Origin of the sequence: Comamonas sp. wu1-DMT (assembly GCF_040187805.1) — a bacterium.
Taxonomy (GTDB): domain Bacteria; phylum Pseudomonadota; class Gammaproteobacteria; order Burkholderiales; family Burkholderiaceae_C; genus Comamonas; species Comamonas thiooxydans.
On record NZ_JBANEM010000003.1, the window covers coordinates 168,307 to 225,977 of the forward strand.

The 57,671-nt window shown below is 62.8% G+C and carries 45 protein-coding genes and 2 pseudogenes (2 of these 47 only partly in view); 18 read left to right on the forward strand and 29 right to left on the reverse strand.

The features are described from left to right. The 6 genes and pseudogenes from dsdA to V8Z78_RS06760 all read right to left on the reverse strand — a co-directional run. Window positions 1-303 (reverse strand): annotated as a pseudogene (gene dsdA, locus V8Z78_RS06735) (D-serine ammonia-lyase); it reaches 1,030 nt to the left of the window's first position. Between the two features lie 75 nt (window positions 304-378). Beyond that, on the reverse strand, window positions 379-2,613 hold the full coding sequence (locus V8Z78_RS06740; protein WP_314352432.1) for a phosphocholine-specific phospholipase C: 2,235 nt from the start codon (window positions 2,611-2,613) through the stop codon (window positions 379-381). 25 nt (window positions 2,614-2,638) lie between these two features. Continuing rightward, window positions 2,639-2,803, reverse strand: a complete 165-nt coding sequence (locus tag V8Z78_RS06745; RefSeq protein WP_171832550.1) for a hypothetical protein — start codon at window positions 2,801-2,803, stop codon at window positions 2,639-2,641. 228 nt (window positions 2,804-3,031) lie between these two features. Next, entirely contained in the window at window positions 3,032-6,154 is a 3,123-nt protein-coding gene (locus tag V8Z78_RS06750) for an efflux RND transporter permease subunit (protein ID WP_349731118.1), read from the reverse strand. A gap of 142 nt (window positions 6,155-6,296) precedes the next feature. Further along, entirely contained in the window at window positions 6,297-7,625 is a 1,329-nt protein-coding gene (locus V8Z78_RS06755; RefSeq protein WP_349731119.1) for an efflux RND transporter periplasmic adaptor subunit, read from the reverse strand. 15 nt (window positions 7,626-7,640) lie between these two features. Beyond that, window positions 7,641-8,954, reverse strand: coding sequence for a TolC family protein (locus V8Z78_RS06760; protein ID WP_349731120.1), 1,314 nt, complete (start codon window positions 8,952-8,954; stop codon window positions 7,641-7,643). A 147-nt stretch (window positions 8,955-9,101) separates the two neighbouring features. Here V8Z78_RS06760 and V8Z78_RS06765 point away from each other — a divergent pair, with 147 nt between their 5' ends. Beyond that, on the forward strand, window positions 9,102-9,791 hold the full coding sequence (locus V8Z78_RS06765; protein ID WP_179627157.1) for a heavy metal response regulator transcription factor: 690 nt from the start codon (window positions 9,102-9,104) through the stop codon (window positions 9,789-9,791). Between the two features lie 10 nt (window positions 9,792-9,801). On the opposite strand, the gene V8Z78_RS06770 is transcribed toward V8Z78_RS06765, so the two are convergent. After that, entirely contained in the window at window positions 9,802-10,143 is a 342-nt protein-coding gene (locus tag V8Z78_RS06770; RefSeq protein WP_057093788.1) for a DUF5713 family protein, read from the reverse strand. A 58-nt stretch (window positions 10,144-10,201) separates the two neighbouring features. Here V8Z78_RS06770 and V8Z78_RS06775 point away from each other — a divergent pair, with 58 nt between their 5' ends. From V8Z78_RS06775 to V8Z78_RS06785, 3 genes are all read left to right on the forward strand, one after another. Further along, complete coding sequence (locus V8Z78_RS06775) at window positions 10,202-11,623, forward strand: heavy metal sensor histidine kinase (protein WP_349731121.1); 1,422 nt, start codon at window positions 10,202-10,204, stop codon at window positions 11,621-11,623. Between the two features lie 99 nt (window positions 11,624-11,722). After that, window positions 11,723-12,127, forward strand: coding sequence for a hypothetical protein (locus tag V8Z78_RS06780; protein ID WP_349731122.1), 405 nt, complete (start codon window positions 11,723-11,725; stop codon window positions 12,125-12,127). A 100-nt stretch (window positions 12,128-12,227) separates the two neighbouring features. Next, window positions 12,228-12,659, forward strand: coding sequence for a hypothetical protein (locus V8Z78_RS06785; RefSeq protein ID WP_003068510.1), 432 nt, complete (start codon window positions 12,228-12,230; stop codon window positions 12,657-12,659). Between the two features lie 113 nt (window positions 12,660-12,772). Here V8Z78_RS06785 and V8Z78_RS06790 read toward each other — a convergent pair whose 3' ends face one another. Next, complete coding sequence (locus V8Z78_RS06790) at window positions 12,773-13,741, reverse strand: siderophore ABC transporter substrate-binding protein (RefSeq protein ID WP_349731123.1); 969 nt, start codon at window positions 13,739-13,741, stop codon at window positions 12,773-12,775. Between the two features lie 79 nt (window positions 13,742-13,820). Further along, window positions 13,821-15,732 (reverse strand): annotated as a pseudogene (locus V8Z78_RS06795) (ligand-gated channel protein). Here V8Z78_RS06795 and V8Z78_RS06800 point away from each other — a divergent pair. After that, window positions 15,632-15,835, forward strand: a complete 204-nt coding sequence (locus tag V8Z78_RS06800) for a hypothetical protein (RefSeq protein ID WP_349731199.1) — start codon at window positions 15,632-15,634, stop codon at window positions 15,833-15,835. The pseudogene V8Z78_RS06795 and the gene V8Z78_RS06800 overlap by 101 nt on opposite strands. A gap of 358 nt (window positions 15,836-16,193) precedes the next feature. Here V8Z78_RS06800 and V8Z78_RS06805 read toward each other — a convergent pair whose 3' ends face one another. From V8Z78_RS06805 to V8Z78_RS06825, 5 genes are all read right to left on the reverse strand, one after another. Further along, window positions 16,194-17,519 carry a DUF445 domain-containing protein gene (locus V8Z78_RS06805; protein WP_012840058.1) on the reverse strand — a complete coding sequence of 442 codons (1,326 nt, stop codon included), beginning with the start codon at window positions 17,517-17,519 and terminating at the stop codon, window positions 16,194-16,196. A gap of 67 nt (window positions 17,520-17,586) precedes the next feature. Next, the gene (locus V8Z78_RS06810) at window positions 17,587-18,717 is read right to left on the reverse strand and encodes an HlyD family secretion protein (RefSeq protein WP_046461648.1); all 1,131 of its coding nucleotides are present in this window, start codon (window positions 18,715-18,717) and stop codon (window positions 17,587-17,589) included. Further along, window positions 18,714-20,990, reverse strand: a complete 2,277-nt coding sequence (locus V8Z78_RS06815) for a TolC family protein (protein ID WP_349731124.1) — start codon at window positions 20,988-20,990, stop codon at window positions 18,714-18,716. Before V8Z78_RS06815 ends, V8Z78_RS06810 begins: the two co-directional genes overlap by 4 nt. 10 nt (window positions 20,991-21,000) lie before the next feature. Next, window positions 21,001-22,326: a glycosyltransferase family 2 protein gene (locus V8Z78_RS06820; protein ID WP_349731125.1), complete on the reverse strand. Its 1,326-nt coding sequence runs from the start codon at window positions 22,324-22,326 to the stop codon at window positions 21,001-21,003. A 2-nt stretch (window positions 22,327-22,328) separates the two neighbouring features. Beyond that, entirely contained in the window at window positions 22,329-23,741 is a 1,413-nt protein-coding gene (locus tag V8Z78_RS06825) for a TackOD1 domain-containing metal-binding protein (protein ID WP_003068497.1), read from the reverse strand. 519 nt (window positions 23,742-24,260) lie between these two features. Between V8Z78_RS06825 and V8Z78_RS06830 the strand changes: the two genes are divergently transcribed. Both V8Z78_RS06830 and V8Z78_RS06835 read left to right on the forward strand, forming a co-directional pair. Next, window positions 24,261-24,506 (forward strand): DUF3297 family protein, encoded by a 246-nt coding sequence (locus tag V8Z78_RS06830; protein WP_003068494.1) that lies wholly within the window; start codon window positions 24,261-24,263, stop codon window positions 24,504-24,506. 11 nt (window positions 24,507-24,517) lie between these two features. Continuing rightward, window positions 24,518-25,222: a hypothetical protein gene (locus V8Z78_RS06835; protein WP_349731126.1), complete on the forward strand. Its 705-nt coding sequence runs from the start codon at window positions 24,518-24,520 to the stop codon at window positions 25,220-25,222. Window positions 25,223-25,304: 82 nt separating this feature from the next. On the opposite strand, the gene hmpA is transcribed toward V8Z78_RS06835, so the two are convergent. Then, complete coding sequence (hmpA, locus tag V8Z78_RS06840; RefSeq protein WP_003068487.1) at window positions 25,305-26,483, reverse strand: NO-inducible flavohemoprotein; 1,179 nt, start codon at window positions 26,481-26,483, stop codon at window positions 25,305-25,307. A gap of 159 nt (window positions 26,484-26,642) precedes the next feature. Here hmpA and norR point away from each other — a divergent pair, with 159 nt between their 5' ends. Then, the gene (gene norR, locus V8Z78_RS06845; RefSeq protein WP_179626984.1) at window positions 26,643-28,229 is read left to right on the forward strand and encodes a nitric oxide reductase transcriptional regulator NorR; all 1,587 of its coding nucleotides are present in this window, start codon (window positions 26,643-26,645) and stop codon (window positions 28,227-28,229) included. On the opposite strand, the gene V8Z78_RS06850 is transcribed toward norR, so the two are convergent. Then, a complete protein-coding gene (locus V8Z78_RS06850) occupies window positions 28,230-28,640 on the reverse strand; it encodes an FKBP-type peptidyl-prolyl cis-trans isomerase (RefSeq protein ID WP_039050153.1) in 411 nt (136 codons plus the stop codon). 93 nt (window positions 28,641-28,733) lie between these two features. After that, window positions 28,734-29,876 carry an aminotransferase class V-fold PLP-dependent enzyme gene (locus V8Z78_RS06855; protein WP_349731127.1) on the reverse strand — a complete coding sequence of 381 codons (1,143 nt, stop codon included), beginning with the start codon at window positions 29,874-29,876 and terminating at the stop codon, window positions 28,734-28,736. Between the two features lie 264 nt (window positions 29,877-30,140). Between V8Z78_RS06855 and V8Z78_RS06860 the strand changes: the two genes are divergently transcribed. The 3 genes from V8Z78_RS06860 (at window position 30,141) to V8Z78_RS06870 (ending at window position 35,097) form a co-directional block, all read left to right on the forward strand. Then, a complete protein-coding gene (locus tag V8Z78_RS06860; protein ID WP_349731128.1) occupies window positions 30,141-32,690 on the forward strand; it encodes a winged helix-turn-helix domain-containing protein in 2,550 nt (849 codons plus the stop codon). A 219-nt stretch (window positions 32,691-32,909) separates the two neighbouring features. Next, entirely contained in the window at window positions 32,910-34,268 is a 1,359-nt protein-coding gene (locus V8Z78_RS06865; protein WP_349731129.1) for an MFS transporter, read from the forward strand. 61 nt (window positions 34,269-34,329) lie between these two features. Next, the gene (locus V8Z78_RS06870; protein WP_349731130.1) at window positions 34,330-35,097 is read left to right on the forward strand and encodes a class II aldolase/adducin family protein; all 768 of its coding nucleotides are present in this window, start codon (window positions 34,330-34,332) and stop codon (window positions 35,095-35,097) included. Between the two features lie 9 nt (window positions 35,098-35,106). On the opposite strand, the gene V8Z78_RS06875 is transcribed toward V8Z78_RS06870, so the two are convergent. Both V8Z78_RS06875 and V8Z78_RS06880 read right to left on the reverse strand, forming a co-directional pair. Further along, window positions 35,107-38,403 (reverse strand): acetyl-CoA carboxylase family protein, encoded by a 3,297-nt coding sequence (locus V8Z78_RS06875; RefSeq protein WP_349731131.1) that lies wholly within the window; start codon window positions 38,401-38,403, stop codon window positions 35,107-35,109. A 147-nt stretch (window positions 38,404-38,550) separates the two neighbouring features. Continuing rightward, entirely contained in the window at window positions 38,551-40,149 is a 1,599-nt protein-coding gene (locus V8Z78_RS06880) for an AMP-binding protein (protein ID WP_003068472.1), read from the reverse strand. Window positions 40,150-40,314: 165 nt separating this feature from the next. On the opposite strand from V8Z78_RS06880, the gene V8Z78_RS06885 reads away from it, so the two are divergent. Then, a complete protein-coding gene (locus tag V8Z78_RS06885) occupies window positions 40,315-41,085 on the forward strand; it encodes a TetR/AcrR family transcriptional regulator (RefSeq protein ID WP_046461641.1) in 771 nt (256 codons plus the stop codon). Between the two features lie 46 nt (window positions 41,086-41,131). Then, a complete protein-coding gene (locus V8Z78_RS06890; protein ID WP_280006714.1) occupies window positions 41,132-42,379 on the forward strand; it encodes a branched-chain amino acid ABC transporter substrate-binding protein in 1,248 nt (415 codons plus the stop codon). 113 nt (window positions 42,380-42,492) lie between these two features. On the opposite strand, the gene V8Z78_RS06895 is transcribed toward V8Z78_RS06890, so the two are convergent. Beyond that, window positions 42,493-43,215 (reverse strand): YggS family pyridoxal phosphate-dependent enzyme, encoded by a 723-nt coding sequence (locus tag V8Z78_RS06895; RefSeq protein ID WP_349731132.1) that lies wholly within the window; start codon window positions 43,213-43,215, stop codon window positions 42,493-42,495. 37 nt (window positions 43,216-43,252) lie between these two features. Between V8Z78_RS06895 and V8Z78_RS06900 the strand changes: the two genes are divergently transcribed. From V8Z78_RS06900 to V8Z78_RS06910, 3 genes are all read left to right on the forward strand, one after another. Then, on the forward strand, window positions 43,253-44,296 hold the full coding sequence (locus V8Z78_RS06900; RefSeq protein WP_003068464.1) for a type IV pilus twitching motility protein PilT: 1,044 nt from the start codon (window positions 43,253-43,255) through the stop codon (window positions 44,294-44,296). A 125-nt stretch (window positions 44,297-44,421) separates the two neighbouring features. Next, window positions 44,422-45,558 carry a PilT/PilU family type 4a pilus ATPase gene (locus V8Z78_RS06905; protein WP_003068462.1) on the forward strand — a complete coding sequence of 379 codons (1,137 nt, stop codon included), beginning with the start codon at window positions 44,422-44,424 and terminating at the stop codon, window positions 45,556-45,558. Window positions 45,559-45,706: 148 nt separating this feature from the next. Then, on the forward strand, window positions 45,707-46,618 hold the full coding sequence (locus V8Z78_RS06910) for an NAD(P)-dependent oxidoreductase (RefSeq protein ID WP_003068460.1): 912 nt from the start codon (window positions 45,707-45,709) through the stop codon (window positions 46,616-46,618). A gap of 61 nt (window positions 46,619-46,679) precedes the next feature. Here V8Z78_RS06910 and V8Z78_RS06915 read toward each other — a convergent pair whose 3' ends face one another. The 3 genes from V8Z78_RS06915 to V8Z78_RS06925 all read right to left on the reverse strand — a co-directional run bounded on the left by V8Z78_RS06915 (window position 46,680) and on the right by V8Z78_RS06925 (window position 48,429). Continuing rightward, entirely contained in the window at window positions 46,680-47,333 is a 654-nt protein-coding gene (locus V8Z78_RS06915) for a BON domain-containing protein (protein ID WP_003068458.1), read from the reverse strand. Further along, the gene (locus V8Z78_RS06920) at window positions 47,330-47,938 is read right to left on the reverse strand and encodes an SIS domain-containing protein (protein WP_003068456.1); all 609 of its coding nucleotides are present in this window, start codon (window positions 47,936-47,938) and stop codon (window positions 47,330-47,332) included. The genes V8Z78_RS06915 and V8Z78_RS06920 overlap by 4 nt, the downstream gene beginning before the upstream one ends. Window positions 47,939-48,027: 89 nt before the next feature. Next, a complete protein-coding gene (locus tag V8Z78_RS06925) occupies window positions 48,028-48,429 on the reverse strand; it encodes a YraN family protein (protein WP_349731198.1) in 402 nt (133 codons plus the stop codon). A gap of 447 nt (window positions 48,430-48,876) precedes the next feature. Here V8Z78_RS06925 and V8Z78_RS06930 point away from each other — a divergent pair, with 447 nt between their 5' ends. Next, window positions 48,877-49,392 carry a Panacea domain-containing protein gene (locus tag V8Z78_RS06930; RefSeq protein ID WP_349731133.1) on the forward strand — a complete coding sequence of 172 codons (516 nt, stop codon included), beginning with the start codon at window positions 48,877-48,879 and terminating at the stop codon, window positions 49,390-49,392. Next, window positions 49,382-49,777 (forward strand): hypothetical protein, encoded by a 396-nt coding sequence (locus V8Z78_RS06935; protein WP_349731134.1) that lies wholly within the window; start codon window positions 49,382-49,384, stop codon window positions 49,775-49,777. Before V8Z78_RS06930 ends, V8Z78_RS06935 begins: the two co-directional genes overlap by 11 nt. Window positions 49,778-51,409: 1,632 nt before the next feature. Here the strand turns inward: V8Z78_RS06935 and V8Z78_RS06940 are convergent. The 6 genes from V8Z78_RS06940 to V8Z78_RS06965 all read right to left on the reverse strand — a co-directional run. Then, window positions 51,410-53,122 (reverse strand): hypothetical protein, encoded by a 1,713-nt coding sequence (locus V8Z78_RS06940; RefSeq protein WP_349731135.1) that lies wholly within the window; start codon window positions 53,120-53,122, stop codon window positions 51,410-51,412. Window positions 53,123-53,130: 8 nt separating this feature from the next. Next, complete coding sequence (locus V8Z78_RS06945; RefSeq protein ID WP_349731136.1) at window positions 53,131-54,579, reverse strand: hypothetical protein; 1,449 nt, start codon at window positions 54,577-54,579, stop codon at window positions 53,131-53,133. Window positions 54,580-54,989: 410 nt separating this feature from the next. Beyond that, a complete protein-coding gene (locus tag V8Z78_RS06950) occupies window positions 54,990-55,193 on the reverse strand; it encodes a hypothetical protein (RefSeq protein WP_349731137.1) in 204 nt (67 codons plus the stop codon). Window positions 55,194-55,342: 149 nt separating this feature from the next. Then, on the reverse strand, window positions 55,343-55,678 hold the full coding sequence (locus V8Z78_RS06955; RefSeq protein ID WP_349731138.1) for a single stranded DNA-binding domain-containing protein: 336 nt from the start codon (window positions 55,676-55,678) through the stop codon (window positions 55,343-55,345). Beyond that, the gene (locus V8Z78_RS06960) at window positions 55,675-57,522 is read right to left on the reverse strand and encodes a DUF927 domain-containing protein (RefSeq protein WP_349731139.1); all 1,848 of its coding nucleotides are present in this window, start codon (window positions 57,520-57,522) and stop codon (window positions 55,675-55,677) included. The genes V8Z78_RS06955 and V8Z78_RS06960 overlap by 4 nt, the downstream gene beginning before the upstream one ends. Beyond that, window positions 57,512-57,671, reverse strand: the 3' portion of a protein-coding gene (locus V8Z78_RS06965; RefSeq protein WP_349731140.1) for a hypothetical protein. Its footprint extends 119 nt past the window's final position; only the last 160 of its 279 coding nucleotides appear in the window; the start codon falls outside the window, past its right edge; it ends in the stop codon at window positions 57,512-57,514. Before V8Z78_RS06965 ends, V8Z78_RS06960 begins: the two co-directional genes overlap by 11 nt.

A 57,671-nucleotide genomic window follows, 5' to 3' on the forward strand; every position in this document is an offset into this window, starting at 1 on the left:
CAGGCTGTGATCGGCCTTGAGCCAGAGCCGACCCAGTTGCTCTGGCAGCTGCAAAGCCTGCTGCATCTGCGGCACGTGCAGCAGCGCCGACTCAATACGTCCGCCAGACGCCTGCAACTCTGGAAACAGCTGCGCCAGCAAGGGTGCAAAACGTTCAAAACGCTGTACAGCCTGCTGAACCTGAGCTGCGTCTATAGAGTGCGTGGGCCGAGCCCCCTCGCTGCGCCCGGCCCATAGCGCGGGCCGGGCATGACGCAGGTCTTCAACAAGGTCGCGCAGTGCGGGGAAAGTCATGGCAGGCATCCATCGTCATACAAGACCGCCATATTAGGGCCAATGGTGCATGCCAGACAGGTCAGCAAAGGCGCAGCATGGTCGCTATACCTCGCCCATGGCAGGGTCGCTGATCGTGTGCTGACCGGTTTCCACGCGGCCGGCAAAGCGCCGGTAGTACGCCGGATCGCTGTTGCAGGTTACGGCAAAGTCATACCACTGGCCGCTGGCCTTCAGCTCCCAATGCCTCTCGGCGCTGGCGGCAGCGGCAACGCTAACCGTCCATGGACCGTCGCTCAGGTAGGCCATGGGTGTGATGGTGAACACCGCAGCCTGAGTGCCCTTGTTCATCAGATCCACATAGACATTGCCATTGGCGATGTCGTAGCAGACACGCACCTCGGGGGCAGCCTGTGTACTGCCCAGGCGATTCAGGTCGCCCTTGAAGTGACGGTGAAAACCGTTGGGACCCAGCACCCAGAGATCGTACTTGCCGAAATTGTCGCGCACGGCATCCCAGGTATCGGACAGCGTCTTGCCCGCTTCCACCATATAGCGACGCGGCGTGCGATCCAGCTTGTAGCGGTCATAGACATGGAAGACGGCCGCCTGTGTACCGGTGTTGGCAAACACAAGCTCCACCTGGCTGTTGGCCTGACAGCGCGCACTGGTGTGCAGCTCGTAGGGCAAGGCCCGCGAGGGACGCGTACCGACCGCCTGCAAAGGCAGCTGCATATCGCGCGGCACCGGCACGGCGGGCAGCTTTTGCTGATCGGCACGCAGCTGGTCGGCGACATCACGTGTGGATCGTCCGGCCAGCAGGGGCAGGGTCTCGTTGTTCGGCGTCTTGAAGTTGAAGGTGCTCAGAAGATCTCCACATACCGCACGACGGAACGGGCTGATATTGGGTTCCTTCACGCCAAAGCGGGCCTCCAGAAAACGCAGCACCGACGTATGGTCGAATACCTGCGAGTTGACCCAGCCGCCACGACTCCAGGGCGAGATCACATACAGCGGAACGCGCGGCCCGGGACCGTAGACACGGCCATCGGGGGCGGGCTGGCTGCGGCTGCCGACCGGCGCACCATGCGTGAAGTACTCGGCCTGCAGATCGGCCTCCGGCAGCGTGGTCTTGCCTGCATAGGTCTTGTCGGCGTTCTGCGATGGCGCCGAGGGCGAAGGCATATGGTCGAAGTAGCCGTCGTTTTCGTCGAAGTTGACCAGCAGCACGGTCTTGCTCCAGACCTCGGGATTGGCCGTCAGCGCGTCCAGCACCTCCTGCAGAAACCAGGCGCCCTGCACCGGGCTGGATGGGCCGGGGTGTTCGCAATAGATGGACGGTGCATTGACCCAGGACACCTGGGGCAGCTTGCCTTCGCGAATATCGCGCTTGAAGGCGTCCAGGTATTCCTCGGGCTTGTTGCCGGGCAAGGTGTTGGCCACGCCTTTGTACAGCGGGTTGGCAGCGTTGTCGCTGGCCGCATCATAGGCGTGGTAGGGCAAGGCCTGGCCGGTGTTGGTATACGGCGCATTGGGCGCTCCGCCGCTGGAGACAGGAAAGCCGGAGGCCAGATTCGCTCTGCGGAAGTTCTGGAACGCCCCCAGCATGTTGTCGCCCCATTCGTCGGGCATGTTCTGGTAGCTGATCCAGCTCACCCCGGCTTCCTGCAGCCGCTCGGCATAAGTCTTCCATGTGTAGCCGGTGTTGGCGTCGCTGGGCACGCCGTTGATGGCATCCCACTCGTTATTCACGAAGGCCACGTTCTGCGGTATGGCACCGTTGGTGCCTGTCATGTGGAATGACCGGTTGGCGTCGGTTCCGGTGTGCATGGCGCAGTGGTAGGCATCGCAGATCGTGAAGGCATTGGCCAGCGCGAACTGGTAGGGCAGCTCCTGCTCCTTGAAATAGCCCATGGAGGTGTCCGTCTTGGCCACGGGCCAGCGCGACATGCGGCCGTTGTCCCAGGCCTGCTGACTGTCCAGCCAGGAATGAGGGGTGCCGGAAACGCGCTGCGCGTTGTTGGCCGTTCCGTCCAGATGGTAGGGCGTGATGACCGTACCGTTGGCACGCTCCTGCTGCCAGACCTTGCGGCCGTTGGGCACGGGAATCGTCATCCGGTCGCCAAAGCCGCGCACCCCCTTGAGTGTGCCGAAGTACTGGTCGAAAGAGCGGTTTTCCTGCATCAGGATCACCACATGCTGCACGTCCATGACCGTGCCCGTGACGTTGTTGGCAGGAATGGCCAGCGCACGGCGGATGCTGGGCGGAAAGGCCGCCAGTGCGGCAGCGGAAAAGGCGGCGTTCTTGCCGGCCTGCAGAAGGTTGCGTCGCGAAATCATGGTGAAGCCTTGTCTGTCACCGCGCTCAGGGAGCACAGCGCATCTCCGGCTTGGCCGGCTCGGTGGGGGTCGTGGGATTGGTGGGGGTCGTCGGGACAGGCGGGCTGTCATCGCTGCCACCACAGGCGGCCAGCGTGGCTGCCGTCAGGCAGACGAGCGCCAGCGCCTTGATCAAACGCTTGTTTTGCATGGAGTCTTTCACTTGGATGTCGACAGGTTTCGACCGGCAAGAATCTAGGAAAAGCTCGTGTCATGCCGATGACGTCCGTGTTTCAATCCGTTTCCTCGCATCGCGCCAGCGCCCGGAATTCGCGGGCCTTGCTCGGCACGAAGCGCCATGCAAAAAGGGCCGATGCATTCGCATCGGCCCTGTGCAGAAGACATTGCAACGCCGTTCAGAGCACTGACGCTTGCACGGTTATTGGTGCTTCTGGTAACCGAGTCTGTACAGCAGCGGAAGCACCAACAGCGTCAGCACCGTGGACGAGAGAATGCCGCCAATCACCACCGTGGCCAGCGGCCTTTGCACCTCGGCCCCCGTTCCCGTGGCAATCGCCATGGGCACAAAGCCCAGCGATGCCACCAGGGCCGTCATCAACACGGGACGCAGACGCGTGAGCGCCCCTTCGGTCACGGCCTGTTCCAGATCCATGCCCTGTTCGCGCAAGCTGCGGATATAGGAGATCATGACCAGGCCGTTGAGCACGGCCACGCCGCATAGGGCGATAAAACCGATGGCCGCCGAAATGGACAGCGGAATGCCGCGCAGCCACAGCGCCGCAATCCCGCCGGTCAAGGCAAACGGAATGCCGGTGAAGACAATGAGACCGTCGCGTACATTGCCGAACATAGCAAACAACAGCGTGAACACCAGCGCCAGCGCCACGGGCACCACGACCATCAGGCGCTGGCGGGCCGACTCCAGGTTCTCGAAAGTTCCGCCCCAGCGTGTCCAGTAACCTGCAGGCAACGCAACACCTTCGAGTTCCTGCTGAGCCTGTGCCACAAAGGAGCCGATATCTCGCCCGCGCACATTGGCGCTGACAACGATACGGCGCTTGCCGTCCTCGCGGCTCACTTGATTGGGCCCCGGTGCCAGCTCCACCGTCGCCACCGATGACAGCGGCACAAAGCCCAGACGCCCGTCGCCGCCGCGCGGCAGCGCAATCGGCAGGCGGCCTATGCTGTCCACATCGCTGCGCATGGCCTCGGGCAGGCGAACCTGGATGGCAAAACGTCGATCTCCCTCGAACACCGTGCCGGCTTCACGCCCGCCAAAAGCCGTGCTGATGGCATCTTGCACATCACCCATGTTCAGACCGTAACGCGAGGCTTTTTCGCGGTCAATCTGCACCGTGAGCATGGGCAGGCCCGTGGTCTGCTCGACCTTGACCTCGGAGGCACCAGGAATCTTTTGCAGCATGGCGGCTACGGCCTGCGCGGACTTTTCCAGCTGGACCATGTCATCGCCGAAGATCTTGACGGCCACATCGCTGCGCACGCCCGAAATCAGCTCGTTGAAGCGCAGCTGAATCGGCTGCGAGAACTCGTAGTTGCTGCCCGGAATCTTTTCCACGGTCTCTTGTACGGCAGCCAGCAGATCGTCACGCGAGCGCGCCGGATCGGGCCATTGCTCACGCGGCTTGAGCATGATGTAGCCATCCGAAATATTAGGCGGCATGGGGTCGGAGGCGATCTCTGCCGTGCCGGTGCGCGCAAACACACGCTCGATCTCAGGGAACTGCTTTTTGAGCTCGCTCTCGATCTGCATCTGCATCTGCACCGACTGCGTAAGGCTGGTGCCCGGTATGCGCAACGCCTGAATCGCAAAGTCGCCCTCATTGAGATTGGGGGCAAACTCGCTGCCCATGCGCGTGGCCAGCAGCAGGCTCAGGGCAACGATGACGCTGGCCGCCGTCAACACCACTGCTGGTGCATGCATGACCTTGTCCAGCACCGGCGCATAGGCACGACGCGCCCACTCCATCAAACGGTTTTCCTTCTCGGCCACCTTGTCGCCCATAAACAGCGCAATCGCGGCAGGGATGAAGGTGATGGACAGCAGCATGGCACCCAGCAGCGCGATCACCACCGTCAGCGCCATGGGGTGGAACATCTTTCCTTCCACACCGGTAAGCGCAAAAATGGGCAGATAGACCACCATGATGATGAGCTGACCGAACAGCAACGGACGCCTTGCCTCCCTGGCTGCCGCAAACACTTCCTCGAAACGTTCGCTGCGGGTCAATGATCGGCCTGCTGCTGCCTGGGCATGGGCCAGACGGCGCACGCAGTTCTCCACGATAACCACCGCGCCATCAATGATGATGCCGAAGTCCAGCGCCCCAAGGCTCATCAGATTGGCGCTGACGCGCATCTGCACCATGCCCGTGAAGGTGAACAGCATGGACAGCGGAATGATCAGCGCCGTGATCAGCGCCGCCCGCAGATTGCCCAGAAACAGGAACAGGATCGCCACCACCAGAGCTGCTCCCTCGATCAGATTCTTCTTGACCGTGGCAATGGCCTTGTCCACCAGATTGGTCCGGTCGTACACCGTCACGGCCTTCACGCCGGGCGGCAGGCTTTTGTTGATCACCTGCATGCGCTCATGCACCGCCTGCGCCACGGCACGGCTGTTCTCGCCAATCAGCATGAACACCGTCCCCAGCACCACTTCGCGTCCGTTGTCCGTGGCAGCTCCCGTGCGCAGCTCGCGGCCCAGGCCCACATCGGCCAGATCGCGCACGCGAATCGGCTGGCCTTGCGCCGAGCCCACGATGACTTCGCGAATATCGGCAATGCCCACCACCTGTCCCGGTGCGCGGATCAGATACTGCTCGCCCTGGCGCTCGATATAGCCGGCGCCCACATTGGTGTTGTTGCGCTCCAGCGCCGCGACGATATCGGCCAGCGTGAAACCATAGGCCGCCAGCTTTTGCGGCTGCGGTGCCACCAGATATTCCTTGGCGAAGCCGCCGATGGAGTTGATCTCGGTCACTCCCGCCACATTGCGCAGCTGGGGCTTGATGACCCAGTCCTGGATCTCGCGCAGATCCATGGGGGTATAGGGCGAGCCGTCGGGTCTGGTGGCACCCTCATCGGCCTCCACGGTCCACAGATAGATCTCGCCCAGCCCCGTGGAGATAGGTCCCAGCGCAGGCGCGACACCCGCCGGCAGGGCATCGCGCGCCTGCTGCATGCGCTCGTTAACCAACTGGCGTGCAAAGTAGATGTCCGTGCCGTCCTTGAATACCACCGTCACCTGGGACAGGCCGTAGCGCGACAGCGAGCGGGTCTGCTCCAGCCCCGGCAGGCCGGCCATCACGGTCTCTATGGGGAAGGTGACGCGCTGCTCGGTCTCCAGCGGCGAATAGCCTGGAGCCGAGGTATTGATCTGCACCTGCACATTGGTGATGTCGGGCACGGCATCGATGGGCAGACGCTGGTAGTTGTAGATACCCAGGCCCACCAGGGCAAGCGTGGCCAGCATGACCAGCCAGCGCTGGGCAATCGCAAAGCGGATGATGCGCTCAAACATTCAAACTCCAAATATCTTCATCTGCCCTGTCACACTGGCGCAATCCAAACCAGAGACACCGAGCAAGAGCCGCCTCGCGGCGGGGCCACCCAGGCGAAGGTGTCGTCCCCCTTGGGGGCGCCGCGCCTCAGGGGGTGGCTAATCAGTGCACATGCTCGGCTGTTGCCTTGCCAAGCTCGGACTTCAGGACGAAGCTGCCGTCCTTCACATAGCGCTGGCCTGTACTCAGGCCCTGCAGCACTTCGGTGTTCTGGCCATCGGTCTTGCCCAGCTTCAGGGCCTGCGCCTTGAAGCCGCCGTCCACCGGCACAAACACCACGGGCTTGTCGCCGTCGATCTTCTGGATGGCCGCACTGGCCACCGTCACCGCCGCCTTCTGGCTGGATGCCGTCAGATCCACATTCACGAAGAGGCCCGGACGCCAGATGCCATCCGGGTTGTCCAGGGTGATGCGTGCCGGTGCCGTGCGGGTTTCCTGCCCTATCAAGGCGCCCACATAGGCTACCGTCCCCGTGGCTTTCGATTCAAAGGCCGTCGCATGCACAGTGGCCTTTTCGCCCACGCGCACAAAGGGCAGGTCGCTGGCGGTCACCTTCATTTCAGCCCAGACCGAACGCAGATCGGAGATGGTGAACACGGCCGTGCTGTCCTGCACGGCTTCGCCCACGGCAAGATGCTTTTCCACCACCACCCCATCGAAGGGCGCGCGCAGCTCGAAGCGGTTCAGCGCCCCGGCAGTGCCTGAGCCGGCACCGATTGCAGCCAGCTTCTGTTGCGCATTGGCGGATGCGATCTCGGCCTCGCGCAGTGCCTGCTGGGCCTGCAGATAGTCCTGCTCGGCCGAGATCTTTTCCTGCCACAGCTGCTTTTCGCGCTGGTAGGTGGTGCGCGCCAGTGCGAGACGCTTTTGCGCGGCCATCAGCTCGCTGCGCTGCTCGGATACCGCAGGGCTGGTCAGGGTGGCCAGCAACTGGCCCTTCTTGACCACCTGCCCCAGATTGGCCGCCACGCTCTCCGCCACGCCCGCCACCCGCGGCACCACATGAGCCGTCCTGTCCTCGTTGAAGCGAATCTCGCCCGGCAACTGCAGCATGCTGGCTATCAACGCCGGGCCGGCCTCGGCCAGCGCCACGCCCGCAGCCCTGGCGCGCTCGGCATCGAGTTTGAGCAGGCCTTCATCCTCATCATCGGCATGAGCGGATTCGGGCTTGGCTGCAGGTTTTCCGGCGCTTGCTGCCTGTTCATGCCCAGGCTCGCTGCCATGGTCATGCCCCTCTTTTTCGTCATGCTCATGCCCGTTGTTTTCTTCATGGGCATGACTCTTCTCTGCAGCACCGTGACCGTGGCCTTCAGCGCTGACAGCCGCCGGCTGCGTACCGTAGACAATGGCTGCAGCAGCGGCCGCGCCGAGCGCCAGAATGATGGCGATGGCAATCGCCGTGCGGCGGGGCTTAGGGGATGTGGAATTCATGATATGTGCTTGTTCTTACTCAAGACCGGGCACATCGCCCAGTTGGCGGGTGATGTCCGCAGCCGCCTGATGGGTTGCCACCAGCTGCTCCAGATAGAGGCTTCGTGCCTCGGCCAGCGTGCGCTGGGCATCCAGCACTTCCAGATAGCTGAACTTGCCCAGGGCAAAGCCCTTGGCTGCGACTTCGTAAGCGGACTCGGCTGCCGGCAGGACCTGCTGTGCAAGTTGCTCGGCCTGGGCCCGGCTGGACTGCAGTTGCTCGCGTTGCTGCTGCAACTGTGCGTACATTTGCTGGCGTGTGGCCAGCAGCTCGTCCTCGGCCTTGTCGGCCAGACGCAGCGCCTGCAGCTGATTGCCGCGGTTGCTGTCCAGAATCGGCAGCGGCACCGAGATACCCACCACCAGCTGATTGCGTCCCACTTCCTGTGCACGCTTCATGCCCAGACTCACGCTGGGGTCAGGCAGGCGCTTGGCACGCTCGAGCTCGGCGACGGACCTGGCTTGAAAAACGGCCTGCTGCGCGCGCAGCATCTGCGGTGAATGCTCCAGCTTTTCCAGCATCAGGCCTTCATCGGGCAGCACAGGCAGTTGCGCCAGCTCCCCCACCGCACTGCCAAATGCCGCAGGCTGCGCTCCCCACAGCGCCGCCAGTTGCTGACGTGCCACACGCAGACCGGAGCGCGCTTGCGCCAGCGCCAGCTCGGCACTGCTCTCGGCCACGCGGGCCTTGGTTTCCTCCAGGGGAGCCACCTTGCCTGCCAGCACGCGCTTGGCCGCGGCATCGCGGGCGCTGCTGGCAATCTCCAGCGTCTTCTGATGCAGCTGCACGCGTTGCTGGCCGGCCAGCACATTGGCAAATGCCGTGCGCACATCGGCACGCAGACCGGCCTGCGCGGCCTCCAGCTCGGCTCGGGCCAGTTCGCGACCATGTTCGGCCGCCTTCATGCGGGCCTCGCGCTTGCCGCCGATCTCTATGGACTGGTTCCATTGCAGAGTCATGGACCTGGTTTCGCGGCGCGTGTCTTCCTGCGAATAGGCCAGCTCGGGATTGGGTCTGGCGCGACTCTGGATCAATGCCCCCTCGCTGGCCGCCAGGGCCTGCGCTGCCGCTCGCAGACCAGGGTTGTGCTCCATGGCCAGCGCCAGTGCGGCCTGCAGGCTGATGGGGGCGGCTGCCGCTGCTGTTGCTGCTGTTGCTGCTGTTGCTGCTGTTGCTGCTGTTGCTGCTGTTGCTGCTGTTGGCGCAGCTTGTTGCGCCCAGGCACAAGGCACGAAAAGGCCCAAACCGCTGCCCAGCAACACAGCGGCCGCCTTGGTGATGAATGTCATGGTGATGCTCCGCCGGCATGCCTGCCCTTCCATTGGCAGTCTTGTGCAAGCGGAGCAAATCTAGCCTCGCGGCCCCCACAGGGTTCTGACCTCAAGATGACAAATTTGTCATCTTCGCAAACGACCGACTTGCTCGACAATCTGCGCATGAAGCTTCTAGTCATCGAGGACGAAACCAAACTCGCCGAATACTTGCAAAAAGGCCTGGGCGAGGAAGGCTTTGTGGTCGATGCCGCACACAACGGCATTGACGGCCTGCATCTGGCCACCGAGCAGCCCTACGACCTCATCATTCTGGACGGCATGCTGCCCGGCATAGACGGCCTGGCCGTGCTGGCGGCTCTGCGCCAGTCCCGCCAGACACCAGTGCTCATGCTCACGGCCCGCGCCCAGGTGGAAGACCGCGTCAAAGGACTGCAGGCCGGCGCCGATGACTACCTGGTCAAGCCTTTTGCATTTTCAGAACTGGTGGCCCGCATTCATGCACTGCTGCGCCGCGGCCTGCAGGCCCAGGCCACGCCTGAAGCCACTGTGCTGCGCATGGCCGATCTGGAGCTGGATCTGCTGCGTCACCGCGCCACGCGTGCGGGACAGCGACTGGACCTGACGGCCAAGGAGTTCAATCTGCTGAGTCTGCTGCTGCGGCGCCAGGGCGAAGTGCTGTCGCGCACCGAGCTGGCCTCCCAGGTCTGGGACATGAACTTCGACAGCGAAACCAATGTCGTCGAGGTCGCCGTGCGCCGCCTGCGCCTCAAGCTCGACGCACCGTTCGAGCTGCCCCTGCTGCACACGGTGCGCGGCATGGGCTATGTGCTGGAGCTGCGCCCCGAGGCCTGAGCCCCGGCGCCTACCATTCGCGTGGGGCGATCAGTTCCTCCACATCCGCATCTTCAAAACCATAAGCCTTGGCTACGGCCTCGAAGTCAGCCGCAATGCATTCACGTGCCGCCGTCTCTATCTCGCTGCCCTGCTCTTCGAACTCCTGCTGCAGATCGTTGAAACGCTCGGTCGCAGCGTGGGCCAATCGATACAGCTGCTCCAGATCCTGCGGCTTTTGCTGCTCTATCTGCAGGCAGAGTTCTCTCAGAATATCCTCGCCCTTGCGAACCAGTTCTTCAGGGAAATAGCTGTCCTCGTACATCTCCAGCAAGAAGGCGTAGTTGTTCATGATGGCGTTACCAAGACTCATGGTCCGTTCCTTTTCCAGCAAACCGCAAACAATGAATCTTCCAGCATAGCAGCCACTCATGACCGCTGATCACGTCTCTCCAAGCACTCCTCAGATCCCGAACCTGAGCCGCCGGCTGTCGCGCTCGCTGGCCCTGCAGACCATGCTGGGCCTGGGCCTGGTCTGCGTTGCCGTTTACTGGGGCAGCTGGCTGGCACTGGCCCAGCGCCAGCAGGAAAGCCTGGAGCAAAAGCAGGTCACGGTAACGCATCTTCTGCAACAGGCGCGTGCCAACCGCTCCGCGTCCAGCATGCAGCACATGTTGTCCGACTTTCTCACGGGCCACGAGGATATGTCGATCCGCGTCAGCTATGCCAGCGGCGCACTGCTGTTCGAGAAACTGCACCAGCCCCTGGACGATGTTCACAGCGCACGGCGCAGCTTCAGCGTCGTGCTGCCAGCCCATGTGGACCAGCAGGAACAGCAGCTCGTGCAGGTGCTGCTGATGCTGGACCGCCGCCCCGACGATGCCCTGCTGCGCCAGCTGGCCTGGATTCTGGGCCTGGCCGCCGTCAGCGGTGCGCTGCTGGTGTCGCTATTCAGCGCCTGGCTGGTGCGCCGCGGGCTGGCGCCTCTGCATTCGCTGGTGGAGCAGACCCGGCAACTGGGCGCAAAGGATCTCACGCACGACTGGCAGACCAGGCTTGACGACAGCAACCAGCCCCAGGAGCTGCGTCCGCTGATTGCACAGTTCAACGCGCTGCTGGAGCGGCTGGCCGTGGCCTACCGACAGATGGAGGCCTTCAATGCCGATGTGGCCCATGAGCTCAACACCCCTCTGACCACGCTCATCAGCAGTTGCGAGCTGGCTCTGCGCAAGCCCCGCGATGCCGACGAGCTGCGCGATATCCTGGCTTCCAATCTTGAAGATCTGCAGCGCATGGCCGGCATCGTGGCGGACATGCTTTTTCTCTCTCACGCCGATCGCGGCGAGAGCGCGCACCGCATTCAGGTGGCCAGCCTGGCCAGCCTCGCGCACGAAGTGGTGGAGTATCACGAGGCCGCGCTGCAGGAAGCCGATCTGCAGGTGCGGGTGCAGGGCGATGCACAGGCCCAGGTCGATGCGCGACTGCTGCGCCGGGCGCTGTCCAATCTGCTGGGCAATGCCACGCGCTATGCCACGCCGGGCAGCTGCATAGAGATTCAGATCAGCATGCCGCAGGCCGGCCAGGTCAGGCTGGCGGTGCAGAACCAGGGCCAGGCCATTGCCGCAGAACATCTGCCCAGACTGTTTGACCGTTTCTATCGCTCGGACGCAGCCCGCAGCCAGGCCGATCGCAACCACGGCCTGGGCCTGTCCATCGTGGCCGCGATCGCGCGCATGCATGGCGGACAGGCGTTTGCGCACTCCGACCGCTCTGTCACCTCCATCGGGCTGAGCCTGCCTGCGGGACAGGATGCGCAGGCCCGGGCGCCTGCTTCATCCGGCAACCTGGCGTAAAAGCCGATGAGGCCCACACGCAGCACCGAGCAGGGATGACATGGAGCTGCGCGCTCAGGCCGCAAGATGGCCGGCCGTGTATCGCTGAAAGGAAACACCATGCATTGCTTGAGAAACGCTGCCTGCCTGGTTCTGGCCGCCAGTGCCGGTATCGGCCTGCCCGCTCTGGCTCAGGGCCGGATTCCCGATATGCAGCAGGCCGGCGTGCTGCGCTACAGCTGCGGCGGCATAGGCGAAGATGAATCCACACTCATGCGCGCCGCGATGAAGGACTACCCGCTGTCGCTGCTGTTTGCGCAAAAGGACGGCGCCTATCTGGCCAATGTGGCGGTCGAGGTCAGCTCCGGCAAGGACAGCAGCCGCTTCACGGCTAACGGCCCGGTCTGTCTGATCCAGCTGCCCGCCGGCAGCTACAAGATCACCGCCACCACCAGGGAGGGCACCAGCCAGACCCAGGCGGCAGAGATCGGCAAGGGCCCGCATCAGCTGGACTTCCGCTACTAGCGGCGAGCCGCCGGCAGGCACCGGCAATGCCCCGGGCCTGTCCAGGGGCGATGCGCGTGGGCGGGTTCGGCCGGGCCCTGCAATGAGGACAATAAGCGCCATGTCCCAAGATCAAGACGCATCCACCTATCAGGCCCATCTGCAGGCCGGCAACGCGCTGGTACAGCAGGCCCAGAAGATTGCCACGCAGGACTTCGAGCAGGCCCGCGCATTCTGGCAGGCCGCCGGCAAGGAGTTCTATCTGGCGCACAAGGCCGATATGAGCGAGCCCGAAGCCGCCTTTCGCCTGGCACAGGCCTGGATGGCCGAGGCCCACGCCTTGCAGAAGGAAGAGAACCGCAACGCGCTGGTCATGTGGGCCAACGCCGCTGCGCAATGCGAGCTGGCCTTCGACCTGGAGCCAGAGAACGGTCGCATCGCCATGACGGCCGCCAGCTGCCACCTGTTTGCCGGCCAGACCGATGCCGCCAAGGCCTGGCAGCTGATTGGCAAACAGCTGCTGCCGCCCGAGCCTTCCGCGCCCGATGCCTGATATTTTTTGATAGCTTGCTGCGTATTAAAACAAAGGGGTTCAGTGCATGAATGCATTGAACCCCTTTGTTTATTGGCGAGAGCAGCTATTAAATTTTCCACCTCCCGCGAAGCCTAGCGCTCGAATGCAGCGCGAATCTGCCGCGCATTGGCCCGCATGGCCTGGGGACCGCTGCTGCCCAGCAAATACCAGAGCTGGGGATCGACGAACACCAGCTGCTGCTTGCGGCCTGCACGGGTGTTCTTGATGGTGTCGTTGTCGAACAGCTCACGCGACGGCACCACCGGCTTGCCGTCCTTGTCCCTGGTGCTGCCCGTGCCCGCATTGCGGTCGATCACGAACAGCCACTCTGGGTCTATCCTGGCAATATCGTCCATCTTCAGCGCAATGCCGCGCGCCTGCGCCGGATCTGTGGGCAAGGCAGGCTTGATGCCCAGCACGTCATGCAGCAGACCGAAGCGCGAACCCGGGGTCTGGGCGCTCATGTTTTTGTTGACGGCCAGCACCAGCAGGCCCGGTGCGGCCTTGGCTGCGGCAGCGCGGGTGGCCTGCACATCGCTGCGCACCTGCTGCATGAGCTGCTCGCCCTGCGCCTGCTTGCCCCACAGGCTGGCCAGTGCGGTCACATTTCGCTGCATATCGCCCAGCAAATCCTTGCCCGAGGTACTCAGATCCAGCGTGGACGCGATGCGACTCAGCGCTTCGTACTTGCTGGCCGAGCGGCCGGCCACCACGATCAGATCGGGGCGGATGCGGCTCAGCGCCTCGTAGTCGGGCTCGAACAGCGAGCCAGCCACCTGATAGCGGGCATCGGCGTAGCCCGCCAGATAGGCGGGAAAATGGACCTTGGGCACTCCCGTCACCGGCAGCTTGAGCGCCTGCATGGTGTCCAGCGAAGCCAGGTCGTACACCACCACACGCCGGGGAGCGAAAGGCAGCTCGGCCACGCCCCTGGCATGCTCGACCTGGATACGGACGGGTTGGGCCGCAGACGGCTGGTCCGCCTGCGTTTGCGCCCAGGCGGTTCCGGCCGTCGTCAGCAGTGCCAGGGTGGCGGCGCGACGGCTGATCAGTTGCTGCATGAAGAACCTTGAAAAGCAAAACAGAAGAAAAGTCAGTAGCCCTTGCCGCGAATCTTGGCAACGGCTGCGATGGCGATAATCAGAACTTGACGTTCATGCCCAGCCAGTAGCGGCGGCCGTCGAGCACAGTGTCGTAATTGACGCCGTCATAGATGACCTGCTTGTCCAGCAGGTTGTAGATGCCCGCGTACAGCGTGACGGTCTTGCTGAGCTTGTAGGAGCCGCCCAGGTCCAGCATGGTGTAGCTCTTCTGGGTGAAGCTGCCCGAGGACGCTCCGCCCGTGGGGGCGCTTTCCTCACCGCGGTAGGAAGCCTTGAGCCAGCCGTTGAGCTGGGCCGTGGGGCTCCAGTCCAGCGAGACATTGAACAGATGGCGCGGCAGCTGGTTCAGCGGCAGGCCGGCAAACTGGCCGCTCTTTTGCTCGGACTTGGTGAAGGTGTAGTTGGTCTTCAGGCGCAGCGTCTTGCTCAGCTGGGTGCCCAGCGAAGCCTCCACGCCGCGCGTGATGGCGTTGTCCACATTGATGTTCGTGGTGGGCACGCGGCCCGAGCTGTTGAGCGGGCCGCAGCTGGGGCAGGCCACGCGGGTTATCTTGTCCTCGAACTCGTTGTCGAACACCGTCAGCCCCGCCGTGGTGCCGGCGCCGCTGTCGTAGAGCACGCCGATTTCCTTGGTCAGCGAGGTTTCGGGCTTCAGATCGGGGTTGCCGTAGATATTGCCGCCACGGCTGCTCTGGCCCCAGTCACCCACGGTCTGACGCAGCGACGGCGCACGAAAGCCCGTGGAGACACCGCCCTTGACCGTCCACTGCGGGGCCAGATTCCACACGCCATACAGGCGCGGGCTGACCTGGCCGCCAGCCTGGCTGTCATGGTCGTAGCGCAGGCCGCCGGTCAGCGCAAAGTCCTGGTGCAGACGCCATTCGTCCTCGGCAAACACGGCCCACTGGCTGCGGTTGATGCTGGTGCGGCTGGCATTGGGCAAGGTGTTGGTGGTGGTGTCCGTCAGGTCCTGCTCGTTGTAGCTCACACCCGTGGTCAGCAGATGACTGGCCCCCAGCGGCGCCACCCAGCTGCTGTTGAACACCGTGTTCTTGATGGTCATGTCGCGCGACAGATTGCGCGTCTTCTCCTGCTGCAGATAGGTGTCCGAGGACGCCCAGCCCCAGCGTCCCTTGTGCTGCAGCGAGAAGTTGTCGCGCTCGAACTTGCGGTCGCTGAGTGCGGCCGTGGCCGCCAGTGTCTTGCCCGGCGTCGATGTGTAGTGCTGCTTGCCCGTGCCCAGCTCGGCAATGATGTCGTGGTCCTTGTTGGGCGTCAGTGCCAGCTTGACGTTGAGCGCGCGGTTGTCGTAGTCGTTGTAGCCGTTGAGGATGTTGTCCTCGCCTCGCTTGTTGTAGTTGCCGTAGATGCTCAGGCCCAGCAGATCGGTCTGTATGGGGCCGGACAGATAGAAATTGCTCTGGTAGATATTGCCCGAGGAAGAGCGCTCCTGCAGCGTGGCCTCGGTGCGGATGGAGCCCATCCACTCTTTGGCCACCTTGCGCGTGATGATGTTGATCACGCCCCCCCATGGCGTCCGAGCCGTAGAGCGAGGACATGGGGCCGCGCACCACCTCGATGCGCTCTATCGCCTCCAGCGGCGGCACCCAGCTCTGGTCGGTGCCGGTGGAGCCGTTGGCCTGGGTTTCGCGGGTATTGGTGCGCTTGCCGTCCACCAGGATCAGGGTGTAGTTCACGCCCATGCCGCGCAGGCTGATGTCGTTGGAATTGTTGTCCGAAGGCACCAGATTCACGCCGGGCACATCGCGCAGCGCATCATGCAGATTGTTGTAGCTGCCTTTTTCCAGCTCTTCGCGGGTGATGACGGAAATCGAGGCCGGCGCATCCTTGATCTCCTGCTCGAAGCCCGAGGCCGTCACCACCACGGTCTCCAGCGATTTCTCCTGTGCCGCCGTCAGCCCGTGGGTCAGCAGGCCTGCTGCAGCCAGCGCCATGCCCAGCACAGGACGCAGCGACCGGCGGGTGGTGAACAGAGGACGGAAAGACGAAGACGCGCAGGCCATGGCCAGGCCTGCAGCAGCGGCTGCATGAATTTGCATGATGAGTTTGGAAGAAGATGCACATCGACCAGACACGGCTGCGCCTCATGGCCAAAGCCACGAACAGCAGGTGCAGGTCAGCGAAGCATTCGCGCTGTTGGAGTGATGAAGAAGGCAATCACGATCTGCACATGAGATCGTCCTGGCTAAACCATGCAGCTGGGCATGGCGGCATGCAGTCATTCAATGTGCATGCCTGGCTGAGTCAAAGATTACCGCAAGGTCTTCTTGTTGCGAATAATTCTCATTGTAACCGCAACCAACAGGCCTTCCAAAGAATTTTTACTGTTAAGTACTTTGACAAGGACGCTAACCAGCGCCAACTGGCACCGGCTGCGGCTCATAGAGCTTTATCCCAGCCAGGCCAGCAGGCTGCGCCACAGGGCCGCGGCATGCGAGATCAGAAACAGCAGCAAACCGATGGCGCCGCCCACCAGCGTGCCGTTGATGCGTATGTACTGAAGATCCTTGCCGATATGCGCCTCGATCAGCGTGGCCAGTTGCTCAGCATCCCAGCGCTGCACCGTGTCGGCAATATGTCTGGCGATGAACTGCGAGACATCGGGAGCCAGCGTCGTCGCCCAGCGCTTGAGGCGCTCGTTCATGGAGTTGCGCAGCGCCTCGTCATGCGCCAGTGCCTGACCCAACCAGCGCCCCATCACGGCGGCACGCCGTGCCATGGCCGAGTTTTCGTCGGCCAGATCGCGCTCCAGCTTGGTGCGCCAGCCTGCCCATAGCTCGCGCAGATAGACGGCCAGCTTCTCGTCATGCAGCAGATAGTTGCGCAGTTTTTCTACCCTCTCGGCGTAGACCGGGTCGTTCTGCAGACCGTCGATCAGGCGCTGTATGGAGCTGTCGAAGGCCTCGCGCAGACGGTGGCCGGGGTTCTGGGCCACGTCCTGCAGCAGGCTGTCCAGAGCGCTGGCGATCAGACTGGCGCCCTTGTCGCTGAGCCAGTCCGTGGGCAGCATTTTTTCCTTGATCGGGTGCTCGCGCTTGAGCCAGACCACGATGGTCTGCGCAATCAGCACATGGGTCTGCTCCTGGCGCAGCACGCGGCTGATGCGTGCCAGCACATCGTCGAGCACCTCCTGATGGCGCCCGCCCGCCGTCAGCCCCGACAGCAGCGATGCCGCCGCGCGCGACAGATCCACATGCTGCATCACGGCCTTGAGCGACTGGGTCAGAAACTTCTCTACCTGCTTGTCCTGCACCATCTCCAGCGCGGCCAGCGCCAGCCGCGCCACCTGCCTGCCCAGCAGCTGGCTGTTGGCGGGAGCCGTCAGCCAGTCCGCCAGCGCCTGGGCGGGGTTGTTGCGCTCGATCAGCGCCACCAGCGAAGGCGCGTCGAGAAACTTGTCGCGCACGAAAGTGGCCAGGTTGCGGCCTATGCGATCCTTGTTGCGCGAGATGATGGCCGTGTGCCGCCCCACCAGCGGCAGCGGAATATGGCGGAACAGCGCCGAGACCGCAAACCAGTCGGCCAGCGCCCCCACCATGGCAGCCTCGCAAATGCCGCGCAGACAGACCAGCCATAAAGGCACGGCCTGCCCCTCTATGGCCCAGCGCGAGCCGGCCAGCGCAGTGGCGATGAAACCTGCGGCCACCAGCAGCAGCAGAACCAGCGGCATGCGCTTGGCCTGCTGCAGTGAGCGACGTTGTTCAGACGTGAGCATGCGCTAGAGCATACGGCCTCTCGGCCCGCTCGTCTGCAGCCCAGGGCTGCCGCCAGCATCGGACGGGTCAGCCGACCTTGACGTTTGCCGTGAAATCAGCAAGCCGGTGGTCCTGGCTCCAGGGCCACCAGCTTCTCTCAAAGCGCACATCAATGGGCAGGCGGTTGACGCGGTGCTCGGCAGGCAGGGCCTGTAGCGGACGCAGCTTGACCACCACCGCGGCGCTTTGCGACTCCATCGGGCCCACGCGCTCGGCCGGGATGCGCTGGGTTTCCGAGAAGACCTCATCGACCTCGGCCGGCACCTTCTGCCCATCCAGGAAGACCAACGTGGCCTTCTGGCCCTTGCGCGCGTACCTCAGGTGCTGGGGCGTCAGATAGGCCTGGACCCAGGGCGCCTTGCGCGTCTGCAGCACCATCAGCTCGTCTCCGGCCACCACCCATTCGCCTGCCTTGACGAAGCTGCGCACCACCTGCGAGGGCACGGGCGCCATCAGATCCGCAACCGGCGTGATGTTGCCGGCCTGTGCCAGACCGACAGCCTGGCGCGTGGCCGCAGCATCCTTGGCCGCCTGCAGATACAGGGCGCTCTGCTGCTGGCTGGCAACCAGGATTTCGCGCTGGGCACGGCCAATCTCGGCCTGTGCCTGCAGCATCTGCAGGCGTGCCGCGTCCACTTCCTGGCGCGTGGCCGCGCCCTGGCGGAACAGCTCATCAATCTGCCGCACGCGATCCTGCATCAGGGACATGCGGCCCTGCATGGCCTGCAGACTGGACTGCAAGGCCTTTTGCTGGCCCTGCAGATCCTGGCGCTGCATCGCATAGGTATGGTCCGCGGAACTGGCCACCACGTCGGCTGCCTGCACCGTACCGGCCGCCGGCGTGGGCACCTGCTTTTGCACCACACGCAGCACGCGCGCGCCCTGCTCTGTAGCCTGCCCCTCCGGGGCGACCTGCTCCACCTGGCCCGTGATCGGTGCACGCACCACGACCTGGTCGATGACCACCATGCCGGGCGAAGCGCGCAGCACCGTACTGCTCACGGTTTTGTAGACAAAGTACAAGGGTATCAGCAGCACAATGCCCAGCACCAGATACCAGCGCCAGCGCGGCACCTTGCGCTTGACGTTGTCGTACTTGACGGGAATGCCATTGCTGACTTCCGCCGAAGCCGGCGGAGCATTGAATTGGATCTTCACGGTTGAGCCTCCATATAGTCTTCCCAGGACTGCACGACGACGCCTTTGAAACCGGGCACCGTCCGCAGCGCTTGTGCCACGCCCTGCCAATGAACCAGTGCCTGGCGCCTGCCTATGCGAAACAAGCTCTCTTCCGAGGGCAATTCCTTTTCAATGCTTTGCGCCACGGCCAGGTCCAGCCCCTGAGGCATGGGCGGCAGCTGCTTGATCACGTTCACCGTGCTCTGCGCATTGGCGCTGTAGATCATGGGCACGACTTCCTTGACGCCGGCCTTCTGCAGGGCCTGCAGAAAGCCGGGTTCGCGCAGTTCGCGGTGGTGGGTCGTCAGCGAGATCGGCAGGCGGCTTTGAGTCACCGCCTCCTGCAGGCTGTCGAGCACATTGCGGCCCCAGTCCTTTTGCTGTACCTCGGGCAATTGGCTGCGCTCCAGGTCCAGGTGGACCATGCCGAACGGCATGGATTGCACCTTCTGCAGCAGCGCCAGCATGTTGCCGCGCCCCTTGGGCAGCACCCAGGTCGGCTCGCCCAGCAGCAGCTCCAGCCGGATGCCGCGCTGGCGTGCACGCTGCGCCAGCTGCTCCAGTCCCTGGCGAGCCTGCTCGTCGGCCGCCAGGCGCTGCAACTGCTCTTCGGTGAACGACACCAGAAGGCGCTGCGTGCCTTGCGGCAGCTGGTCGATGCGGGCCGGCTGCTGCACCCATTGCCAGCCTTTCCATGCATACCAGCCGGTTCCCGCAGGTGCGGCTGCCGCAGCGGCTGCAGCGGGTTTGGCAACGCCCGCTTCCCCGCTGAGCCTGGTCTGCTGCGCCACTGCTACCAGTCCGTCAGCACCCACTGCGGAAGCTGCGGCACCAGTACGCTGCAGCACCGCAGCCTGCAGGGGGTCGTCGCTACGCACCTGCAAGCTGCAACCACGCGTGTAATACAGCATGTCCATGGCCGCCAGATCCTCTCCTTCGGCGGAGCTGATATAGCGCACCGCCGCTTCGTAGCGGCCGTTGTCGGCCTTGATGGTCTGCACCATGCCGTCACCGCCGAGGCTAGGCGCGCGCAGTTGCGCCACACGCAGCCCTTCGGTGGCCGCTGCATAGCGCTGGGCACTGCTCTTGAGTTCGCCCTGGCTCAACCTGTACTGCTCCAGCACGGTCTGCTGCTCCAGCTGCAGCTTGCCCTGGGTCTGCGCGTATTGCTCGGCCGCCTCGTCATACTGGCCCTGCAGTTTGGCCGCCATCGCATCCTTCTGACTGCGCCATTGCAGGGGGATGGACACATCCACCGCCACGGCCGTCGCATGGCCGGGGCTGCCGCCGAAATCCTTGCTCAGGCTCTGGCTCAGTTGCACGCCGCCCGTCACTCCGCCATAGCGCGTGTGCCGGGCCTGCTCCCGCAATCCTTCCATCGCATAGCGTGCAGATTCCAGCGCGGGATGCGTGTTGAGCGCATCCTGCAGCATGGCCGGATTCATGCAGGTCTGCGGCAGGGCCAGAGCCGGCACCGACTGGGCGCGCAGACGGCGGCCGGTCAAAAAACCCATTTGCTGCAAGGCTGCGCGCTGCATTTCCTTCTCCTTGGCCACGCGGTTCTGCGCGGCTTCGTAGTAGCCCTGCAGGTCCAGCCCTTCAGAGCGCAGCATGTGGCCGCCAGCCACGCGCTCCTGCAGCCTGCCCACGATCTGGGAGCGCGTGGACAGATAGGCCCGCGCCACCTGCTCGCGCTGCTGGCTGCGCAGATAGCGCACATACAGCCGTCCCAGCTCCGTCACGGCCTGGGCCTGCAGCAGCTGGGTCTGCGCGGTACTGCTCAGTTGCTCGGTCCTGGCCTCCTGCACATTGCGCCGGCGTGCTTCCTCGGCGCCCAGAAAACTCCAGCGCAGACCAGCCTGCCCCGACAGACGGCTGTAGTCGCGGTTCAGGGTATCCGTCACCGGCTCCTTGGCGCGTGCCAGGCCGGCAGCCGCGATAAGCCGTGCACCGTTGTCCGACTCGACCAGCTTGAGGTTGCTGCCGGCCACATGCTCCTTGAGGCGCGCCAGCCGCACGGCTGGCGCCTGCTCCGCGCTCCAGGCCTGCAGGTCGGCCCAGCTCCAGGGCTGGCCCGTGTCGGCGGAAGCAACAGGAGCACGCGTCTCAGACGCTGCGGATACGGCAGTGGTAGTCTGCGCGCTCGCGCTTGTTCCCAGCATGGAAGCCAGCAGGCTGACGCCTATCAGGCCGCTCAGGGCACGGACGCGGTGCGGCCCACCCGGCAGGTAGTGAAGGGAAAATGGTTTCATGCGTTGGTTTTTAGAATTTGTTCTTGCGCAGCACCCAATTGGGCGCCATGGACGAGTCCAAGTGCGAATGGGTCAGCGCTTCCACCAGGATGGCGTAGCCGCTGTGCACCCGGGTCACGAAGGCAAAGAGAGGAAACAGCGGCAGGTACGGCAGATAGGACAGGTCCAGCCGGATGCGCTCCGACACCGTGGCCAGGTAGACCAGGTAGTAGGCCAATAACAACAGCAGATAGCCCAGGTAGACGAAAGCCAGCGTGCCCAGCACGATGCCCAGCGGCTGGATGAACAGCAGCATTGCCAGCGATCCCACGATCAGATAGGGCAGCACCAGCTGCATAAGCAGGCCGTTGATAAGGGTGAAAAGAAAGTTCGGCCACCCCAGCAACGAAGGCCGCAGGTTGAAACGGTACTTGCGCACGAACAGGTAGTACATGTCCCCGTCCCAGCGCAAGCGCTGCTTGAAGAACACGCGCCAGGATTCCGGTGCGTCGGTATGCCCCATGGCATGCGGCTCGAACTTGATGCGCATGCCGCTGTAGCGACCGAAGTACTGCTTGATGCGCAGCGTCATGTCCAGGTCCTCCGCCGTCCCCGCGTCCCAACCGCCAAGGTGCCGGACCAGCGAAGTCCGGAACACTCCAAAGGCACCCGAGATGTTGTTGACGATGTTGAACTCGGACAGGCCCGTTTTGCCACCGCTGATGGAGAGCATGTATTCCAGCCCCTGCATCTTGGTCACCAGGTTTCTGCCCTGGTTGCGCACACGCAGATTGCCCGCAACCCCCGCCACCAGTGGGTCGTCGAAGTGGCGTGTGGCGTTCTCCACCATGTCGTTGTCGAACGAGGTATCGCCGTCCAGTGCCATCACCACGTCGCCCGTGGCCAGCGTCAGCCCCGCATTCAGCGAAGACACCCGGCCGCCGCGCTGCCACTTGGGCAGCACGGTGACTTCGCGCCCCTCGGTACCTTCCCAGCGTTTGGCCTCGGACAGTGCCGCATACAGCGTGTCGCTGTTCTTGATAGCTCCGTCGATGATCGGAATGAGCTGGATGCGCCCCGCATAGCGCTGATTCACCAAGGAGCTGATGGTCTTGCGCACATCATCGCCTTCGGAATAACAGGTGATCAGGCAAGACACGGACGGGTACTGCAGGCGCCGGACCGGAACACGCCAATGGCGCAACCCGTAGCGCAGCATCCCGCCGACGACCAGCACATAGAACGGCAGTTCCAGCAGGACGATGAACGGGAACAGGTTGAATGCCTGATCCCATGCGCCCCGGGTGCTGAAGCTGTGCGCCAGCAGCAAGAAAGATTCCACAAACTGCTGCCACATGGTCAGGCCTCTTGCAGCGTGTCGGCCTGCATCTTCCGCATCAGATTGCTCGCGGATGGTGCTTCGCTGCCGTCGTTCATGGCCTTGACTTCCATGCTGCGCAGGTGCACCGACAGGGCCAGGCGCTTGGCTTCACCCTCTTCCTCGGCCAGCTTTTCCATGGTTTTCTCGATGCGGCTTTGCAGGCCCTGCGGCATCGTGTATGGCAGGATCACCCACAGGCTGTGCTCGTCCACGCGGGTAATCAGATCGGACTCGCGCAGCTGGGCATTCAGGCGCACGGCGAGTTCGTCCAGCAGCTCGGTGATCTGCCAGGGGCTGAGTTGCTGCGCCGGTAGCCCCTTGTGCTCGAGCTCCATGCGCATCAGGTGGAAGCTGAACTGCGGGTTGCGCGCCTGGATGTCGCTGGCCCAGCCCAACATGCGCTTGAAGCCCTGCGGGTCCACATAGTTGCGCGCCTTCAGCGGCGGGTAGGCCTCGCCCACTCCGCCATTGCGCACAGCCTGACGCCCACTGGCGCTCAGCATCAGCGTGGCGACTTCACGCACCTCCAGCTCGTCGGGCGTGCTCGTGCGCGCACAGTCCAGGCAGCGCGCCTGGACCATGGAATCGACCGATGAGCGCTGGCAGCTGCGGCAGTGGTACTGGGCCAGCGGCTTGTCGTAGTCCACGCCGATGTGACGCAAATGCACATGGCATTTGGGGCAGTCCAGCGCACCGCCTTCAACGAACTGCGATTCGGCGCCGACATGGCCGCAGGCAAAGCAGTGCAGCATTGACTCGCGTCGGGTGTCCAGGCTCTGGCAATGCGGGCATACGTCCACGAAATGGATGTGCGCCGAGCCGCAACCCGAGCACAGCCGGGTGCGGTCCACCAGCCCCTCGGAGCGCAGCAGCCCGCGGCGGCGCAGCTCCTCCAGCGCCTGGGACACGCTCTCCTGTGCGCAGGCCAGTTGCTCCGCGACCGGATAGCGGTAGAGCTGGTCGCTGTCGCGGTCGAGCAGCGGCCGAAAGCCCGTCTGCGGCCCGCGTTCGTAGAGGAAGTACAGCAGACGCTCCTCCAGCCCCAGCACATCGCCAGGATCGGGCAGCATCTGGCGGCGCAAGGCCATGCCCTCGGTGACTTCATGTGCCCTCTCCACGCTGCACAGCGCATCCACGTACGGCTGCGCGTCGCGCAGCGCCGGTTCCGCAAAGACCGGCAGGCTCCACCAGTCGCTCTGGCGGGTGCGATTGAGCCATTTGCGCCAGACCTGGTGCGGCACGGCACGCAAATAAATGCCCTGCGGCTGTACACCGGAGTGCATCAGCGCATCCAGATCCTGATAGGAGACAGATCGCTCTGACTCAGGGACGGCTGTAGTGAGTGGCCCCAGAAAAACCAAGCCTGCCTTGGTGCGGATGGCTGTATCCATCAGACTCTCCTGTGTTGCGCGCGCCGGGCTGCACAAGCTCGGGGCGCTGTTTCGGAGAGCTCATTTTTCGGTTTGGAAGTGAAGCTTCGACTACCGTTTTCATAGCTTTTAAACTTTGAAAACCAAGTTGCATTTAGCAAACAAACAAGCTGTACAGCCGTTACGCTACATCCACATACAGAGTTGGACATTCACGCTGTTCCTGCCTTATCAATTCGGGTTTTCATCAACCCGAACTTCCCTTGGGCCTCTCGGGGTGACAACACAAACCAACACAAAAAGTCACCGTCGACACACATGAGCAGCGACTCAGCGGAAACTGTATGCAGACATGTAAAACCGAACCGGCCATCTGGCGCACGCACAGGTAACATTTGCGGCAGTCAATAACCCCAGGAATTGACAAAAGTAGTCCAACAGCTTGTTTTCACGCAGGAAGAAAAGCAGAGACTCATGGCATGAGCTCACCGGACTAGCCAGCAAAGCAGAGGACAATAGGCATTTTTGGATCCGCACGATATGACCGACATACAACGCCCCGAACTGCCCGACCATCTGTCCGTTGACCCTCGCAGCCCCCACCATGTGGCCGCCGTGTTCGAGCACGACATCGGCATCCGCTTCAACGGCAAGGACCGCTTTGACGTCGAGGAATACTGCGTGAGCGAGGGCTGGGTCAAGGTGCCCGCCGGCAAGACCCTGGACCGCAAGGGCAAGCCCCTGCTGATCAAGCTCAAGGGTACGGTCGAAGCGTATTACCGCTAAACCCAGTCCCCGTGGCCGCACAACGCCTGAACAAGCGCCAGCTCAAGCGTGAGCTGAATGCCGTGCGGCCATACTCTCGCAGCCAGATCGCCGATGGACAAAGGCAAGAGGCCGGGCTGCGACACAGAATCACGGAGGGCGAGCTGGGATGGTTGATGCCCGGGCTTGCGCTGCCTTGGCAAACCTGGGTGCAGCAGGTGCTGCGACCCGAAGCCATCGCTGTACAGCCCGCGCTTTGCAGCAGCTTCGTTTTAGGGATGGACATACCGCTGCTGCAACGCTTTGCCGCAGAAGTGCCAGAGTCCAACAGACTCTATGTACACAGCCTGAGCGATACTCAAGCGCTGGTCTTCGGCGATGCAGGGCACTGCGTCAAGGCCACCCTGCAGCAGGGGCAAATCAGCGACTGGCAAACCAGTCCCGCGGAAGCCTCCGAGCCTGAAACACGATTGCGCGCAGCAGACGCCACGGCTTTGCATGCTGCATGGCAGTGCTTTGCTCAAGAGATGGATTGCCCCGCCAACCTGAGCCAGTTCCGCGCACAAGTGTTTGATGCTGGTCTGCAGAGCCAGCGTCTGGTTTGCATTTCACCCATCACGCTGGATTGGATGGATCACTACGCCAACATCCACACCGACTGCCGCTGGTTCAATGGTGTCAGCCGCATCCTGGATGGCAGGGAAATCATTCACACCATAGTGCATGGAAGAGACTGAAGGCTTGAGTTCAAGCCTGTTCAGCCTCTCCCCCTTTCACACCAAGCGCATAAAGCTATTTATTCAATAGCATTCAGCTCGCTCAAGCCAGAGCTTCCGCAGGACCAAAGAACTCGTAGTGCACCTGGGCCTCGGGCACGCCCAGCTCGCGCAGCGACTGCTTGACACTGCGCATGAAGCCGCGCGGGCCCAGGAAGTAGACATCGGCATCGCGCGACTCGGGCAGCCACTGGGCCAGTCGGTCAGTGCTCAGCAAGCCCTGGGCATCGACCTCGTCGCCCGCGTCCGCCTGGTCGTAGCAATAGCGGCGCGTGAGCTGCTCGTGGCTGTTAGCCAGCGCATCGATCTTCTCGCGGAAGGCATGCACGCCGCGATCGCGTGCGCAGTGGATGAAGGTGATCTCGCGCCCCGTGGGCAGCGCGGCCTGCAGCATGGGCAGCGTGGGCGTGATGCCCACACCGCCGCTGATCAGCACCAGGGGCTTGGCATTGGCCTGCAAGGTGAAATGGCCGGCAGGCGGGAACAGCTCCAGCGTATCGCCCACATGCAGCTGGTCGTGCAAATGGTTGGAGACCTTGCCGCCGGCCTCGCGCTTGACGCTGATGCGATAGCTCTTGCCGTTGGCAGGCGCCGACAGCGAGTAGTTGCGGCGCTGCTCCAGGCCGTCGACCACCACGCGCAGGCCGATGTACTGGCCTGGCTGATGGGCAATCACCGCGCCGCCGTCCACGGGTTCCAGATAGAAGGACGTGATCTCGGCGCTTTCGGCCTCTTTGCGCACCAGCTTGAAGGCACGCGCACCACGCCAGCCGCCTTCGGCTGCCGCAGTCTGCTCGTACACCGCGCGCTCCGCACCGATCAGGATATCGGCCAGCTGCTGATAGGCGGCGGCCCAGGCGGCGATCACCTCATCCGTGGCGATCTCTGCCCCCAGCACCTCGCGAATGGCGCGCAGCAGGCAGGCACCGACGATGGGGTAATGCTCGGCCTGTACCTGCAGCGCCACATGCTTGTTGATGATTTGCGCAGGCAGATTGCCCAGGTTTTCCAGTCGGTCGATGTTCTTGGCATACATCAGCACGCTATGTGCCAATGCTCGCGGCTGGGCACCGCTTTGCTGGTGCGCCTGGTTGAACAGCGGGCGCACCTCGGGATACTCACCCAGCATGGTCTGGTAGAAATGCGTGATCAGGGCCTCGCCGCCGGTTTCCAGCAGCGGCACGGTGGCCTTGACGATCTCGCGTTGACGTTCGGTAAGCATGCAAATCTCCTGGTTGCTGCCTTGCCAGCTGCAAGGCTTGAGCGGATAAATGCAAACGGCGTGCCAGCAACAAGACCATTGCAGAACAATGGCTTGCAAAAACATGCGTCAATATGACATCCATCAATTGCTGTCTCATTGACACCATCCGATGTCGTTATGACAACATCCCACATTCTCAACGCCGTCAGCCCGCTGATCGCCGATCTGGCCCAGGACCTGTCCGAGCGCGAACGTCTGCGCCGTCTGCTGGCCGCACTGCGCAATCTGTTGCCCGCCGATGCCGTAGCCCTGCTGAAGCTCGAAGGCGAATGGCTGCGCCCCATGGCGATCGACGGTCTGATGCCGGACACGCTGGGCCGGCGCTTTCGCCTGGGCGAGCATCCGCGCTTTGCCCAGTTGCTGGCGGCCGGCCAGGCCATGCGCTTCGAACCCGACAGTCCCCTGCCCGATCCCTATGACGGGCTGGTGGCGCACAAAGGCCAGGCCATCAGCGAGCTGCATGTGCATGACTGCATGGGCTGCGTGCTGCAGCTGGGCGGCCTGCCATGGGGTCTGCTAACGCTGGACGCACTGGAGCCGGGCCGGTTCGCCGACCCCGCGGCGCTGGCCATGTTGCAGGCCTTCAGCAATCTGGCCGCAGCCACCGTGGCCACGGCCGAGCGCGTGCACCAGCTGTCCCAGCTCGCGCGCGGCGCCACCGGCTCGGCCAGAGCGGCCGCGCCGCAGGAGCGCGGACTGCAGGGCGCAAGCCCTGTCATGCGCCAGTTGCAGAAAGACATTGCCCTGGTTGCCGCCAGCGATCTTTGCGTGCTCGTCACCGGCGAAACCGGCACCGGCAAGGAGCTGGTGGCCCAGGCAGTGCATGCGCAGTCGGGCCGTGCCGACAAGCCCATGATCAGCATCAACTGCGCGGCCCTGCCCGACAACCTGGTCGAGAGCGAGCTGTTCGGCCATGTGCGCGGGGCCTTCACGGGAGCACTGAGCGAGCGCAGCGGCAAGTTCGAGCAGGCGCATCAGGGCACGCTGTTCCTGGACGAGGTCGGCGAACTCTCGCTGCCCGTGCAGGCCAAGCTCCTGCGCGTGCTGCAAAGCGGCCAGCTGCAGCGCCTGGGTTCGGACCGGGAGCACCATGTGGATGTGCGCGTGATCGCCGCCACCAACCGCGACCTGGCTGCGGAGGTCCGTGCCGGGCGCATGCGCGCGGACTTCTATCACCGCCTCAATGTCTATCCGCTCGCCGTGCCGCCTCTGCGCGAGCGCGACAGCGACGTGCTGCAGCTGGCGGGCTATTTCCTCGAGGAGAACCGATCCAGACTCAGACTCGGCGGCCTGCGCCTGGATGCTGCCGCACAGGCGGCCCTGCTCAATCGCAGCTGGAGCGGCAATGTGCGCGAGCTCGAGCACTGCATCAGCCGCGCCGTGCTCAGGGCCCTGAGTCGCAATGACGGCAGCGCCAGCCGCGCGGGAACCAGGCTGCGCATCGTGACGCTGGGACTTGCCGATCTCTGGGAGCGGGCCGAGGCGCCTGCCGCCGCACAGGCCACAGCCTCCATGGACCCGGCCACCGCTGAGGTGGCGCCCGAGGCCGGTCTGCGCGCCGCCGTCAGCGCCTATGAACGCCAGCTGGTCAGCTCCAGCCTGGCCCGCCACCGGGGCAGCTGGGCCGCCGCAGCGCGCGAGCTGCAGCTCGATCGAGCCAATCTGCAGCGCCTGGCCAAGCGGCTTGAGATCGACAGGCCTTGATCAGCGGCCCTGGATGCCCAGCAGCTCCACATCGAAGTTCAGCGTGGCATTGGGGGGAACGGCGCGGCCTGCACCACGGCTGCCATAGGCTATTCCGGGAGGACATGTCAGCTTGGCCTTGCCACCCACTTTCATCTTCTGCACGCCCTCGGTCCAGCAGGGAATCACGCCATTGAGCGGGAACTCGATGGGCTGCTTGCGTGCATAGGAGCTGTCGAACTCCTTGCCGGTATCGGGGAAGTAGCCGCGGTAATGCACCTTGACGGTGTCCGTCGCCTTGGGACTGGGCCCGCTGCCTTCGACCTGGCTTTCATAGATCAGCCCGCTGGCGGTAGTGACCGGCGCAGCATGAACCACTGCGCCAGCGCCCAGAGCAAATACAAACCCGATCACGGAGATTGCTTTTTTCATATCGGATGCGCTGAGTAAATAAACAAAACCCGACTTTATTACGAAGTCGGGTCGAAAAAATGTCATGGCAGCTATGCCGCCGGCCGCAGCCTCTCAGATCCGGGCAATGCCGATATCGTCCAGTGCCTTGGACAGATGCGCCACGGAGCGATCCGAGTCATGCCATTTGTCCAGGCCGAACAGGCCGATACGGAAGGTCTTGAAGTCCGGGCCTTCATCGCATTGCAGCGGAACGCCAGAGGCGGTCTGCAGGCCCACCTTGAGGAAGGCGCGGCCGCTCTGGATTTCCGCATCAGTGGTGTAGCTGACGACCACGCCAGGCGCCTTGTAGCCCTCGGCCGCGACGCTGGGGAAGCCGCGCGACTGCAGCAGCTCGCGCACCTTGCGACCCAGTTCCATCTGTTCTTCGCGCACCTTGGCAAAGCCGTATTCGCGTGTCTCCAGCATCACGTCGCGCAAGCGCAGCAACGCATCCGTGGGCATGGTGGTGTGATAGGCGTGCTGGCCTTTTTCGTAGCCCTCGGCAATCTGCATCCACTTCTTCAGGTCGCAGGAGAAGCTGGAGCTCTGCGTATGCTCTATGGCCTCGCGGGCGCGCGCCGAGAGCATGACCATGGCGCAGCAAGGCGAGCTGCTCCAGCCCTTTTGCGGCGCCGAGATCAGCACGTCCACGCCGGTTTTTTCCATATCGACCCACATGGCGCCGGATGCCACGCAGTCCAGCACGAACAGCGCGCCGACCTCGTGCGCGGCATCGGCGACGGTGCGCAGGTATTCATCGGGCAGCATGATGCCGCTGGCCGTCTCCACGTGCGGGGCAAACACCACTTTGGGACGCTCCACGCGAATGGTCTCGGCCACATCCTCCGCCGGACATGGCGCCCAGGGATCCTGGCTGCCCTCGCCCTGCTTGCGCGCCTTGCAGACCACGGAACCGCCGCCCAGGCCCGCATCGGCATCGAAGATCTGCGTCCAGCGGTAGCTGAACCAGCCGTTGCGCACGATCAGCACCCGCTCGCGGTTGGCGAACTGGCGCGCCACGGCTTCCATGCCGAAGGTGCCGCTGCCGGGAATCAGCACGGCCGTGTTGGCGTGATAGACGTCCTTGAGCATGCCCAGGATGTCCTGCATCACGCCCACGAACTTCTTGGACATGTGGTTGAGCGCTCTATCGGTGTAGACCACCGAGAATTCGAGCAGGCCATCGGGATCGATATCGGGCAGAAGTCCGGGCATGGGGGTTATCTCCGCATAGAAAAACAGCTGGGCAGCTTATCACGCAGCGGTACAGCCTCTGGCCCGCCAGGCACGTTGGCTACACCCGCTGCGCCGCTCTTGTGCCAAGCTCACGCTCACGCCGCCGACCGCGACTGCTGAAACACCCGAATGCCTGCGCCTCCAACACCATCTGCCGACGCCTGCGCTTATGCAGCCCTTGAAGGGAAGCTGCAACCGCCCAGGCTTGGCCACGCCTGCGTGCCGCGCAGCAAGCTGCTGGGAATGCTGAAACAAACGCCGGAATGGCGGGTTCTGATGCTGCGCGCCCCGGCTGGCTACGGAAAAACGACGCTGATGAGCCTGCTCTTCGAGCACCTGGGCAGCGCGCCCGCCACCTTTTGCCACTGGTTGACGCTGGACCCATGCGATGAGGACCCCTTGCACCTGCTGACCCATCTGCAGGCCTGCATAGACCGCAGTTGGGGCAGCCGCAGCGCCAGCGGCATCGCGCGCTTTGCCGATCTGGGCACATGGCTACAGGCCGTGGCCCTGCTGCCCGGGCAGCGGGTGCTGTTCCTGGACGAGCTGGAATCGGTGCAGACAAGCGCCTCGGTACGACTGCTGCATCAGCTGCTGCGCTTTGCGCCGGACAATCTGCGTATCGTCGCCAGCGCCCGCCCCCATTCCCCCATTGCGCTCGCGCGCATGAAGGTCGGCGCGGGTCTGCTGGAGTGGAGCGCACGTCAGTTGCGCTTCAATGACGGCGAAACCCGGGCCTTGCTGCAGGTGGGCAATGTCGGCCGCCCCCCGCCACCCCAGCCATGGCTGGAGCTGATCGCCCAACGCTGCGAGGGCTGGCCTGCTGCACTGCGCCTGGGGGCGCTCGCGCTGCATCGTAGCGAAAACGACCCGCGCTTCCTGGACATGCTGCAGGACAACCGCTCCGATCTGGCCGAATACTTGGCCAACGAGGTCTTCGAGCAACAGCCACCGCAATGGCGAGCCTTTCTGCTCGACACCTGCGTGCTGCGCTATCTGCTGCCCTCTCTGTGCGATGCGCTATGCGGACGCAGCGACAGCGCGCCGCTGCTGGAGGAGATGGCGCGGAGCCTGCAATTCATCACGCCGCTGAGCCAGGGGCCGGGGCAGAGCGGCGCCTGGATCTGCCACTCGCTGCTGCAGGATTTCTTGCGCAAGCGCCTGGACGCCCTTCACCCCGGTCGCGCCGCGCTGCTGCACTGCAGGGCAGCAGCCTGGCTGGAAGCCAGAGGCCTGCTGACCGAAGCCGTGGGACACGGTCTCGATTGCGGCAACCCGGATTTCGCTGCCGCGCTGGTGAACCGCGCAGCTCGCCCGCTGGTGCTCAGCGGACACCTGGCGACAGTCCAGCAAGCGATTGCCCGCCTGCCCGCGCATATCGCGGACAGCCATCCAGGCATTGTCTGGGCCTCTGCCCGCGCGCATGCCTATCTGCATCAGGTCGAGGAGGCTCAGGCGCGCTTTCAGCAGCTGCGCGCGCTGTCCGCCCAGCAGGCGTTCGACCGCCCGATGCGGGAGGACTATCTGGCGCTGGAGGCGCTGATCTCCATTGCCTCGGGCGATATGGAGCAGGTGCTTCGTGTCATCCAGCGCAATCTTTCATGGACCGAAGATGACTATGCGCGAGGCAGCATGCTCAATGTGCAAGCCTATGCCGAGCTTGCGCGCATGAACTTCGATACGGCGCTGGCGCTGCTGGATCAGGCCGACCTCCACAACCGCAAGGCCTTGCACTTGTTCGGCCTGTCAGCTGCACAGGGATTGCGTGCGGCCATCTGGAGTTCACGCGGCGAACTGCGGAAGGCTCTGGCTTGCTACAGCGGCCAGAGCATGGATGAACGCAGCGAGTATGCAGCCCCCGGCCTGGGGCTGCGCTGCGAATTGCTCTACGAAACCGACCAGCTTGATGCGCTGCAAGCATTGCTGGCCCTGCATACGCCACATGCTGACGACTCCCAGGCCACTGATCTGGCGATAGGCAGCTATCTGGCTGCGGCACGGCTGGACTTTGCGCGCGGCAACCACGAGGCCGCGCAAGCCATTCTGGACAGGACGCTGGCACGCGCCCTGCAACGGAATTTTCACCGGCTGGTGATGGCTTGCCGCTGGGAGAAGGTGCGCATGGCCACGCTATCGGGCCAGCATGACCTGGCGCAGAAGCTGATGCCCACAGAACGGCCCGATGCAGGCCGCTTTCACTTCGCCACCGATGCCGAGGCTGGCGACCTGACCTGGCTGCGCCTACTGGTGCGCAGCGGCCAGGCGCGCCAGGCACTGCCAGCCATTGCGCAGCGGCTGGCCCAGGCGCAGTTCATGCAGCGCGGCTGGCGCGCGCTCAAGCTCGGCATTCTGCATGCCTGCGCGCTGGACGCGCTGGGCCAATGCAGCGATGCCGATGCTGCATTGGCCTCAGCACTGGACATGGGTAGCCGACAAGGCTTTGTGCGCAGCTTTGCCGACGAGGGGCCGCCCGTGCTCGACCGCATCGGCGCCTGGTTGACCAGCGCCGCGCCACTGCCTGCACCGCGCGAATATCTCCACCAGGTGCTGGCGGCAGGACGCAGCACGGCTGATGCGCAGAAGAAGCCGCGACACATCGGCACATTCAGCCAGCGCGAACGCGAACTGCTCCAGGCACTGGCACTGGGCGGACGCAACCGGGAAATCGCCCAACGGCTGCAACTGACTGAAAACACGGTCAAGTGGTACCTGAAACGGCTGTACATGAAGCTCGATGCACACAACCGCACGCAGGCCATCGCCCAGGCCCGGCGTCTGCACCTGCTGGACTGAGACACTGTTCACGAACCCACATGTCCGTTTTGATCGCTCATCTTGGACACTCGGGGTTCATCCGCACCTTCCGACAACGCGCCCAGGGCCGTAGCGCGAGACGCCTGGGCGACTGCAAGACCTGGCGACAAACCCTAATACCACCCAAACAGGTGGTGACGCATCTTGCCCCCTGTTCCTAGACTGCCTGCCACACAACGAATGATGGAGGCAGGCAGCATGAGCAATCCACCGCAAGGATTCCCCACATCAGGCGCTCGGCAGCCCGGCGATGCATCGACGGCAGTGACCAATGCCGTCTTTTCCAAGGTCAGCTGGCGCATCCTGCCGCTGCTCCTGATTGCCTACATGGTGGCCTACCTCGATCGCGTCAACGTCGGCTACGCCCAATTACAGATGAAGGAGACCCTGCCCTGGGATGTGGCTGTCTACGGCCTGGGCGCAGGAATTTTCTTCATCGGCTACTTTTTGTTTGAAGTGCCCAGCAACATGCTGCTGGAGCGGATCGGCGTGCGCAAGACGCTGCTGCGCATCATGGTGTGCTGGGGCCTGATCGCCGCAGGCATGATGTTCGTGCAGACGCCGACACAGTTCTACATTGCACGCTTTCTGCTCGGAGCCTTCGAGGCCGGTTTCTTTCCCGGCATGATTCTGTATTTCACCTACTGGTATCCGTCAACGCGCCGAGGGCAAGTGATCGCCACCTTCATGGCAGCCACGACGATCATCGGCGTTCTGGCCGGGCCGTTGAGCGGTGCCACCCTCAAATACCTGAATGGGGTCAACGGCTGGCACGGCTGGCAATGGCTGTTCCTGGTGCAAGGCCTGCCCGCAGCAGTGCTGGGCGTGGTGGCTTTTTTCTGGCTGCAGGACAAGCCCGGCTCGGCCAAATGGCTGACCCACGCCGAAAAGGATGTGATCAACGAGAGCTTCGCCCAAGAGCAGAGCTCCGCCACCGACAAGGCCGCCAACGCCACCCACGGCCAGTTGCTACGCGATCCGAAGACGTGGCTACTCGCGCTGACGTATTTCTGCCTGCTGGGGGCCAGCTACACCATGGTGTTCTGGATGCCGACGCTGATCCAGAGTTGGGGCGTCAAGGACGTGCTGACCGTCGGCCTGCTGGCCGCCATCCCCAATGCCTGCGGCGTGGTGGGCATGATTCTGATTGGCCGCCACTCGGACCGCCATCGCGAGCGCCGTCTGCACTTTGCCGCCTGCACAGGCCTAGCCGCGGTTTGCCTGTACGCGACGACCCTGCTGCAGGGCAATCTGCCGGGCTCGCTGCTCGCTCTGCCGCTTGGGGTCATCGGCCTGGCCTCGGCCACGCCGCTGTTCTTCGCCATGGTCAGCGAGTATCTGCCCGCCAAGGTAGCCGCCATCGGCATCGCCCTCATCAACTGCCTTGGCAACCTGGGCGGCGCCTTCAGCCCCTATGCGAACGCCCTGCTCATCAAGCAGACCGGCAACAACACCTACAGCATGTATCTGGTGATCGCACTGTATGTCTCAGCGGGTCTGCTGCTGCTCTTGACCGTGCGCCCATCCCCACGGCATGCCGTGCCGCAGGTGGCCTGAGTCGCCCCGGATACCTGCACGCAAGCCTCTATCTTCTATCCCCCAACAATGAGTTCACTTCATGAAGACATCGATACAGGACACTCCCAGCCTCCAGGGCAAGATCAGCGCCGAGGAATGGCGCACGCGCATCGATCTGGCGGCTGCCTACCGCCTAGTCGCGCTGATGGGCTGGGACGATATGGTCTACACCCACATTACCGCCAAGATTCCTGGGCCGGAGCACCACTTTCTCATCAATCCCTACGGCATGATGTTCGACGAGATCACCGCATCCTCGCTGGTGAAAGTCGATCTTGCGGGCAATGTGGTGATGGACTCGCCCTTCCCCATCAATCCGGCAGGCTTCACCATCCACAGCGCCGTCCATGCGGCGCGCGAGGACGCCGGGTGCGTGCTGCACACCCACAGCGTCAACGGCGTGGCCGTGTCGGCGCAGGCGGATGGCGTGCTGCCCATCTCCCAGCAGTCCATTTTCGTGCTCAGCTCGCTCGGCTACCACGACTATGAGGGCGTAGCGCTGCGCGACGATGAAAAGCCTCGCCTGGTGCGCGACCTGAGCAACAACAATTTCTTCATGCTGCGCAACCACGGCCTGCTGACCGTGGGCCAAAGCGTCGCCGACGCCTTCATGGCCATGTATACCTTCGAGTCGGTGTGCATGATCCAAGTACGCGCGCAGTCCGGCGGCGGCAGACTGACCATGATTGACCCGGCCATCATCGCCACCTCGGCGCAGCAGGTCACCAAGGGCATGGGCTCCGGCGCGCTGAACTGGCCGGGGCTGCTACGCAGGCTGGACAGGCGCAGCCCCGGTTACGAACGCTAGCCCTCCGCCCTACCAGGTATCGACAAACCGGGCCGGCTCATCGCGCAGTCGCGCACCGGCCAGGCCGCGCACCAGCCAGGCGCGGGTCTCCGCAGGGTCGATGACGGCATCGACTTCCAGCGTGGCCGCCATGTGCATGGCCTCGCCATGTGCGTATTGCTGGGCCAGCAGCTTCTGGAACAACGCCTCGCGCTGCGCGCCCTCGGGCAGGGCTTCGAGCTCCTTGCGAAAGCCCAGCCGCACAGCCCCTTCCAGGCCCATGGCGCCGAACTCGCCCGTGGGCCAGGCCACATTGAAGATGGGCGCATGAAAGCTGCCCGCCGTCATGCCCATGGCGCCCAAGCCGTAGCCCTTGCGCAGCACCACGCTGAAATACGGGACGCGCAGCTTGGCCGCCATGACGAACAGCCGGCTGACATGGCGCACCTGGGCGGTTTTCTCGATCTCCGGCCCGACCATGAAGCCGGGCGTATCGACCAGGCTGACGATGGCGATGCCGTGGGCATTGCACAACTGCATGAAACGCGCCGCCTTGTCGGCCGCATCGGCATCGATGGCGCCGCCCAGATGGCCCGGGTTGTTGGCCATCAATCCCACGGGCCGCCCCTCGATGCGCGCCAGCGCCGTGTGGATACCGGCGCCGAAGCAGGTTCTCAGCATCAGCAGGCTGCCCTCGTCCACCAACCCGGCCATGGCTGCGCGCGTATCGTAGGCACGCAGGCGGTTCTCGGGCACGACCTGGCGCAGCAGACGCTGATCGGGCTCGGACCATTGCTCGACCCGCCCCTGGAAGAAGGACAGATAGTGCCTGGCCGCGGCCACGGCCTGGGCCTCGTCGTCGACCAGGATATCGATCACGCCATTCGCATGCTGCACGCTGGCGGGGCCGACTTCCTCGGGACGGAAGACACCCAGGCCGCCGCCCTCGATCATGGCCGGTCCGCCCATGCCGATATTGCTGCTGCGCGTGGCGATGATCACGTCGCTGCAACCCAGCAGCGCCGCATTGCCCGCAAAGCAGCGGCCATGGGTGATACCCACCACGGGCACCTGACCCGAGAGCGCCGCATAGGCCGCGAAGGTATGCACATGCAGGCCTGCGACCACGGGCGTGTCGGTATCGCCGGGCCGGCCGCCGCCGCCTTCGGCAAACAGCACCACGGGCAGCTTTTGCTGCAGCGCGATGCCCAGCATGCGGTCGGTCTTGGCGTGATTGCGCGCCCCCTGGGTGCCGGCCAGCACCGTGGCGTCATAGGACATGACCACGGCGCGCGAGCGCTCCGCGCCGAACTGCGCGGCATTGATGGAGCCCATGCCCGTGACCATGCCGTCGGCCGGCGTGTTGGCCACCAGATCGTCGAGGCTGCGCCTGCGTGTCTGCGCGGCAATCGCCAGCGCCCCGTACTCGATGAAGCTGCCTGCATCGCAGAGATCGGCAATGTTCTCGCGCGCGCTGCGGCTGCCCTGGCCATGGCGTCTGGCCATGGCATCGGGCCGCGCTGCATCGAGCGTGAAGGCATGGCGATCCTTGACGCGCTGCAGATCGTCTCGAATGTGGTCGGGATCCTGCCGCTGCGGCACGACCTCGGCATGCGCGGCCTCCCCCTGAACGGGCGCGAGCACCAGCAAGGCCTGGTCCTGCGCCACATAGCTGCCGGCCTCCGCGAGCAGCGCCTGAACCCGGCCCGCCGCCTGCGCGAACAGCACATGCTGCATCTTCATGGCTTCGAGAATGCCCAGCTCGGCGCCCTTGGCCACCGTCTCGCCCACCGCAACAGACCACTGCACGACCCTGGCCGGCATGGGGGCCAGCACTGCATTTTCAGGAGCTTGCTGCGCTTGGGATACATTGTTTTTAGACTCAAAAGTATCTAAATTCCTTGAATGACTTGCGCTTGAAGCTATCTTTTCTGCGGCTTCCACCAGCTGCGGCAGGACCTCTTCCAGCCAGCGCGTGTGCACGGTCTGCTCCAGCATCTCGGGCCGCTGGGCCAGGGCCTGCAGCAGCGGCAGATTGGTGGCCAGGCCCGCGATGCGGCAGTCGGCCAGCGCGCGCCGGGAGCGGCGCAGCACATCCTCGAAATGCGGCGCGCTGCTGTGCACGACGAGCTTGGCCAGCAAGGTGTCGTAATGCGGCGACGGGCTCGCCCCCTGCTGCGCATGACCGTCCAGGCGTATGCCGGGGCCTTGCGGCCACTGCAGCGCGGCAATGCGGCCGCTGCCGGGGCGGGAGTTGCCCTGGGCATCCAGGGTTTCGGCATTGATGCGCCACTGCATGGCATGGCCGCGCGGCCGGGGCGGGGCATTCACATTCAGGCCCAGGTCGGCAAAGTGCTCGCCCGCCGCAATGCGGATCTGGGCCTGCACCAGATCAACGCCAAAGACCTCTTCGGTAATCGTGTGCTCCACCTGCAGGCGCGGGTTGGCCTCGATGAACACATAGGGCAGAGACTCGGACTGCAGATCGACCAGAAACTCGAACGTGCCCAGGCTTTCGTAGCGCAGCCTGGCTGCCATGCGCAGCGCATCCTCGGTGATGCGCTCGCGCAGCGGCTGCGTCAGGCTGGGGCTAGGTGCAATCTCCACCAGCTTCTGAAAGCGCCGCTGCAGCGTGCATTCGCGCTCGCCCAGCGCCATCGGCCATTCGCTGCCGTCGCCCAGCAGCTGGATCTCGATATGGCGCGCGCCGCTCATCAGCCGCTCGACATAGACGCCATCCACGCCGAAGGCTGCCTGGGCCTCGCTGCGGCAGCGCTGGTAGGCGGCCGCCACTTCGGCAGCCTCGGTGACCGCACGCATGCCGCGACCGCCGCCGCCGCCGATGGCCTTGATCATGATGCCGCTGGCCCCGTCGGCCTGCTGGCGCGCAAAGAACTGCTGTGCCTGCTCCAGCGTCACGGCCTCGGTGCTGCCGGGCATCAGGGGCACACTGCATTGCTGCGCCAGCGCACGGGCCCTGGCCTTGTCGCCAAGCAGCGTCAGTTGCTCGGGCGTCGGGCCGATGAAGCGCAGGGCCGCTGCCGCACAGGCGCGCGCAAAGTCCGCGTTCTCGCTGAGAAAGCCATAGCCCGGGTGCAGCGCATCGCAACCGTGCTGCTGCGCGATACGCAGCAGCTGCGCGCCATCGAGATAGGCAGCCGGTCCGCTGGCGCCCAGTGCCTGCGCTTCGTCAGCGGCCTGCACATGCGGGGCCGCCGCATCGTCGGCGGCATACACCGCCAGGCTGGCAATGCCCAGCTCCTGCAGCGCACGGATGATGCGCAGCGCGATTTCACCGCGGTTGGCGATCAGGACTTTCTTGAACATAGGACTCTCCACGACTTACGCAAAACGGGCTCAGGCAGGGCGACGGCCTCAGGAAGCAGGCCGCTGTTGTACTCTTGTTTGCGCAAGTCCTATCTCGTTTGAATGGTTCGCAACCTGCGCCGATCCGGAGCCAGCAGCGTGTGTCGATCAGGGGATGTCCCTGAGCAGGCGGCGCAATACCTTTCCAGCGCCTGTGGCCGGCAAGGCATCGATGAAGCGCACCTCGCGCGGCGCCTTGTAGCTGGCCATGTTTTCCTTGCTCCAGGCCAGCAGGCCTTCCGCTTCCAGGCTCTGCCCGGGCTTGCGCACGATGAAGGCGCGCACGACCTCGCCTTTCTGAGCGTCGGCAACACCGATCACGGCAGCCTGGGCGATGGCCGGATGCTTGATCAGAATCGTCTCCACCTCCTCGGGGAACACGCTGTAGCCCGAGACCTTGATCATTTCCTTGAAGCGGCCGATGAAGGTCAGATAGCCGTCCGCATCGAATTTGCCCATATCGCCGGTATGCACCCAGCCGTCCTTGAGCGTCTTGGCCGTGGCCTCGGGCTTGTTCCAGTAGCCCTTGAAGTTGCCCGGGCCGCGAATGATGATCTCGCCCACCTCGCCTGCAGCCAGCGGTGCGCCGGTCTCCGGATCTATCACCCGGATTTCGTTGCCCGGCGCGGGCTTGCCATGGGTGCCCCAGCGAATGGCATCGCCCGGCATGAAGGTATCCATGGTGTGGGTTTCGGACAGGCCGTAGGCCGCCTCGCTGGAGATGGCATTAGGTGCGAACCTGCGCCATTGCTGGGCCAGATCCTCGGTATAGCTGATGCCGAAGCTGGTGACGGTGTTGCGGCGCAGCGCGCTGAAATCCATCTTCTCCACGCCCGGCACCTGCATCAGCGCCACATTCATGGGCGCGATGCTGTACCACCAGCTGACACGGTAGCGCTCCAGCGCCTGCGCCACGGCCAGCGGATCGAAGCGATGCAGCAGCACGCAGGGCGCCCCCGAATGCACGGGCATGTTCACCCCCATGGACATGCCGGCGATGTGATAGAGCGGCGCCACGGCCAGCAGGACATCCTCGGCGCTGACGCCGGTCACCCGGGACGCGCCGGCCGTCTTGTAGGCGGCCGCGCCAAAACTCAGCATGGCGCCCTTGGGCAGGCCCGTGGTGCCCGAGGTGTAGGTCATCAGCGCCACCTCGTCCATGTCCACCTCGACATGGGAAGGCCTGGCGCCGCTGTGCATGAGATCCCAGAACGACGTCACATTGCCGGGCAGCGGCTGCACGGGGGCCTGCAGTTCGACAGGCAGGGGCAGCGTGACTCTGGCGGGCAGCCAGTCGCCGTAGCGCACGGCCAGCACATGCTGCAGTGCGGTGCTGCCGCGCACCTTGTCGACCACGGGCAGCAGCACATCGGCCGCAATGATGACCCTGGCCTGCAGATCATTGAGCTGATATTCGAGTTCATGCTCCTTGTTAAGCGGCCCGCAGGGACAGACGATGGCCGCGATCTTCTGCACCGCGTAGTGCGCAATGATGTACTGCGGGCAGTTGTTCATGAACAGGGCGACAGGCTCGCCGGGCTTCACGCCCAGTTGCTGCAGATGCGCGGCCACGGCATCGCTGGCCTCGTCCACCTGGCGCCAGCTGATGTGCTGGCCGTACCAGATATAGGCATCGCGCTCGGGGTGCTGGCGCGCATTGCGGCGCAAGGCCTCATGCAGGGGAATGAGGATTTCGGATTCAGCCATGGTTGTCTCCTGGGTGTCTCGTATAGACCGAACAGCGGCGCCACTTTGCGGGCGTTCTCAGGGATTGCCTTAGGGCAATCTGCTACTCGGCGTCTTGTCAATGTATACCTGCCGGTAGAACAATGCTACCCATTGGTATAACGAATGCGACACACGCAAACCCTCATGCCCGCCACGACCAGAAAGACCGAGAAAAAGCCGGCTGCGCCCGTGGCGCCGCGCGGCCGCCAGCGCCTGCCCACAGCCGGCTCCGACGAGAAGCGCGAGCGCATTCTCAAGGCCGCCGAAGCCCTGTTCGACCGCTATGGCTATGCCAACACCACCATAGAGCAGATCGTGCAGGCGCTGGGCGTGACCAAGCCCTTTGTCTACTACTACTTCCGCAACAAGCAGGAGATCTTCGAAACCCTGTGCTGGGCACCGACCGAGGCCTGTTTCACGGTGCTGGACTTTGCGGCCGACGACCCGCGCCCCGCGCATGAAAAAGCCATCGACGGTCTTCAGCGACTGATCGCCGCCACCATTGCGCACTACCCGGCGGGCTTCTTCCCCTACCGCGAGCCGCAGGCCTTCAGCCCCGCCTATCTCAAGGCCTCGCGCAATGTGGCCCAGCAGTTCTACAAGCAGTTCTGCGCCCTGCTCGACGAAGGCCGCGCCAGCGGGCATTTCGATTTCCGCGACACCCGCATCACGGCACAGGCGGCCTGCAGTCTGCCCGGCTTTCTCTACAACTGGTATCAGCCTGGCGGCAAGCTGGGCCCAGCCGAGATGGTGGTCGAGCTCACCGAGCTGGCCTCGCGCGTGCTGGGCCTGCGCACTGCGGCGGCCCCTGCGCGCAAACGCGCGGCCAGAGCCGCGCCGGCGCCGGCAGCGCAGAACCCTTCGCCCCCCAGGCGCCGCAAGAGCGCTTCATCCACCACCAACAGCGCCAGCTGAGAGCCTCGAAGGCCAAGGCGCCATTCCAACTCCTGGAGACAAAACCATGTCAGTTCGCTTCTCAGCCCTTGCGCTGGCTGCCAGCCTGTGTGCCGGCACCGTATCCGCCCAGACGGCAGAGCCGTTCAAGATCGCGTTCATCGACCCGCTCTCCGGCCCGTTTGCCAATGTGGGTGAAGTCATGCGCAACCATGTGCTCTACGCCGTCGATGACGTGAATGCCAAGGGCGGCCTCTACAACGGCGCGAAATTCCAGCTGCTGCAGTTCGACAGCAAGCTCTCGGCCCAGGAGAGCCAGAGCGCGCTGCAGGCCGCCATTGATCAGGGCGCACGCGTGGTGGTGACGGGGGGCTCGGGCTCATCGGTGGTCACGGCGCTGGTGCAGGCGGCGGCGCGCTACAACCAGCGCAATCCGGGCAAGGAGGTGCTGATACTCAACCACAGCTCCATCGATCCCGAGCTGACCGGCAAGTCCTGCAGCTTCTGGCATTTCATGTTCGACGCCAACACGGCCATGCGCATGCAGGCCATTGCCAACTACATCAAGACCCAGCCCGAGATCCGCAAGGTCTTTCTGCTCAACCAGGACTACGCCCATGGCAAGCAATGGGCTAGCTTCGGCCGCAGCATGGTAGCCAAGGCAAGGCCGGATGTGCAGTTCGTGGGCGAGACCTTGCACCCCATGGGCCGCATCAAGGACTTTGCGCCCTATGTGGCCAAGATCAAGGAGGTCGGCACCGATTCGGTCATCACCGGCAACTGGGGCCAGGATCTGGCTCTGCTGCTCAAGTCCGCCGGGGACTCGGGCTACAACCTGCGCTACTTCAACCATAGTGCCGGCGGCTTTCCGGGCACCGTGACCTCGATTTCCCAGGCCAGGATCGGCCAGGTGACCTGGGTCGCGGAATGGCATCCCGGCATGGCCGACCGAGCCCAGGCAGACGCCCGGGCCAGGGAGTACAAGGCCAGGATGAACCAGGACTTTCTCGCCCCGCGCATGGATCTTGTGCCGCGCATGCTGGCCGCTGCCATGGCCAAGGCCCAGTCCACCGAGCCCGTGAAAATTGCCAAGGCCATGGAGGACATGTCCATGGACACCGTCTTCGGCCCCGTCAGGATGCGCGGCAAGGACCACCAGCTGCTGCTGCCCCAGGTCGTCAACACCATCGCCCCCGTGGACGGCAAGCTGGTCAAGACCGGCTGGGAAGGCACGAACTACGGCTTCAGAACCGATGCCGTCTATTCCGCCCAGCAGCTTGATCTACCCACGGAGTGCCAGATGAAGCGGCCTTGAGTACAAGCCTAAAAACTGCCGTGGCCTGACAAAGAGACACCGAGGAAGGGCCGCCCCGCGCCGAAGGTGTCGTCCCCCTCCGCGAAGCAGAGAGGGGGAAGGCGCGAAGCGCCTCAGGGGGTGTAGCTCCGCTTTCCAAAGATCCCGCTGCCCACGCGCACCATGGTGCTGCCTGCTGCCACGGCGGCTTCCAGATCGCCGGTCATGCCCATGGACAGCGTGTCGAAATGTTCCAGCCCCGCGAGACCACTGGCCTTGATGGACTCAAAAACGGCTTTGGCCTTTTTGTGGACTGCGCATTGCGCCTCGAAATCAGGAGCATCGTCAGGAATGCTCATGATGCCGCGCAGCTGCAGATTGGGCAGTTTCACCATGGCTTGGGCCAGCTCCAGTGCTTGCTCGGCCATTACGCCGGACTTGGTGGCGCCGCCATCCACATTGACCTGGATGCAGACATTGAGCCGTGCCATGCCCTGCGGACGCTGGGCCGAAAGACGCTCGGCGATCTTGAGCCGGTCCACGGTCTGGGCCCAGTCGAAATTCTCGGCCACCAGCCGCGTCTTGTTGCTCTGGATGGGGCCTATGCAATGCCATTGCAGCGCCTCGCCGCCCGCCAGCTGCATGGCGCGCACGGCGGCAATTTTCTCCACCGCCTCCTGGATATAGTTCTCGCCAAAGCTGCGCTGGCCGGCCAGCACCGCCTCGCGCACCGCATCCGCGCCGAAGGTCTTGGAAACGGCCAGCAGTTGCACCGATGTCACGGGCCGGCTTGCACTGGCGCAAGCGGCTGCAATGCGGGCATGAATCTGCCCCAGATTGTTTTCAATCGTCGTCATAATTGGCGCCAGAGTATCAAACCAGAGAGGGATCTCCGTGGATATCACGCAATTGCTGGCATTCAGTGTCAAGAACAAGGCTTCGGACTTGCATTTGTCGGCAGGCCTGCCCCCCATGATTCGCGTCCACGGCGATGTGCGCCGCATCAACATCGATCCGCTGGACCACAAGACCGTGCACGCCATGGTCTACGACATCATGAGCGATGCCCAGCGCAAGCAGTACGAAGAGTTTCTGGAAGTGGACTTTTCGTTCGAGATTGAAGGCCTGGCCCGGTTTCGTGTCAACGCCTTCAACCAGAACCGCGGCGCGGCGGCCGTGTTCCGTACCATTCCCAGCAAGATCCTGACACTGGAGCAACTCAACGCACCCAAGATCTTCGCCGACCTGGCCCTGAAGCCGCGCGGCCTGGTGCTGGTGACCGGCCCCACGGGCTCGGGCAAGTCCACCACGCTGGCCGCCATGGTCAACTATCTCAACGAGACCGAGTACGGCCACATCCTGACGGTGGAAGACCCCATCGAATTCGTGCACGAGTCCAAGAAATGCCTGATCAACCAGCGCGAAGTCGGCCCCATGACGCTGTCGTTCGCGGCAGCGCTGAAGTCCGCGCTGCGTGAAGACCCGGACGCGATTCTGGTCGGCGAAATGCGGGACCTGGAAACCATCCGTCTGGCCATGACGGCGGCCGAAACCGGGCACCTGGTGTTCGGCACGCTGCACACCTCGTCGGCCGCCAAGACCATCGACCGTATCATCGACGTCTTCCCGGCCGAGGAAAAGGAAATGGTGCGCGCCATGCTGTCCGAGTCGCTGCAGGCCGTGATCTCGCAGACGCTGTGCAAGACCAAGGACGGCCAGGGCCGTGTGGCCGCACACGAGATCATGCTGGGCACGCCCGCCATCCGCAACCTGATCCGCGAAGCCAAGGTGGCACAGATGTACTCCACCATTCAGACCAGCCAGAACATGGGCATGCAGACTCTGGACCAGAACCTGACCGATCTGGTGCGCCGCAACCTCATCAGCCCGGCCGAAGCGCGCAGCAAGGCGAAGATTCCCGAGAATTTTCCTGGATGATGCCTCCCCCCTGAGCGGCTTTGCCGCTTCCCCCCAGGGGGACGACGCCCTCGCCGCGAGGCGGCTCTTGCTCGGCGTCTCTCACTTGGGCTCTGCCAATTTTGACGCTGCCTCAAGGAACGATCATGGAACGCGATCAGGCCAGTAAATTCATCAACGATCTGCTCAAGCTCATGGTCAGCCGCAACGGCAGCGACCTGTTCATCACTGCAGAGTTTCCGCCCGCCATCAAGATTGACGGCAAAGTCACCAAGGTCTCGCCCCAGCCGCTGAACCAGTTGCATACGCTGGCCCTGGCGCGTTCCATCATGAACGACAGGCAGGTGGCGGACTTCGAACACACCAAGGAGTGCAACTTCGCCATCTCGCCTGCCGGTGTGGGGCGCTTCCGTGTCAACGCCTTCATGCAACAGGGCAAGGTCGGCATGGTGCTGCGTACCATTCCCAGCACCCTGCCCACGATTGACGGCCTGGGCGTGCCGCAGGTGCTCAAGGAAGTGACCATGACCAAGCGCGGCCTGTGCATCCTGGTCGGCGCGACGGGCTCGGGCAAGTCCACCACGCTGGCCGCCATGGTGGACTGGCGCAATGAAAACTCCTTCGGCCACATCATCACCGTGGAAGACCCCGTGGAATTCGTGCATCCGCACAAGAACTGCGTGGTCACGCAACGCGAGGTGGGACTGGACACTGAAAGCTGGGAAGCCGCGCTCAAGAACACGCTGCGCCAGGCGCCCGATGTGATTCTGATGGGCGAAATCCGTGACCGAGAAACCATGGAGCACGCGATTGCGTTCTCGGAAACCGGGCATCTATGTCTGGCCACGCTGCACGCCAACAGTGCCAACCAGGCTCTGGACCGTATCGTCAACTTCTTCCCCGAAGAGCGCCGTCCGCAACTGCTGATGGACGTGTCGCTGAATCTGCGGGCCATCATTTCCCAGCGCCTGATCCCCAAGCAGGACAGCAAGGGCCGTGTCGCCGCCATCGAGGTGATGCTCAACTCTCCGCTGATCGCAGACCTGATCTTCAAGGGTGAAGTCGTCGAGATCAAGGAGATCATGAAGAAAAGCCGCAACATCGGCATGCAGACCTTTGACCAGGCGCTGTTCGACCTGTTCGAGTCCAATCTCATCACCTATGAAGACGCGCTGCGCAATGCAGACTCGGTCAACGACCTGCGTCTGCAGATCAAGCTCAACAGCCAGCGTGCCCGGACTCTGGACCTGGCGGCCGGCACCGAGCATCTGACCATCGTCTAACCCCAAGGCGCCGGCATCTCCTCCCACAGGTGGAGCGCTGGCTTTGCTGTGGGGCGGCAGGGCCGCCCAGGACCCTGCTCTACGCCAAGGCCATGCACTGCGGCGCTACCATGATCGAACTGTTCCGTACCCAGTCTTAGAGGATTTCATGAGCACAGCCACCATCGCCTCCCGCAGCTACGCACCCTGCACTTCCACTCCTGTGGCCTTTCTGGGTCTGGGCGTCATGGGTTCCCCCATGGCCGGGCATCTGGCTGCGGCAGGCCATCAGGTCACGGTCTACAACCGCACGACCACCAAGGCCGAGGCCTGGGTCGAGGAATTTGTCGGCGCCCGCCATGCAGCCACGCCCCGTGAAGCCGTCAAGGGTGCACGCATGGTCTTTTGCTGCGTGGGCAACGACGACGACCTGCGCTCGATTGCGCTGGGAGACGACGGCGCCTTTGCGGGCATGGAGCCTGGGGCCATCTTTGTAGATCACACCACGGCCTCGGCGCAGGTGGCACGCGAGCTGTATGCACAGGCCCTCCAGCGCGGCCTGCACTTCATGGATGCCCCGGTATCGGGTGGTCAGGCCGGTGCGGTCAACGGTCAGCTCACTGTCATGTGCGGTGGCGATCAGGAGGTATTCGACCAGGTGGCACCGGTGGCTGATGCCTTCTCGCGCGCCTTTACCTATATGGGTGCCAGCGGCAGCGGTCAACTGACCAAGATGGTCAATCAGATCTGCATTGCGGGCCTGGTCCAGGGGCTGTCCGAAGCCATTGCCTTTGGCCTGCGCGCCGACCTGGACGTGGAGAAGGTCCTCGACGTGATCGGCAAGGGCGCCGCTCAGAGCTGGCAGATGGACAATCGCGGCAAGACCATGGCCGTGGGGAAGTTCGACTTCGGCTTTGCCGTGGACTGGATGCGCAAGGATCTGGGGCTGGTGCTGGCCGAGGCCCAGCGCAATGGCGCACGCCTTCCCGTCACCGCGCTGGTGGACCAGTTCTATGCCGATGTACAGGCCATGGGCGGCAATCGCTGGGATACCTCCAGCCTGATCCAGCGCTTGCGCTGAGCCGCTGCGCCATGAAAAAAGCCGGACTCGAGTCCGGCTTTTTTGTGACCGTCAGCTCACCTCAGTTCATGCTGGAGCGATCCTCGACCACAGGGGCGGCCTTGGATGTTGCTGCAGCCAGCTCATCTTCGGAGATGACCTCAAACAGGCGCACAACCTTGCTCACATCGTTGACGCCACGAGCGATCTCGGCAGCCCGCTTGGATTCGCGCGGCGTGACTATGCCCATCAGATAGACCACGTTGTTCTCGGTCACGACCTTGATGGCCGAGGATGAAATGTCCTTGGCGTTGACCAGACTAGCCTTGACCTTGGTCGTGATCAGAGAATCCTGGGAGCGCTGACCCAGAGTGGCCGTGAAAGGCGCGACCTCGATCTCGTTATAGACTTGGCGCACGGTGGATTGTTCGCGCACCAGCTTCTCGATGGTTGCCTTGTCCGTCGCATTGCCTGCCTGGCCGGTCAGCAACACCACACGGTTGTAGCTGGTGGCGCTGACGCGGGCCTTGTCGCCCATCACCTCGCTGATGCGATTGCCGGCACGCAGCTCTATGCCCTGGTCCTCAACCTGTGTGCCGGTGGTACGCCTGTCCACTGCCGACATGCCCGCCACAGCAGCACCGCCGCCCACCAGAGCCACGCAACCGCTCAAGGCACCGCCCAGAGCGGCAACAGTCAGGGCCGCACATGCAACACGGGTCCACTTCAACTTCATAAAGGCATCTCCTGGTCACCAAGCAGTTGAGAGTCCACACCATCGGCCAGACAGTGCAGGATCAAGGTATGGGTTTCGCGCACGCGCGCCGCACGGTCGTGGGGCACGCAGATCAGTACATCGGTCTCTCGCACGGCGGTGGCCAGATTTCCGCCGGTGCGGCCTGTCAGCACCACGGCCATCATGTCGCGCTCGTGGGCGGCTTCAAGAGCCTCCAGCACAGCCGTGTCGTTGCCGGTCACCGACATGAGCAGCAGCAGATCGCCGGGCTGCCCCAGCGCCCGCACCTGACGCGCCAGATACTGGCTGGCATTGCCGCCCGAGCCCGTGGCTCCCACGCTGCCCAGCAGGCCGCCATCGGAAGTCAGGGCCACGGCCGCCAGCTCGGGACGATCGCGCTCGAACCCTGTCACGCACAGGGAGGCAAATAACTGGGCATCGCTGGCCGAAACGCCCGTACCGCAGGCCAGCACCTTGCCGCCGCCCGTCACGCAGGCCAGCATGGCCTGTACGGCGGAAGCAATAGGTTGGCTCAGCGCCTGGGCGGCCTGGTACTTCAGGTCGGCACTGTCGATGAAATGCTGTTGAATTCGTTGCTCTAGCATGGAGGCCCGATGATACCCGCCACCTGTTATCTCTTTGGTAGCAAACCGTTATTTGCGCATCAGTGTTGCGCACAACTATGACGCGGCGACTAAAGCGCCTCGAATGCCGCTTGGAGCCATTCGAGGCGCATCTGGTTCCCGGCGCTATCGACCAGCACCACATCAAAGCGGCATGGCGGCGCTGCCGCAAGCCGCATCAGATAGTATCTGGCGGCCAGCACGATGCGCTGCTGCTTGAGACGGCCGATGCTGCCGCCGGCACCGCCGAAGCGCTCGGTGTTGCGGCTGCGGACTTCGACGAACACCAAAGACCCGTCGCGGTCACGCAGGATCAAATCGATTTCGCCGCCACCACGGCCCGGCGTCCGATAATTGCGCTCGACAAGCTTCAGGCCCCGCGTCTGCAAATGCGCCAACGCGGCATCCTCGGCCAGCTGCCCGCGTGCGGTTGTGCTTTGCGCCGGCTTGGGCCGCTTTCCAAGGAACGTCATATCAGCTTGAACCTCTTGTGAAATAAGGACTCTTGCATTCCCCATCCAAAAAGTACCAACAAAAGTACCAACAAATTTTGGAGTGTCTTCACTTTGCCCCATTGCGGCAACATGGAGCAGGACCTGCCAGCGCCATCCACGCCATCACAGCAGGGGAAACGGAATAGTGGCCACGTACAAGAAAGAGCAAGAAGGCTGGCGCAGGTCGTCTGCGGAATTTCCTTCTGGTCCTTCGCTCTTTTCTGGTGCTACGCGTGCTACAGGTGATACAGCCTTATTCCATGCGGGTTTGCGGCTGATTGGCTCGTGCTACACAGGTGCTACGCGTGCTACAAAACGAAGGCAAGCACGGTTGTCATCCTGCGCTGCCGGAACTATGTAAAAATCCACAGCTCCTACTTGTGTAGGCCAACCTATGTCGACAACCATTGAGGAAAGGAGCCAAAAATGGAAACGCATTCGACCATTTCTGTCGCCAATTACTTTGTGGGAAAAGCACAGGCTGAAGGCTTGCCAATCACGCCGATGAAGCTTTTGAAGCTCGTCTACATTGCTCAGGGTTGGGCGCTTGGCTTGTATGACAAGCCCCTCATTGGTGAGGAGGTCCAAGCATGGCAGTACGGGCCTGTCATTGAGAGTGTGTATCGGAAATTCAAGCAGTATGGGAGCTCACCCATACTGCGCCAGCAAACGGATAACCCGTTCACCGATGCACTTCCAACCGTTGAAGATGCGGAAACCCGTACTTTTCTGGATAGCGTCTGGAATGCTTACAAGCAGTTCGGTGGGCTGCAGCTTAGCGACCTCACTCACCGACCAGGCACCCCGTGGGACATGACGTGGAACTTGGCAAATGGGCGCAACATGAAGGGCGCAGTGATTCCACAAACGCTCATTCAGCAGCACTATAAAGAGCTGGCGGAAAAACGTAGGCAGTTCCTCAGCCAGCAGCATGCCAATTGACCCAAACAGTCTGATTGGCACTGATGGCTTGTTTCCCACATTAGGGAGTGGGCCAAGTGCTACCAGCCTTGCTCAAGCTGAGGATAAGGAGCTTTACGGGACTGATGAAACTCGCCAAGCACACCTCAAACATGTGGTGCATGGCGCAATCATCTGGGCAGTAAAAATCGCAAGCTTTGGAATGCTATGTCTATTCATTGTTCGAATAGCTCACCTTGCGATACCTGATGCTTGGATGTGGCTAGATAAAGACCGCCTCCAGAAAATTGACTCGCTTCTATTCAGTGGATTTTTGGGGGCGTTTGTCGCACGCTATCTGAATCAGGCAATGCCAAATGGCGCAAGTCAACCACTGAAACCGCCATCAGATAGCGGTAATCCGTGAGCGACACTGGAAATCATCTCCATTCGACCTGGTGCATCCGGGTGGTTCTGTCCTAGGTCGCTCCCCTTCCACCCACCCGGCGAGAGTCATGTACCAGGCCGCACCGTTGCTGGGCTTAGCTGGGGTTTGACCGTTGTCTGGCATGTTGTCGTGAAGAAAACATGGGCGGCAACGGCAGCTGGCGGGAATTGAACCCGCGTCCATGTGCTCTGCTTGTCCATCTGGTACCCCGAACCGGAACTCATCGGCATGGCGGCGGTACAAGTCACGCACTCGTGAAAAGGTGCCCCCAGTTTGGGGACTCCCTTCTTTGGCATATAGGACTGCCGCGATTTCGGGGAGCGCCAGGTACGGCTGCAGGACCTTCGCCCTCATTCAAGACCCTTCGATGCCCCATGCAAGGGCCTTGGTTTTGATTTCCGGTGATTGTTTTTCAAGTGCGGGGGACTGTGACGCGTGGAAGAGGCGTGCAAGAGCTGACAGTCACGCGTATCGCATTCGAAGGTCGCGGAAAAACTGAAGTTTTATCAAGTTCTTCGCGCGCGCGATGCGTAAAGAAATGCTGGGTCAACTTCAGGTTTTCTCATGTTGGCAAAGGTTCTTCAGCCTCAACATTTCTCAACATGTACAGCGCTGTATTTTCAAGCAGGTTATGGCGGCATTGCCGTGCGAGGCCGCCCATCCTCGCCCTTCACCTTCGTGCTCCCGCATCCAAACATTAGGGAAACATTAGGGTGCTGGCTCGTTCAGGCCTTGGGGTAATCTTGGAGGTGCTCTTTCCGTGGACATCACCCTAACCCCTCCCTAGAGCCACCACTCGGAGTGCCGTAATCGGGCCGTCCGCAAGCGCTGCCAATGTCAAGTTTTGACAAGTTCTGCCCACATACGCGCCACGCTGCACAACAAGGTTCTGGTCTTCGAACCTTGACGTTTCTTAACAGGCCCCAGCCCTGCCCTCCCCCTGTAGGTAGCCCTCATAGAATGAGACTTCACAAAATAAGGGGCGATATGACTTACACAGGATGGATGTCAGTAAAAATCGATGGCCACGAAAACGAGGTTATGGACATTCCCACACTAAGTGCCGTGCCGCCCTCGGATTTCAAAGACTACGCAGAAACACACCTGCTATACATTGACCACCATGATGTGATTCGAGCCACAGTGGGCGACTACCCATTCGCTACGTCTGCGGCTCAAGCAGACGAGCTCATCAAGTTGTTGGAAGAGTTCAAGCGGCGAATGGCCTAAGCCAGCACCATGCTCCAGAAAGCCTGCCACACCAAGGTCTCGGTGCTGCATGACTAACTGCCTAGTCTTTTTGTGCTGCATGAGCTGGTACTGGCGCAGGTATCCTCTATGCGCAATCAGGAGGACTTGCCATGCATAAGGCTTCGGAGAATGAGGTGCGTACGGCTACTGCAGTTGCAGGCGTAGTTGAAGAACTGTCGTGGCTACTTGGCGCAGGCTGGGGCCTAGCCGCTGGGCTTTGGTTTGACTCTTGGCTCGTGGGATTGGGCTTGGCAGCTGTCATCGTATTCTTGGTGCAGCAGCCGTATCTCAAGCGCTGCGAGAAAGCTTGGGCCAAGTTGTCGAGCCAGGACCGACAATCTTGACCCGTGCCTCTGCAATTTAAGGGCTCGCCGCTGCTACGGGAGCCACTCGGTAGAGCAATGGCGCAGACTTTCCGGCAAGAACGCTTAGAGGCAAGGCTCCTCCAGAGCTAGATAAACCTCTCTGCACCATGGGGCTGAGTGCTGCCGCCCGCATTGCCGGCCGCGCTGCCAGCCACGCCAAAGGAAGGGCACTGCCGGTAGTTAGGCCTACTCCGCTGGCAAAAGCGGAATCCAGCACAGAGAACGGGGCCACAGAACCGACCCCTTCTGGCGCTTGAAACGCCTTTGGAAAGGCATCAGCGGCCTCTGCAACTTGCCGAATCTCGCCAGATAACGGCTTCCCCTTGCGCAACGATGCAGCTAGCTTACGTGCATCAATATTGCCTGACCCAGGGTGCAGCGCTTTCTCGGCTTCGTAAATCTTGGCAATGTGCTGGCGGGCTTCTTTAAAGCTATTAACCATGCCACTGTTGCCTGTCTCAGAAAGCTGACGCTCAAGCACGTCCTCTAAGGCTTGAGCTGCCTTGTTTGATGCCCTGGCCACGGCTCCATTGCCAGAACTGTACGCACTCTTCGCCTGCTCCCTCAGCACGTGAATAGCATCTACTGCGCTTGAGGCATCCATACTCTTGACCCTCAGGCTTCTAACCATGCCTGCGACTCCATTATCAGGAACCAGCCCGGGAAAACTTCGCTTTGCATTTGCGTACTGTGCGCCAATATCTTTCACAGCTTCCAGAAAGGCATCATCTGTTTTCACAGTTCCCATACTGCGAAGCGACTCATAGGCCTGGCCCGCTTGCCTTCGCATATTTGCGAAGAGTTGAGGGCTCAGGTCTACATCATCGGAAAGACCAAGCGCATGTTTAATCAACTGGTTTGTCGTTTGCTGATTACGGACGCTCGCAGTCTGCTGAGTCTTTATTTTTCCTCCAACGCCTTCCAAAACCCCATTGAGCAGTGTGGGACGCGCATGAGAGGGAGGCAGAACATATCCGGCATCCGTGACCTTGCGCACTGTTGCTGCAGCCTGCGCTGACAACTCAGGGCCCTTAAGCAAATCGGCGAGCCGTCCCAATGCCCTCCCAGCTACCGGCAATGCAGCACCGATGGCGGCCCCGGTGCCTGCGCTGTCTGGGTCAATAAGGCCGGCACTAGCTCCACCTGTGATTGCACCTCCTGCGACACGCGTTGCCATGCCCGCGCCACCAGCCCGCACCCCACCAGACGCCAAGGCCTCGCCAAGCGGCATAAGCACCTTGGGCGCAACACCTGCTGCGGCAGCCGCCTTTGCTCCAGCGCCCAGCACGCCGCCAACTGGGAGCGTGGCGATGATGTTGCCGCCAACACGCCCGACAGAGGCAGCTGTGCTATCACCATAGTATTTTTTGAACTCGCTTTCACCCTGCTCGTTCATGGCTTTGACGCGCTCGCCCTCCTTGGTGCCAGCGATTTTGTCGAATCCACTCGCCAGCCACCGCGCGCCAGTATCCAGGACATCCTTGACGCCTCTGCCGACGCCTGCAGCAGTGCCCTCTATCACGCCAACATCGCGCTTTTGCTTCTGGCCCGTAATCAGGCTGCTCAAATCTCCAGAGGCGGATGGTGCATCTCCTGGGAGCTCTGCACGCATACGCCGGATTTCACTGGCCAGCACGCGGGCGTCGTCGGTATTTCCTGCTGCATCGGCCCTAATCAGAGCCTGCTCAAGTTGTTGCATGGTTGCCATAGGTCACCCTATTTGTATTTATCGAGGAGCGCGTCGATGGACGAATTTGCAGGCGCGTCGCGTGGAGGCAGAGCCGAGTTACTTCCCGAAAGAGCCGAAGGCTGACGTATGTAGGCGCCGGTATCCATGGGACTACGGCCATAGTTCTGCAGCACACCATCGATGTCCAGCTGCCGCAGTTGCACCGCACGGTCGTTTATCCGTTTGATTTCCCCCAGTCGTTTCTGGACCAACTTTGTATCGTTGATGTTCTGGAACAGTTCGTTCCATGCACGTTGCGCGTCGCCGTCGGTCTGTACGCCCTTATTCAGGCGCAGAGAGTCGTTGCGCAACTTCTCCAGACTAGCCTTGAACGAGGCGAAGTTGCGGCTTTGCTCGGTACTCGAGCCAGCGGCGTTCCGCGCCGCATTCCACAAGTTGCTGACTGGTCCAAAGGACAAATTTCCATCGGTAATTTGTTGAGATATCGCACCGAGGTCGGCATTGATGCTCGAGGCCGTTCCGATGGCATCCTTGCTTTCCTGAATCATCTTGAGAGCTGCAGTCGGCAGCGGTTTCGATGTGCCAGCACCACCCTTCGGCGCATACCCCTGCACTGGACGAATATTCCCAGCCTTGTCCTGCTGCACCAGCATTGGCTTACCGTCCTCCCCTGTCACCTCAAAAGGCCTGCTCAAATTATTGGCATTGGCTTCCCTTGCGCGGCTATCTGCAAGGTTTTGGCCACGGGCTGTGAGCCCCTCGCTGGCACGGTTATGGCGTGCCGCCTCCACCTCGCCAGGCGTGGCCGTGCGCTGGTACTCCCGCCCCACCACGCCCGGATTGGTGACCGGGTTCATGTCCACCATCGCAGTGCGGCCGCCCAGGTTCTGGGCCTGCACCTTGGGCGTCATTTCCTCAAACTGCTTTGCTGCATCTAAAACCTGAAACAGCGCACCGCGAATCTCACTCCGACGAATTTCTTGACTGTGGGAAAGTGTTTTGAAATAAGAAGCTGCCGCTTCAGGAGCCAGATAGCCTTGGTCAACCACGCCATTCAGCGTGCGCAAGATGGAGTCATCGTCAATGTTCTCCAGTTGCAGAAGTGGCTGAAGCGCCTGAGCGAAGTATTGGAACTTGGTGCGGCCCAGCTTCAGCTTTTCTGCTTCAGCTGCCATGGCTGCCTTTTCCTGCTCTGCCTGCGTTTTCTGCAGGCCAGGAATTGCTGCACCATGGCCTCCAGAGGCCAACTGGGAATACATCTTTCCATAATCGACCTTGCCATCAGCGCCAATACTGCCGGAGTAGGCATCGTTGACTGCCTTTCCCTGTGCGGCTTCGCGCTCGGCCTGGGAAAGTTGGAGGTCTGCAAGCCGGCCTTGGACGCGGGCTCTTTGCCCCATGGCATAGCCATTTACCAAGTCACTCAGGTCGCCGCCCTTTCCCACTTGGGAATAAATTGAGGTATCAATTGGCATGCGTTCTTCTCCCTTGAATGGCCTCCATCCCAACATACCTGCGCCAAGAGTGTTCTGGCCCATAGTTTGAGCTGTCTGTTAGACCATACTGCCGACTCATGCCGGCGATGCGGCTGGCTCGCAGTCGTAAATAGGAGTGAGTCGCTATAGCCTGATTTCGTCCAGGCTGAGTGGGTTGTGCATTCATGAGTTTTACCTCGTCGCATTGGGGGTATCGGCCGAAACCCCTACGTCGTGGCGCGCACTAGCTTCGTGCACCTTCTCACTGTCAAAACGCGTCCGAATCTCTCAAGACGCACAACCCACCGCTTTGCCAGCTTTTGCCACCAGGCTGAATCGCTCAAGCCTGGGCAATAAGTGCATCACTTGCTGTATGCACATACAGGATTTTGACAAGAAATGGAGATAAATCAATCCCCTGAAGGCGTGGGCCCCACAAAGAAAGCATTCGCAATCTGGGTCGCCACTCTTCTACTTACTCCATGCGCCTGGGCAATGCGCTCAAGTCGTCTTTTTTCAAGGGTAACAAGTACCCGGGCTACCTCTGACGCGTTCAGCCCAGTTTGAGCAGCGGTGAGCTCATCACCTGCTTTTTCTTCATGCTTGATGGGCATTTATGCAACCTCATCACACTTCTCTACAGTCTGACCACCTCGCGGCGCCCATCATCTGCGCTACGTGGTGGTATCCGCAGCCGAGGGGTAGCAGGAGGCAAAACCTCAACTCCACCAACGACTGCCACGGCATCGTCTTGTTCTGCCACTTAACCCCCGTCCTGGTGCATAGCATTGCGTTTTCGCGTCACGTGGTACGGTGTCACCACCGCATGAACCACAACATCAAGGCCTGCGCGAGCCTCTCCGTTGCGGTCGACCCAGGCCTTTGGCGTGAGTTCACCAGCAAGGGCAATGCTGTCCCCATCGCCCAGCGCCAGCAGTGCTGCAATAGCATCTGGTGCAAAGGCAATGCAGTTGGCAAAGAGCACCTCCCCACTGGCGCTTGCCGCGCGCACCTTAGCGATGACAAAGGGCTTGTCATTGCGCCCCATGCGCTGCTCTGGTTGGCCGTGCAGCTTTCCGGCAATGAGTCCGTCCATCATGCTGTGCCCTCCTGTGCGGAATAGGCCTTTTCAGGCTGCACCACATACACCCTGACATTGCGGCTGTGAATGCGTTTCTGTCGGGTGCTCTTTCCATCGACACCAGGGCTCAGCACACCCGCATGCTGGAGCACCTTAAGCGCGCGGGAGAAGTCAAAGCCTTTCAGGGCCTCACGCATGCCATCTTTAGTAAAGAGGAATTGCACCCCTTCCCCAGCCCCTTCCCACCAGCCCGCACGGTCGCGAACCGCGGACTGAGTGCGGTCGTCGTAAGGTCCTGCGGCATCGGAAAACCGGCTGTCCCCGTGGCGCTCCACAAAGCTCAGTACAGCCTGCACTACCTGGTCTTGCTCTGCATTGCCGGACACCTCGCCGCGCTGCGCTAACCAGGCCGCAAAGCCCACCTCTGCAGCGCTGGTGGCCTCGCCCTCATCCCAACCAGTGATGCCGTAGGCGGTGGCCAGTTCGCCGGCGAGCGCCAGTACTGCCAGGCGTGCGGCGGCGCGTGCCGGCTGCCCATCACCGCTGTCTACGCCGGCCAGCAGTTGCGCCTTAATGGCCTCTAGGTTCTGCACCATGTCCGTGGTGTCGCGGCTGAGCTTCTCCAGGAATGCCCGACCTGCAGTGCCGTACTGCTGGCGGCTGGCGCGCTTGATGGCGTCGGAGAATGCTGGGCCGTTGGGGTGGCCGTGCAGGTTGTCCCACGCACCGTGGATACGCTGCACAGGAATGTCCAGCAGGCGCACGGCCTGGCCGGCTTTCACCCGCTGGCCGGCATCGGCCATGCTGGTGGCTATGCTGCGCTCTCCGGTCGAAAGCACAGAGGTGCGCCAGCGTGTCACAGCCCGTGCACCACCTGTTCGCCCTGCGCGCTGCTTGCCTCGTCCGTTACCCAGCATGTAGACCACTTCGCCCACGTCGCGCGGGTCGCACTCGCTGATTTCGTCCAAGGCCAGCATGCTGTCGTTGAATAGGCTGGCGCTGGCCTCCAGGCCGTTGGCCGTGGCTCTCCAGCTGCGGCGGTAGCTGTCGCCTCCCATCACGCTGCAGGCACCCTGCAGGGCCGTGGTCTTGCCGGTGGAGCTGTCGCCAATCAAGTGCACACCGCCCGACTCTGCGCCCACCAGCGCCAGCACTGGGCCAGCAAAGGCGGTGCACAAGCCCAACACCAGCACAGGATTGCCCACGGCCGGAGCCGCAATGCTCCGGCGCCAGCCTTCCAGCGTGCCGCGTTGGCTGTACTCATCCGAATGCAGGGACTGTGCTTGAAACGTAACTTTCCCAGCTTGTGGGCCAATGACGGTATCCGGCAGGGCAAAGGCTTTGAACTGGCCGCCAGCCCAGCCGGTTTGCATGACCGCTTCCATCTTGCGGGCGGGCACCTGGCTTTGCAGATAGGTGGCCAGCGTGTTGCGGCCTGCGTTGCTGGGGTCGAGGTGCACCCCCATGGAGAGCAGCACGCCGCGCAGGTCGCTGGTGTCGCCGCGCAGCATCTCCATCGGCATGGCCCAGGTCTTCCACTTACCCAGCGTATTGCGAAAGCGCAGCAGGCGGCCAAAGTTAGCCCCTGCGCTGTCGTGTGTCACAGCGTCCACATGCAGAGGGCTGCAAATCCACTGCTGCACCAGCGTGGGCGGGTTGTCGCCCTTGCTGGGCTTGAGACCGAAGTGCCAGACCCCAGCGCGGTACTTGCTGCCGTCGCTGGCGGTGTACTCATCGTCCAGCACCACGTAACGCGGGCGCTCCTGCTCGCCGGGGATAGGGTTGTATGCGCTGGCGCTGGGTGCATCTACGACTGGGCCAGCGTCCATGGCATCAATGGTGCCCGGGGTTTCAAACGTCATAGGGCAGGCCCTCCAGATTTCCCTCATACCGCAGCTCGGCGTCAATGGTGATGGCTGCGGGGTCAGCACTGGCGCAGGCTTTGCGCAGTGCAGCCAGTGCTTTGGCTTCGGCCTTTCGGCTGTAGCGCAGGGCGTCGCCTGTTGACTTG

Bases quoted from the DNA above. Each gene is read 5' to 3' on its own strand.
- V8Z78_RS06825 (WP_003068497.1), bottom strand. From the start codon at position 23,741: ATGGATACAGCCATCCGCACCAAGGCAGGCTTGGTTTTTCTGGGGCCA.
- V8Z78_RS06890 (WP_280006714.1), top strand. From the start codon at position 41,132: ATGTCAGTTCGCTTCTCAGCCCTTGCGCTGGCTGCCAGCCTGTGTGCC.
- V8Z78_RS06930 (WP_349731133.1), top strand. From the start codon at position 48,877: ATGGAAACGCATTCGACCATTTCTGTCGCCAATTACTTTGTGGGAAAA.
- V8Z78_RS06960 (WP_349731139.1), bottom strand. From the start codon at position 57,522: ATGACGTTTGAAACCCCGGGCACCATTGATGCCATGGACGCTGGCCCA.
- V8Z78_RS06775 (WP_349731121.1), top strand. From the start codon at position 10,202: ATGACCGCTGATCACGTCTCTCCAAGCACTCCTCAGATCCCGAACCTG.
- V8Z78_RS06935 (WP_349731134.1), top strand. From the start codon at position 49,382: ATGCCAATTGACCCAAACAGTCTGATTGGCACTGATGGCTTGTTTCCC.
- V8Z78_RS06925 (WP_349731198.1), bottom strand. From the start codon at position 48,429: ATGACGTTCCTTGGAAAGCGGCCCAAGCCGGCGCAAAGCACAACCGCA.
- V8Z78_RS06940 (WP_349731135.1), bottom strand. From the start codon at position 53,122: ATGGCAACCATGCAACAACTTGAGCAGGCTCTGATTAGGGCCGATGCA.
- V8Z78_RS06920 (WP_003068456.1), bottom strand. From the start codon at position 47,938: ATGCTAGAGCAACGAATTCAACAGCATTTCATCGACAGTGCCGACCTG.
- V8Z78_RS06865 (WP_349731129.1), top strand. From the start codon at position 32,910: ATGAGCAATCCACCGCAAGGATTCCCCACATCAGGCGCTCGGCAGCCC.
- V8Z78_RS06885 (WP_046461641.1), top strand. From the start codon at position 40,315: ATGCCCGCCACGACCAGAAAGACCGAGAAAAAGCCGGCTGCGCCCGTG.
- V8Z78_RS06820 (WP_349731125.1), bottom strand. From the start codon at position 22,326: ATGTGGCAGCAGTTTGTGGAATCTTTCTTGCTGCTGGCGCACAGCTTC.
- V8Z78_RS06745 (WP_171832550.1), bottom strand. From the start codon at position 2,803: ATGCAAAACAAGCGTTTGATCAAGGCGCTGGCGCTCGTCTGCCTGACG.
- V8Z78_RS06755 (WP_349731119.1), bottom strand. From the start codon at position 7,625: ATGAATTCCACATCCCCTAAGCCCCGCCGCACGGCGATTGCCATCGCC.
- V8Z78_RS06815 (WP_349731124.1), bottom strand. From the start codon at position 20,990: ATGAAACCATTTTCCCTTCACTACCTGCCGGGTGGGCCGCACCGCGTC.
- V8Z78_RS06855 (WP_349731127.1), bottom strand. From the start codon at position 29,876: ATGCCCGGACTTCTGCCCGATATCGATCCCGATGGCCTGCTCGAATTC.
- V8Z78_RS06910 (WP_003068460.1), top strand. From the start codon at position 45,707: ATGAGCACAGCCACCATCGCCTCCCGCAGCTACGCACCCTGCACTTCC.
- V8Z78_RS06765 (WP_179627157.1), top strand. From the start codon at position 9,102: ATGAAGCTTCTAGTCATCGAGGACGAAACCAAACTCGCCGAATACTTG.
- V8Z78_RS06870 (WP_349731130.1), top strand. From the start codon at position 34,330: ATGAAGACATCGATACAGGACACTCCCAGCCTCCAGGGCAAGATCAGC.
- V8Z78_RS06945 (WP_349731136.1), bottom strand. From the start codon at position 54,579: ATGCCAATTGATACCTCAATTTATTCCCAAGTGGGAAAGGGCGGCGAC.
- V8Z78_RS06790 (WP_349731123.1), bottom strand. From the start codon at position 13,741: ATGCAGCAACTGATCAGCCGTCGCGCCGCCACCCTGGCACTGCTGACG.
- norR (WP_179626984.1), top strand. From the start codon at position 26,643: ATGACAACATCCCACATTCTCAACGCCGTCAGCCCGCTGATCGCCGAT.
- V8Z78_RS06760 (WP_349731120.1), bottom strand. From the start codon at position 8,954: ATGACATTCATCACCAAGGCGGCCGCTGTGTTGCTGGGCAGCGGTTTG.
- V8Z78_RS06895 (WP_349731132.1), bottom strand. From the start codon at position 43,215: ATGACGACGATTGAAAACAATCTGGGGCAGATTCATGCCCGCATTGCA.
- V8Z78_RS06850 (WP_039050153.1), bottom strand. From the start codon at position 28,640: ATGAAAAAAGCAATCTCCGTGATCGGGTTTGTATTTGCTCTGGGCGCT.
- V8Z78_RS06785 (WP_003068510.1), top strand. From the start codon at position 12,228: ATGTCCCAAGATCAAGACGCATCCACCTATCAGGCCCATCTGCAGGCC.
- V8Z78_RS06740 (WP_314352432.1), bottom strand. From the start codon at position 2,613: ATGATTTCGCGACGCAACCTTCTGCAGGCCGGCAAGAACGCCGCCTTT.
- V8Z78_RS06805 (WP_012840058.1), bottom strand. From the start codon at position 17,519: ATGCTCACGTCTGAACAACGTCGCTCACTGCAGCAGGCCAAGCGCATG.
- V8Z78_RS06770 (WP_057093788.1), bottom strand. From the start codon at position 10,143: ATGAGTCTTGGTAACGCCATCATGAACAACTACGCCTTCTTGCTGGAG.
- V8Z78_RS06950 (WP_349731137.1), bottom strand. From the start codon at position 55,193: ATGCCCATCAAGCATGAAGAAAAAGCAGGTGATGAGCTCACCGCTGCT.
- V8Z78_RS06830 (WP_003068494.1), top strand. From the start codon at position 24,261: ATGACCGACATACAACGCCCCGAACTGCCCGACCATCTGTCCGTTGAC.
- V8Z78_RS06860 (WP_349731128.1), top strand. From the start codon at position 30,141: ATGCTGAAACAAACGCCGGAATGGCGGGTTCTGATGCTGCGCGCCCCG.
- V8Z78_RS06875 (WP_349731131.1), bottom strand. From the start codon at position 38,403: ATGTTCAAGAAAGTCCTGATCGCCAACCGCGGTGAAATCGCGCTGCGC.
- V8Z78_RS06955 (WP_349731138.1), bottom strand. From the start codon at position 55,678: ATGATGGACGGACTCATTGCCGGAAAGCTGCACGGCCAACCAGAGCAG.
- V8Z78_RS06880 (WP_003068472.1), bottom strand. From the start codon at position 40,149: ATGGCTGAATCCGAAATCCTCATTCCCCTGCATGAGGCCTTGCGCCGC.
- hmpA (WP_003068487.1), bottom strand. From the start codon at position 26,483: ATGCTTACCGAACGTCAACGCGAGATCGTCAAGGCCACCGTGCCGCTG.
- V8Z78_RS06750 (WP_349731118.1), bottom strand. From the start codon at position 6,154: ATGTTTGAGCGCATCATCCGCTTTGCGATTGCCCAGCGCTGGCTGGTC.
- V8Z78_RS06915 (WP_003068458.1), bottom strand. From the start codon at position 47,333: ATGAAGTTGAAGTGGACCCGTGTTGCATGTGCGGCCCTGACTGTTGCC.
- V8Z78_RS06905 (WP_003068462.1), top strand. From the start codon at position 44,422: ATGGAACGCGATCAGGCCAGTAAATTCATCAACGATCTGCTCAAGCTC.
- V8Z78_RS06780 (WP_349731122.1), top strand. From the start codon at position 11,723: ATGCATTGCTTGAGAAACGCTGCCTGCCTGGTTCTGGCCGCCAGTGCC.